The following is a 57,671-nucleotide window of genomic DNA, read 5'->3' as shown; positions in this document are numbered from 1 at the left end:
GTTGAGGAAGGTGATTTTGCCGTTATCAATCCGGTATTTTTTACCACATCACAAGTCGGTTTAGCGGCGCCTAATTTTGGTAAAGATGCTGGCGTATTACAAGATGCGTTTGATATAGAAGCATTGAAGCGACTCGATGTCGTGATCACCTGCCAAGGTGGTAGTTATACTGAGAAAGTTTACCCAGCATTGCGTCAAGCAGGTTGGAAAGGTTATTGGATTGATGCAGCATCGACATTACGCATGCAGCCTGATTCAATAATTACCCTTGATCCGGTTAACTTTGATCAGATCCAACAAGGGATCCATAACGGTACGAACACTTATGTTGGTGGTAATTGTACCGTTAGTTTGATGCTAATGGCTGTTGGTGGCTTGTATAAAGCGGGACTGGTTGAGTGGATGACATCACAAACCTATCAAGCAGCATCTGGCGCAGGTGCAAAGAATATGCGCGAGTTAATTAGCCAAATGGGCGTGATCAATGATTCGGTAGCCAGTGAGCTAGCCAATCCTGCGACGTCTATTTTAGATATTGATCGTAAAGTGGCACGAACATTACGTGCCGTTGATTTTCCTGCTCAAGAATTTGGTGCGCCACTGGCTGGCTCGTTGATCCCTTGGATTGATGTGAAACGCGATAACGGGCAAAGTAAAGAAGAGTGGAAGGCATCGGTTGAAACCAACAAAATTTTAGGGTTGCAAGATAGTCCAATCCCAATTGATGGTACTTGTGTACGTATCGGTGCGATGCGTTGCCATAGCCAAGCGTTAACATTGAAGCTCAAGAAAAATGTACCGCTTGATGAAGTCGAAGCGATTATTGCGTCTCATAATGATTGGGTAAAAGTGATCCCAAATGAGCGTGATATTACTGTGCAAGAATTAAGCCCTGCTAAAGTAACAGGTACACTATCGGTTCCTGTGGGTCGATTACGTAAACTTGCTATGGGTGATGAGTACCTAAATGCGTTTACGGTTGGTGATCAGTTATTGTGGGGCGCTGCAGAACCATTGCGTCGTACTCTACGTATTTTGTTGGCTGAAAAAGGTTAATTATTATCTAGCCTTGATTAAGATATAAAAAACGCCTGCGGCTTTCTCTTTCTAGTCAAAAGTATGCAGGCGTTTTTATTGATAGCGTTATCGGTTTATTTGTCTGTAATTAATGATTCTTCTTACGCCAACCGCGACCCGAGAGTAGCGAGTTTAGGACATCTTTGTCTGTTAATTTGCTCATACTTACATAAATGACATGCTGTAAGCTGATAATGTTTTTGAGGCCTTATCAGTGAGCTCAGCAACGACTTCTGCGGCGGTTTTGGTGCGCTCTCCCCACGGTTTAACAAAATATGGTTAGTCGGCTGTGATTCAATATAAGACAGATTTGCAGCGATGCTATCATTACCTTCCATTACGGCATTGAGCTCGGCATTATGTTTTACATGGTTGCGGCTTTTTTACTTCGTCTTGAGCAGAAGCAATACTGCTGGAGGTTAAGATAGCGACGCTAAGTGCTGCGATGGAGAACGTTTTGTAATATACGCTAATAACTCTCGGTTGAATGATGAGTGATGCACAATTATACAATCGAGCAATAAAAAGCATGTCAAAACAGGGTTGGATGTTTCATGATGTTAGTGGGTAAATGCAGTGTAAGTAAAATATTGAATTGTTATATATAAACCAATGATTAATAGCTGATGAGGAAATAGGTAACAATATGAGCGTGATTGTCGAGGTATAAAAAAACCCGTCTCAATAATGAAACGGGTTGATGTTATTAAACAGGAATATTACGCAGCTAGATTTTTAGCAGCGAAGTCCCAGTTAACAAGTGACCAGAATGCAGCCATGTAATCAGGGCGAACATTGCGGTAATCGATGTAGTAAGCGTGTTCCCAAACATCAACAGTTAGAAGAGGTGTCATTTTCAGACCTTCTTCAGCAATTGGGCAGCCTGCGTTTGAAGTGTTAACGATTTCTAATGCGCCATCTTCAGTTTTTACTAGCCATGTCCAACCAGAACCAAAGTTATTGATTGCTGAGTCTGTGAATTTAGCTTTGAATTCAGCGAAAGAACCGAAGGTTTTAACAATTGCGTCTGCTAATTCACCAGTAGGCTCGCCGCCGCCATTTGGACTTAGGCAATGCCAGTAGAAAGTGTGGTTCCATACTTGAGCTGCATTGTTGAAAACACCACCAGTAGAAGTCTGTACGATTTCTTCAAGAGATTTTTCAGCAAGGTCAGTACCTTCTACAAGACCGTTTAGCTTAACAACGTAAGTGTTGTGATGCTTACCGTAGTGGTATTCTAGCGTTTCTTGAGAAATATGTGGCTCAAGAGCGTTGATTGCGTACGGTAGAGCTGGTAGTTCAAATGCCATTGCTCAATTCTCCATTTTAATTATTGGGCTTATACCCACGACATTACTTTCTAGTAGGTGTTAGCACCTACTTATTATTTGAATCTGACCGTTTTATTTTAGCAAGTTTTTAGTTTATTAAAAGCATTAAACTTAAAAAAATACCCTATACCGCGTTATTGATTACGTCAATAACCACTTAATAGATATCAATATAACTAAGATTACGCTTTATTATGTAAAAGAGAGACTAAACATAATTTGAAAGTATTTTTATTGGTGACGATAACCAAGTAGAATGGTAGGGTTTATTACAAATGATTATTAGAATCGGACGAGGAAGCGATGGAAACTATCGATAAAATTAAACAACAAATTTCAGATAATGCTATTTTGTTGTACATGAAAGGCTCTCCAAAATTGCCAAGCTGTGGTTTCTCATCACAAGCATCACAAGCGTTAATGAACTGTGGTGAAAAATTTGCGTTTGTAGATATCCTTCAAAACCCAGATATTCGTGCAGAGCTACCTGTTTATGCACAGTGGCCAACATTCCCACAATTATGGATTGACGGTGAACTTATTGGTGGTTGTGACATCATTTTGGAAATGTTCCAAAAAGGTGAATTACAAACATTAATTAAAGAAGCTGCTGCTCGCCGTGATGCACAAGCTGCTGAGTAAGATTGCTGTTTAAGTGTTTTTGTACTTATAAAAAACCGCTACGTTAAACGTTGGCGGTTTTTTATATCAAGCTTAAATCGCAGTCATCATTGTGATGCTATTGCGACTACAGAATCATTGATGCGATCCAGCCAAAAGCAATCAGTGGCAAGTTGTAGTGAATAAACGTCGGTACAACTGAATCCCAAATATGATCATGTTGACCATCGGCATTAAGACCTGATGTTGGACCCAAGGTTGAATCCGAAGCTGGAGAGCCTGCATCACCAAGTGCTGCAGCGGTACCTACAATCGCAATTGTTGCCATTGGCGAGAAACCAAAAGATAAACATAACGGTACATAAATTGTTGCAAGAATAGGGATAGTTGAGAACGATGAACCAATCCCCATTGTTACTAATAGACCAACGACTAACATCAATAATGACGCTAATGGCTTATTGTTACCAATAATCGCTTCAAGTGAATTAACTAAAGTTTCAACGCCACCTGTTGCTTTCATTACTGCAGCAAAACCTGCCGCTGCAATCATAATAAAGCCGATCATTGCCATCATATGTACACCTTTAGTGAACACATCGTGGGTTTCTTTCCATTTGATGACGCCAGTAAAGGTAAACACCATAAAGCCGACTAAACCACCGACAATCATTGAGCCGCTATACAGCTGTGCACCTAATGCTGCAAAAATAGCCCCTACAGCTACATACACATGGCGCATATCGATGACTTTTTTCTCTGGCTCACTGGCAAGAATTTTCTCTTCTGAATATTCGCGTGGCTTACGGTAGCTGACAAATGTTGCCATTAATAAGCCAAACACCATGCCACATGCAGGTAGGATCATTGCGATAGGCACTTGGCTTGCCGCAACATCTAACCCATTATCATGTAAATTTTTAAGCAGAATGTTGTTGAGAAAGATACCGCCAAAACCAATAGGAAGTACCATATAAGGGGTGACTAAACCAAAGGTTAATACACAGGCAATTAAACGGCGATCAAGCTTAAGCTTGGCAAAGACATGTAATAGCGGTGGAATAACAATCGGAATAAAGGCGATATGGACTGGGATAACGTTCTGAGAAGAGATGGCAAGCAATACTAAAATGATAAGAACGCTATATTTCACACCAGTAGCTGCCGCAATATTTTCATGGCCGCTAATGCGCTTAATAACTTTTTGAGCGAGGACGTCAGTAATACCTGAACGTGAAATCGCGACGGCAAACGCACCTAACATGGCGTAGCTTAGAGCGGTTGTGGCACCGCCACCTAATCCACCTTCAAAGGCTGAAATCGTATCGGTGAGCGATAAACCTCCGATAAGACCACCAATAATGGCACTAAATGTAAGAGCAACCACGACATTGACACGCATTAAAGCGAGTACCAGCATGATGCATACGGCGATAATTACAGGGTTCATAAAACGTGAGTTCCATCCGTTAGTTGCATTATTACTTCGTTCGATTGTCTGGCAGTGTTCAACACTGCTAGATGCGATTTAATTATAATTATGAGACTTTGATCCCATATCACACAGTGTGCTTGATTTTCAGCATTTGTCGAGAAAAAAATTCCATAATTATGTTTATAAAGAATAAGCCTTTTTAGTATTTATCACTTTGTTTTATATGCCAAAAAAAAGCGAGCATCACGCTCGCTTCTTATGATTAAACATTTTATTGATAAAAAACTTAAGGGGCTGTGGTTATTACGCTTTTATTCTCTATCGTGAGGTTTAGGCCATTAGTGTTTATAAATGACGCTATTTCCGTTTGCATTTCTTGGGTCACGGCAGGACTAATTGTTGAATCGAGCAGTGATGAATGGTCACCTTGATTAAATAAAATGGCATTGTGTACTAATTGGTTAGTCGTGCTTTGGTTAGTGATCATTAGATCTAAGCCACTAATTAGCGGGGTTGTGCCGGTAAACGGAGAGTAGGGGTGTAAAATCGTGGTACCGTCAACGGTTGCTCCTAATGGGGTCATATTAGGAATGGTCGCATCATTTTTTACTTGAGCTAAATATAAGCCTGTATTTGGGCTTACTAGAGGAGCATGGTTAGTTGGATCGATAGTATCTAATACCGTTTGAGCCGCGTACGCAAAGCTATTAAAAGTGGCATATATTGCGGTTAAGGTTGCAACAGAACTCGCATCGCCTTTAGCAATTAGATCCGCCTGATAAACATTAAAGCATACATCAGGTTGCAATGATTGTTGCTGGCAAAAAGCGGCAAAGGTTGGATTGGTTGTCGCCATTAAGTTGCCTTTAACAAAATCTCCAAAACTACCAGAGTTTAGTAATAAGTAAGGAATTTCACCGCCAGGGTTAGCTAAAGCAAGGGCATTTATGTCGAATAAGAGTGCATCAGTTTGCGGTATGTCTACGGGACGATTTGCAATGTTGGCCACACTGACACCGGTGATAGCGCCTAAAGAGTGACCAATAAAGTTAACTCCTTGCGCTGGATCGAGCGTTTTTAAATTACCTAAACTCCCAATTGCAGCGGCATCACTTGATGCAATAGTCGCAAATACTTGCCCAATTGCTGCACGCAATCCAATTATATCTGTTGCACTTTGGCGAAGGTTATCTCTGGCAACAGTGAGTGCCGATAAATTTAAATAGTACTCAGGGTGACCATCACTGGCGCTGCCATCAACCCCTGCAATTGCTCGACTGCCATGCAATGGATGATCGATGGCAAAAATCGCTTGGCACTGCTCATTTATAATATTATCTGCTAGAGCTAATACGGTTTCTTTGGTGCTAGTAATGCCATGTAAATAAATACTGGTGGCATTCTTTGCTACCTGATCACAACTCGGGTCTACAGGTAGAATCAAGGTGTAATCAAGATATTGTACTGATTGTAGCTTGGGCAATGGACTAAAGCGGGTGATCAATCGTTGTGGATCAAGCTGGTTGCCATCAGCTAATGTCAATGTTGCGCCTGTTAGTGTCACCAGTAAGCGACGTTGTATGTCTGCATCACTAGCCGCTGCTGCAATGTCTGCTGGAGTAATATTGAGTTGAGCTAATTGCGCAACAATTGCTGCTTTATCAGCGTCACTACTTGAGGTTAATACTGAGCTGATAATGGCTAAACTTGGCATACCACTTTGCCAAGGCGTTGTTGCAAAACCTGCGGCAGTATTATCTAAAAAATAGGGCAGTGCTATTGTGCCAGTATAGATTTCCCCTTTTGCTTGTGGTGTGGTTTGCTTAGTATCGGTGAGATTGGAGAAACTAAATAGGTTGCGTAAATCTGAGGTTGAGACTTGATCGTTAATCGCACTGCCTTTCCAAATGGTATTAGCACCTTGCTGTAATGCCAGTGCTGTTGCTGCTTTAACGGCATATACCGCATCACCGATAGAAGCGGTTGTAAACCAACTTGAGAACATAATGCTGTCTTGGTTAACCCCTACCTTTACAAATTCAGCTTCTGTGGCGTGAGTAATGTCTTGGGCTGCAACCAGTGCCGCAACCGGAGCTGGCGCATTGGCTTTTAAGACCGCATAGCTATTACTCATACCGACACTATCACCATTGCTGTCTTTAAGATCGCTTGTAATAGCAAACATATAATTAGTAGCGGGTTTTAATGGTTTTAACAGCACTACAGTGAGCGTGGTACCTGATGCTGATAATATAAAGTCGCCATTATTTTGAGTGAGTTTAGTCGGTTCTATGGTGTTGGTACTGGTGGTTGGATCGCTAGACTCAATTAAATAAAAGCCATTAGCTAGCGTTGTGCTATCAAGATCATGCCCTATAAATTGCAGCTGTAATGGTTGACTGGTACTCCAACCATCGGTGTGTCCCATTGTTATTAATGGATCGCTAATATCATTGGCATCAGCAGCTGCAACTTCGGTATTTAAAGTGCCGTCGCGACTGTCCATTAATAAATAAGTGGGTTGAACAAGGGTAGGGCTTTGTGGATCAGTGATTAAATCAAAGTTGATTTTAGTCGCTGCGTTAATGCTATCGGTAATATTGGGATCCAGTGTTGGTGTCCCTTCTAATTTGCTGTCGCCACCACACCCTATTAGCCCCAAACTTGTTGTTAGTATCGTTAAAATATACTTGTTCATATATTTCCTTATTTAAATGTTGTTATGCATTGTGGCTAAAAGGCATAGTTAATTTGTGCAGCTCCAATATAAGCAACACTGCTGGCAGTAAAACGGTGGTCAGTTTCAATAAAGTCGTTGTCTTTGCCATAGATATAACTCAAGCCAATATCAATACTTAAGCGAGGACTATGTTGGTAAGTGACGCCGGCTGAATACCAGTAGCGGTCAGTATCTGGAATACTAAGCGTGGCTTTACCGCCTTGTTCATCAAAGGCAAATCCAGCGCGTAAGGTAATGGTAGAGTTGAGGGTGTATGTGGTGCCAATAGCCCATCGAAATGCATCGCTATAATCTTCATCTTTTAGTAAGCAAATCCCTGGCATTTGACCATTGAAATTACATTGTGCGTTGGTGGCACGTAACTCTTTAAATGAACTCCATTGGGTCCAAAAAAGACTGTAATGAACCGCAATTTTCGGATTAAGCTGATGAAAACCAGAAAATTCAGCGGTGGCGGGTAGAATAACTGGGAGTTTTCCTTTAATGGTTTGACCGCGATTGGCACTGCCTAATACTAATCCGGAGTAATCAGTAAAATCGCCTTTAAAATCAAGATTAACTTTTGAACGGTAAGCGAGTCCAAAACGGTTATTATCATTTAATTGATAGAAAGCACCGATGTTCCATCCCCAGCTCCAAGTGTCACCTTCCATGTTAATGGTTTTATCACTGGGTTTAATCGTAGGATAGAACGGTAACGCATTCTGTCCATAATGGCGATAGAGTTCAGCTTTGGCATAAACAGCATTGAGACCAACCCCAAGGCTTAGTTGGTTATTAACTTTGTAAGCAATACTAGGGTTTAAATTGATGGCTACCAGTGAGGTTTTACCAGCAGAACTACCATCATAAAAATCGGCGGGATAATCGGTGGTTACGCCGTAGCCTGAAAATAATGCTAGCCCCCAAGAAAGGCGCTCATTAAGCGGTTGAATAAAATAACTAGCAGGTACAAAAGCGGTTGGAGCAACATTTTTGGCAGTTTGGATGCCGTTAGGTGCGTCATGGGCGATAACATCAATCTCAGGTATAACAATACTGCCGACAACTGATACTGTCATGGTGTTAAATTTTGTCATTGCCGCGGGATTGCGAGAGATGACCGCTGCGTTATCAGCGATAGCAGCCTCTCCTGCAAAAGCGCGGCCTAAACCTGACGCTGATTGTTCTGAGACTTGAAATCCGGCACTAAACGCAGAAGTACTAGTCAGCGCTGCACAAAGCGCAAGGGAAAGATAACGTATATTTACGGACATTATTCTGCCTCTCAGTTGTCGTTATGTTATTTTTTATTCATCCATGAGGAAAAACAAAACGCATTACAGACCAAGTATAAGATTAATGTTAAGTAATTGTTAATTTTTACATCTATTTATTTGATGACGATGTGAGAGGTATAAAAAACCCATACAGGATGGGTTTAATAAAAAATTCAGCGCAATTTAGATTATTTGTTGCCAGTGTCGTCTGTTGGTGGCGTGAATAATGGCCAGCCACCTAGTTGTTTCCATTTATTAACGATTTTACAAAATAATTCAGCGGTACGTTCAGTATCATATAATGCTGAGTGCGCTTCTTTATTATCAAATGGAATTTCAGCTGTTTGACAGGCTTTAGCCAACACAGTTTGTCCAAAGGCTAAACCGCTTAATGCTGCGGTATCAAAGGTCGCAAATGGATGAAATGGATTACGTTTTAGTTTCGCGCGCTCAGAGGCAGCCATCACAAAGCTATGATCAAAAGTCGCATTATGCGCCACCATAATCGCACGAGTGCAATCAGTGTTTTTTTGTTCTTTTCTGATTTGCTTATAAATTTCTTTGAGTGCAACTTCTTCAGATACCGCGCCACGTAATGGGCTAAAAGGATCACGAATGCCGTTAAATTCTAACGCTTCTTTATGCAAGATTGCACCTTCAAAAGGAGCGACATGGAAGTGAATAGTTGTTGCAGGTTTTAGCCAACCATCTTCATCCATTTGTAAAGTGACAGCACAAATCTCTAATAAGGCATCTGTTTTGGCATTAAAACCTGCAGTTTCAACGTCAATAACGACTGGAAAGTAGCCGCGAAAGCGACTTTTTAAGGTATTACATTGGTTATCTTGGCTCATAGTACTGCTGTCAAAATAAAAGAATCACCTAGTATGGCAGATTAAGCGTTTAATTTCATTGCTGTTCAATCATAGAAATACGATTTGAAGTAACGATGACTCAATTGAGTAATAGAAGGCTAAAGCTCATACCATAAATGCCGATATAGCAGTGTAACGTTATTATCGTCGTTGTATTATTTTCTCTTAGTCTGGTTATAAAATGAATTCAATAGAATTATTAATGCCTTGGTTACGAATTGGATTAGTTATTAGTGTATTTATTTCAATATCGAATGCTGAGGCTAAAAACTATCTTGCCTCGCCACATCAATCACAGTGGCAACTTGTGGTTGATACGCCTTTAGAGTGTCGATTAGAACACGCCATTCCAGCTTATGGAACTGCGCAGTTTTCAGCACGTTCCAGTAAAAAAATGAACCTGCATTTTGAGTTGAAAATGCAGCGTCAACTTGGAGCAACCCGCAATGTTAAGTTAACTTCAATGCCACCGAGTTGGATGCCTGGCGATGCGGCTCATGCGATGGTTAATTTAAAATTCTTCAAACAATTTGATGGCTATATTGAAGGTAATACCGCCTGGCAAATGTTGGCGGAGTTAGAAGATGGACGTAATCCAACGTTTAGCTATAAAAGTTGGCCAACTCAGCAACAACGTCAGTTAGAAGTTGGTTTATCTGCGGTTAATTTTAATAAATCGTATCAACTTTTTAGTCAATGCCTGAATAACTTGATGCCATTTAGTTTTGACGATATTGCCTTTACTATTTTGCATTATAACAATGATAGTGATGAGCTGAATAATATGTCACAGCAGCGGTTAGCGCAGATTGCTGATTATGTGCGTTATTCTGATGATATCGATTTAGTGTTAGTTGCTGCATACAGTGATTCAGCACTAGGAACCGCGGCAGGACAACAGTTATCAGAACAACGAGCAGCTAAAATTGAAGATTACTTTAGAGGGTTAGGCTTACCCGACAATCGTATTCAAGTTGAAGCACATGGAAAACGGCGACCGATTGCCGATAATTCAACCCCTGTCGGTCGACATCAAAATCGTCGAGTGGTGATTTCATTAGGGCGTAGTCAAATTTAAACTCATTATGAGCGCAATGTTAATCGTCTGTTGACATAGGTTATTGATAACACCTTTATGATAATGCTGTTGATCAGCGAATAAGGATTTAAATATGAATAAGCGTCTATTAATCGGTATCGTAATTATTGTCGCAGTAATTGCTGGTATAAAAATGTTCACTACCACGGTTGAGAATGTGGCAATAGATACCACCAAGGAAGTGCTCAACAAAGTCGTTAAAGTAGATTTAAAGCCCGTTGCTGAAGCAATAAAAAATCAACAATTGTGTAAACCTGGTGCGGCAACTGAATTACAGGCGCTAGGTCATGAAGGTCAGCCTTTAGCACGAAGTATGGCTTATATCGCCCTTGCCCAAGAAAGCTACCTTCAAGGCGATAAGCAAAAAGCAGCAATAGAATTACAGCAATCTCTTGATGCTAGTGGTAAAAAAGTCTCACCTCAACAACGTGATGAGTTATTAAATGCGCTTGGTAAAGGGGCTGCAGAGCTTGCCGCTAAACGTAAACAAAATGGCTTTAATATTGACTGTACACCATTGTAATAACTAGATTATTAGCCTCAAAAAGGAGCATTTTAATGCTCCTTTTTTGTTGGTGACGATTATGGATGAAATAGATATACCAATATCAAAGCGATGTTAGATTTCTATTTTGTCTTTGTACTCGCATAAATCTTCAATAATACAGCTACCGCAGCGAGGTTTACGTGCGATGCAGGTATAGCGACCATGCAAAATTAGCCAGTGGTGGACATCGACTTTAAACGCAGCCGGAACAACTTTTAGCAATTTTTCTTCCACTTGCTCAACATTTTTCCCCATCGCAAATTTCGTGCGATTACAAACTCGAAAAATATGGGTATCAACTGCAATAGTTGGCCAACCAAAGGCTGTGTTAAGGACGACATTAGCAGTTTTTCGACCGACACCAGGTAATGCTTCTAATGCTTCGCGATTTTCAGGGATTTTTCCATTGTGTTTATCTAATAGAATACGGCATGTTTTGATGACGTTTTCAGCTTTAGAATTAAATAAGCCAATGGTTTTTATATATTGCTTCACACCATCAATACCAAGATCAAAGATAGCTTGGGGAGTATTGGCGATAGGGTAAAGTTTATCTGTGGCTTTGTTGACACTAACGTCAGTCGCTTGGGCTGATAGCAACACCGAGATTAATAGCTCAAATGGTGTTGTCCAATGAAGTTCAGTTTGTGGGTGTGGATTTTCAGCTTGTAATCGTTCTAATATCTGAACCCGTTTTTGATTATTCATAGTCTTTCCTGACAAACGTAGTGTAAATATCACCATTATTGTTGAGGGTGAGCACCGAACGGTAATAGTTACAATTGTGATTATAATTATAGATATATCAATAGTAAAAACTGGCCCGAAAGCCAGTTTTATTATAAGTAGATAACAATAACAATATTACTTAACATCAGTAATATGAGCACGCTCTACTTTGGGTTGTTGTTCTAACGCAGATTGCTTATCGGCTTTATATTTATCAATAACATTTTTCACTGCAATCATGAAACCGACACCAAGGAAAGCACCTGGTGGTAACATCGCCAGTAAAAAACTGCTATCAAAATGAAATATTTGAATATGCAGTACTGATGCCCAATCGCCTAATAAACGGTTAGCGCCATCAAACAATGAACCTTTACTTAAGATTTCACGCATCGCACCCAGTAAAAACAGGGCAGATGTCATACCAAGCCCCATCCATAAACCGTCTAAAACAGCAGGCAATGGTTTGTTTTTAGAAGCAAAAGCTTCAGCTCGACCAATAATAATACAGTTAGTTACGATCAAAGGAATGAAGATACCTAATGATTTATATAAACCATAAACATAGGCATTCATTAATAATTGTACGCACGTTACCAGTGATGCAATGATCATCACGAATACTGGAATACGTATTTCTGACGGCACTAATTTTCGAATTACTGAAATGGTAAAATTAGACATCACCAATACCATGGTAGTGGCAAGTCCTAAACCTAATGCGTTGGTTGCGGTTGATGATACCGCCAGTAATGGACATAGACCTAACAGCTGTACTACTGTCGGGTTGTTATACCATAAACCATTTTTCATCAACTCTTTATAAGATGTGGTCATAATTATTCACTCGGACAGTCTAGTGGCTGGCTAAGAATTTGCTGCTGATTATTTTGCCAGTACAACGATATATTTTTGACGGCTTTTACCACAGCACGCGGTGTAATCGTCGCTCCTGTAAATTGGTCAAATTCACCGCCATCTTTACGTACATGAAACTTAGGATCGTTGGCACCATTAACACGCTTACCAGTAAAACTATAGATCCAGTCACTGACAGAGGTTTCAATTTTATCACCAAGTCCCGGTGTTTCATGCTGCTCTAGAATACGTACACCAGTGATAACCCCTTTCGTATCAAGTCCAACAATCAGTTTAATCGCACCGCTATAACCATCAGGAGCAATACCTTCAATAGCAATACCTGTAGGCTTACCATCTTTGGTCGCGATATAAGCCGGCATTGCCGTTTTGGTACCGATATATTGCAGGTTTTTAACTAAGGTACAGCGCTTATAAAGTAAATTATTGTGACTACTAACAGGAATAACTTGGTTTAAGGTATTCAATAACTGTTGCTGTTGTTGCTGAAAAATACGATCAGCGGTGAAATAGTGAGTAAGAGAAACTAATGCCGTTGATAACAAAGCAAAAATTGCTAGAATCAAACCATTTTTTTTCATTGATTTAAACATGGTCATACTCATTATTAGTGTCCGTAAGTGCGTGGGCGGGTGTAGTAATCAATGATAGGTACACATAAATTACCCAACAATACCGCAAAAGCAACCCCATCAGGAAAGCCACCCCAAGTTCGGATCAAATAGATCATTACGCCAATAAAAGCACCAAAGATCAGTCGGCCTTTTATTGTTGTTGATGCGGTAACGGGGTCGGTTGCTATAAAGAATGCACCCAACATTGTTGCACCAGAGAACATATGTAATAGCGGTGACGCGGCAACGGTTGGATCTATGACATAAATAATGCTGCTAATTACGAATAATGAACTCAGCATTGCAACAGGAATGTGCCATTGAATAACACGTAATTTAAGCAGTAATAAACCGCCTAATAAGAAGCCAATGTTAACCCACTCCCAACCAACGCCGGCCAATGTGCCATACACTGGTTTTTTCATCGCTTCAGCAACGGTCATACCTGTTTTTAATGAGGTTTTTAGCGTGTCTAATGGTGTCGCCATGGTATAACCATCAACGGACATTTTCAGCTGTTGAACACTAAAGCCATCAGGGGTAAAGCCAGTGAAAATGGCAGACAAACTATCCATAAAGGTAACGGGATTAGCACTTAATGATACCGGTGGTAACCAGGTTGTCATCTGAACTGGGAATGAGATTAACAATACAACATAGGCAACCATTGCTGGGTTAAATAAGTTCTGTCCCATACCACCATACAGGTGCTTTGCGATTACGATAGCAAAGAATACCCCGATAACAGTGATCCACCATGGTGCTAAAGGTGGAATTGAAATACCAATCAATACCCCCGTTAACAGTGCAGTATTATCACGCAGATAAGGTGCTAATGGACGTTGGCGTAATTTTAGTACGATGACTTCAAATATAATCGCGCAGATAGATGCGAAAACGATTTGGATCAGGGTTCCAAGACCAAAAAAGTAGCATTGAGCAACAACGCCAAACATTGCGCATAAAATAACCGTACGCATGATGACACTCGTACTACGACGATTATGTGCATGGGGTGAGCTGGCAATATTAAAAGCCACGATTATTCTTCCTCAATGTTAGGTTGTACTTTATGGACTTGCTGAGCTGCTTTACGGGCTTTAGCGCGTGCAACGGCAGCAGCGACAGCGGCTTTTTTAGGATCGCTTTCAACGTTAGCGTTCACTTCAGCCGTAGCTTCTGCGGCAGGGGTTGATGGTGCCTGTTGAGCAGCTTTACGGGCTTTAGCGCGTGCAACAGCAGCAGCGACAGCGGCTTTTTTAGGGTCGCTTGCAACGTCAGTGTTCACTTCAGTCGTAGGCTCAGAAGCTGCGGTTGCTTGCTCTTGTTGAGCGGCTTTACGGGCTTTAGCGCGTGCAACAGCAGCAGCGACAGCGGCTTTTTTAGGATCGCTTTCAACGTTAGCGTTTACTTCAGCCGTAGCTTCTGCGGCAGGGGTTGATGGTGTCTGTTGAGCAGCTTTACGGGCTTTAGCGCGTGCAACAGCTGCGGCGACAGCGGCTTTTTTAGGATCGCTTGCAACGTCAGTGTTTACTTCAGTCGTAGGCTCAACAGCAGATGTTGCTTGTTGTTGCTGGGCTGCTTTACGGGCTTTAGCGCGTGCAACAGCTGCAGCAACAGCATCTTTTTTATCTGTTACTTGCTCTGTAGGTTGTTCTGTATCCGTTTGTTGCTGCATTAACTCTGCATGTTTCGCTGCTTTTTGTTCACGTGCTTGCAGTTTTCGTTGTTTACGCAGTGCTGCCATTTCGCTGTTATCTGGTACTGCATTTGCTTCTGATGTAGAAGCTGCTTGCCTCGCTTTTGCTTTTGCTATCGCAGCTGCTACTGCCGGTTTAACCGCTGCTGGTGCAGTGTCGGTTGCGGCAGCTTGTTTCGCTTTAACACGGGCAATAGCGGCTGCAACGGCATCGTCACCACCTGTTGTTGCCATTTGCTGACGACGATCGGTGGCTGCTTTAGCAAAGCGGTTTTCACGTTCAGCTTTATCGCGTTCCATACGCTGTTGTTTAGCTTCGAAACGCTGACGAGCACGTTCAGCACTCATTTCGTCTTGTTTACGTTCCCAAATTTCAGCTTTGGCTTGACGGTAATACTGTACTAACGGAATTTCACTCGGACAAACATAAGCACAAGCGCCACATTCAATACAGTCACTTAAATTATATTCTTCACATTTTTCGTAGTTTTTATCTTTGGCATACCATTGTAATTGTTGTGGTAACAATGATGATGGACAAGCATCGGCACAGGCTGAACAGCGAATACAAGCCATTTCATAGGTATGTAACGGTAATTCTTTACGCTTAGGTGTTAAAATACAGTTAGTAATTTTGGTGATAGGCACATTTGCATGAGGCAGTGTAAAGCCCATTAGTGAGCCACCAATAATCACTCGAGGATATTTTTTATCGGCTTGATAGCCAAATTTCTCAAGCAAGTACGCAATTGGCGTTCCTAATAACGCAAACACATTACCACGTTCTTTAAAGGCTTCACCGGTTAATGTTACTACGCGTTCAATTAATGGTTCACCGTCAACAATCGCACGTTTAATCGCAAATGCCGTTCCCACGTTTTGCATAATAACCCCAATTGAGGTTGAACGTGCTTGGCTTGGTACTTCGCGGCCAGTTAAGATCTTAACTAATTGCTTGGAGCTACCAGAAGGGTATTTAGTCGGAATCACGCGAATAAGAATATTATCATCTTCGCTGACACAAGCTTCTAATGCTTTAATGGCATCGGGCTTATTATCCTCAATACCAATGATGGTTAATTTAGGCGCGATGATATGACATAAAATACGAATGCCTTCAATAACTTCATCGGCATAGTCTTGCATTAGTCTGTCATCGGCTGTGATATAAGGTTCACATTCTGCGGCATTGATAATTAAAATATCAACGTTACCTAAACCACCTTGCAGTTTTCGTGCAGTAGGAAAACCTGCGCCACCTAAGCCAGCAATACCAGCAAGTCGAATCGCTTCAATAAGTTCAGCAGGATCACGATCTTGATAATCAGGATATTGTGTGCCACGACACCAAGTATCTTGGTGGTCGGTTGAGATAACAATAGATAGATCAGTTAAGCCTGAAGGGTGAGCGGTGGTACGTTGTTCTATCGCAGTAATCGTGCCAGAGCTCGGTGCGTGAATAGGCACACACATCGCAATATCACCTTGCGTTAGTGGTTGGCCTTTTAGTACGTGATCGCCGATGTTGACAATAATGTCGCCACGAGAGCCGATATGTTGTTTTAACGGTAATACCAATTCACTTGGAATGCCCGCAGCTTTGATCGGTTGCTTACTTGACAATAGTTTGTTTTCAGCAGGATGAATGCCGCCATGGAAATCCCACAGCTTGCCTTGTTTAATTTGTTCAATAATTGAGAGCATGACTACGGCTTAACCTTTTCTACATTCGCTGTCGCAGCAATATTAACCACGGGTATTTGGTTGAGTTGCCATTTCCAGTTATCCGGTGTTTCTTCAACAGGGATCATTTCAATACAGTCAGTAGGGCAAGGAGAAACACAAAGATCGCAGCCTGTACATTCGTCTTTTATTACAGTGTGGATTGCTTTAGTGCCGCCAACAATGGCATCAACAGGGCACGCTTGAATACACTTGGTGCAACCAATACACATATCTTCATGAATAAAAGCGACTTTTTTAATGCTGTTGGTGACTTTATCAGAAGCTTGAGGCACTTCAACACCCATTAAATCAGCCAGTTTCTCAATGGTTGCTTGGCCGCCTGGTGGGCATTTATTAATGATTTCACCATTAGCAATAGCTTCAGCATAAGGACGACAACCCGGAAACCCACATTGACCACATTGTGTTTGCGGTAAAATGGCATCAATTTGCTCAACAATTGGATCAGCTTCAACTTTGAAACGTACTGAAGCAAAACCTAAAATAATGCCAAATATTGCAGCTAATACTGCGAGCACAATGGCAGCAATTAAGATCCCGCTCATTACAATTTCACCAATCCAGTAAAGCCCATAAAGGCAAGAGACATAAGACCTGCAGTGATCATCGCAATAGATGCACCTTTAAAGGGCGCAGGCACATCAGCGGCTGCAATTCGTTCACGCATGGAAGCAAATAATACTAATACCAATGAGAAACCCACCGCAGCACCAAAACCATAAATGACAGATTGGATAAAGTTATGGTGCTCATTGGTATTTAATAAAGCCACACCCAATACCGCACAGTTAGTCGTGATCAATGGTAAGAATATACCCAGCAAACGATAGAGTGTTGGGCTAGTTTTATGAACTACCATTTCAGTAAATTGCACCACTACTGCGATCACAAGTATAAAGCTCAGTGTGCGTAGATATTGGATGCCAAGAGGATCCAAAATGTAGGTTTCAACGAGATATGCGCACACAGAAGCGAGGGTTAGCACAAATGTTGTTGCTAAGCCCATTCCGATTGCTGTTTCTAGTTTCTTAGATACACCCATAAAAGGGCATAGACCTAAGAATTTAACGAGTACAAAGTTGTTAACCAACACTGTCCCGATGAGGAGTAACAGGTATTCAGTCATACCAAATTCATTATCATTGCAAGAGATCTTAACATTATCTGATTTTGTGAGCGCTATAACAACTCCTCAAGGGTAGGGTTTTATCTATTAATTGTATTAAATTTAGCTAGTTGATTGAAAAGTAAGTTTTTAGTTAACGATAATTCTTATTTTGTCGTTGTTATTAAAATTGAGTTGTTGATCAAATGTGTTTTTTTTGAGTGGTGATGGTATGCAGTGTGTTTTTTTTAAGTAGTCAAGCTGCTAATAGGTATGAGTGGATGACTGTTTTTCATCGAAGTTTTTTTAAATTGTGATTTTGTCGGTTGTAAACATAGCTAATTTTGCGTTTGATATAGTGAGTTAAATATAAATAGTGTTAGTGTTAACACGCCTGATGAATAAACATAGCTTATAGGATAGAACAATGGATATTTTATTACTCAGTAACGGTAAAATTGCAGGAAATACCCACGTAATGGAATTTGCGGCAGATGCAATTATCGATCAAGTTAAACGTACTGGGGCTAAGCATTTTGTAGTCATTCCATACGCAGTTATTCGTTCAAGCCACGATGATCGAGTGGCATTAGTTCAAGCAACATTTGATAAGTTAGGATTGGATTGCATTGCAACAGGTTTGCACAATGCACCAGATCCAGTAGCAGCCATTGAACAAGCTGACGGTATTATTGTTAGTGGTGGTAATACATGGGTACTTAATAAAACCTTGCATGATTTAGGTCTTGTTGGACCCATTCGAAAAGCTGTATTAAAACAAGGTAAAGCTTATATTGGTTGGAGTGCAGGGACCAATATTGGTTGTCCAACGATCCGTACGACTAATGATATGCCAATTGTTACTGGTGCTATTTTATCATCATTAAACTTTGTTCCTTTTCAAATTAATCCACACTATTTAGAAGCATCAGTTGAAGGTCATATGGGTGAAACCCGTGATGAACGTATTCAAGAGTTTCTTGAGATTAATAAGCATGAACCGGTTATTGGTATTCCTGAAGGAACATGGTTAGCTATTGCTGATAATAATATTAGTTATCATGCAGCGAATGGTAAACCATTAAAATTCTTTAGCTATGGTAATGAACCTGTTTATTATCAACCAGGCGATGATGTGCAGTTTTTAATGGATCTTAGTTACTGAGTGCATTGTTACTATTTTGTGCTGATAAACAAGGCTAGCCATCAGGCTAGCTTTTTTAATTTTTTTCATTAAAAAGGCTTGATTTTTAAGAAGTGCCTAATCATCTGGTGTTTTGGCTGTTGTCCACAATTTCTGTGGATAACTATGTTGATGATCGTCGCTAAATTGAGGGCTGTTGATAAAATTCAAAATGGCAAAATAGGCACTATTCGTAATGATAATCAGACGTCTGGTAAGAACATAAACACAACATTGCTACTAATAATGAGTAATTATAAATATATGTAGCGTGATATTAAAAGTTATAAATATTGGAAAAGCTGTGGATGATAGTTAATTTATTAGTCGTTACAGCATTCAATAATTGAATATTGTCTTCTAAAATCAATGATATCTGCTAAGTATGGATAATTAAGCCTCATTAAAAAGTGTTTTTTTAGTAAAAAGACATAAAAAACGATGAATTATTTTATCGTACATTATAAATTTTAATTTTATCCGTACTCATTAAGAGTTATTGTTATTTGGTATCTATTTGAAGTAAAAGATATTTTATTATTTGTTAATGTGATGCCTATGTTCACATAATAAATCACATCGAGATGCATTACTCTTGATTATATATTATTAGTGATATATTCATTAGTAAGTATTTATTGTTGATAGACCTTTACTTATTATTTAACGGCATTAAGTATTTCTGTATTCATTATTGCCTTCTATCTTTACTAACATTAGTCAGTAAGCGATGAAATACACAATGTTAAATGATTACATTTTATATGTATCGATATCTGTTTTGATTTTTAACCCAGCACTCGTTGGTTTTGCTTCAGTAATAAAAATATAAAGTCCAAAGGGGATTTAGTGTTAATACTAGATTGTGACTTTTACTGTTAATATTGATTTTGGTGTTCAATTTTTGTTCGGTGTTTTATTACTGAAGCTATTTTTTATATATTCTACCTCTACCTCTACCTCTACCTCTACCTCTACCTCTACCTCTACCTCTACCTCTACCTCTACCTCATATCACACGTTCTAACTCTTCAAACCAGTATTGACATTGCTGGATGGGTGCTCACAATGATAGACAGTATTGTTATTACGGATAAATGTAATGAGTAAACTGTTTAATCTTGTCTCTGATTATTCTCCAGCGGGCGATCAACCTACGGCAATTGAGCAATTAATGGATGGACTGGATTCTGGTCTTGCACAGCAAACGTTACTTGGCGTAACGGGATCAGGAAAAACGTTTACAATTGCTAATGTTATTGCTCAAGCCAATCGTCCGACTCTTATCATGGCACCCAATAAAACCTTAGCTGCGCAGCTCTATGGTGAAATGCGGGATTTCTTTCCTGATAATGCGGTTGAATATTTTGTTTCCTATTACGATTATTATCAACCAGAGGCTTATGTACCCACCACTGATACATTTATTGAAAAAGATGCATCAGTAAACGCCCATATTGAACAAATGCGATTATCTGCAACCAAAGCATTAATGGAACGACGTGATGTTATAATCATTGCTTCAGTGTCTGCTATTTATGGCCTTGGTGATCCCGAATCTTATTTGAAAATGATGCTTCACGTTCGCCGAGGTGATGTACTTAATCAGCGTGACATTTTGCGTCGTTTAGCTGAATTGCAATATAAACGTAATGATGCTGTTTTTGAACGTGGTACGTTTCGTGTTCGTGGCGAAGTGATTGATATTTTTCCGGCAGAATCTGAAAAAGAAGCCATTCGACTTGAATTATTTGACGATGAAGTAGAAGTTATTTCAGCGTTTGACCCACTTACTGGTGCTATCATTCAACGCGATTTAGCACGGACAACGATTTACCCTAAAACTCACTATGTGACACCAAGAGAGAAAATTCTAGAAGCGATTGAAGGGATTAAACTTGAACTCACGCAGCGTAAGCAACAATTACTAGATAATAATAAATTAGTTGAAGAGCAGCGTATTTCTCAGCGAACCCAGTTTGATATTGAAATGATGAACGAATTGGGTTTTTGTTCTGGTATTGAAAACTATTCACGTTATCTCAGTGGGCGTACTGAGGGTGAGCCACCACCAACATTGTTTGATTATCTTCCTGCTGACGGTCTATTAATCATTGATGAGTCACACGTTACAGTTTCTCAAATTGGTGCCATGTTCCGCGGTGACCGCTCGCGCAAAGAAAATCTGGTTGAATATGGATTTCGATTACCTTCAGCACTCGATAATCGACCTATGAAGTTTGAGGAATTTGAATCATTAGCACCACAAACTATTTATGTGTCGGCGACACCTGGTAATTATGAAATTGAAAAATCGGGTGGGGATATTGCAGAGCAAGTGGTGCGTCCGACAGGATTACTCGATCCTGAAATAGAAGTTAGACCCGTAGCGACCCAAGTTGATGATTTACTTTCTGAAATTAATATTCGCTCAGCTAAACAAGAACGCGTATTAGTCACAACGCTAACCAAGCGTATGTCTGAAGATCTTACTGAATATTTAACCGAGCATGGCGTAAAGGTACGTTATCTTCATTCTGATATTGATACCGTAGAACGGGTTGAAATTATTCGTGATTTACGTTTAGGCAAGTTCGATGTATTGGTGGGAATTAACTTATTACGCGAAGGATTAGATATTCCAGAAGTGTCTCTGGTTGCAATTTTAGATGCAGATAAAGAAGGCTTTTTACGTTCAGAAAGATCCTTGATTCAAACCATGGGACGTGCGGCACGAAATGTCGAAGGTAAAGCGATTTTATATGGTGATCGTATTACGGGTTCAATGGAGCGTGCAATAAATGAAACTCAACGCCGACGTGAAAAGCAAATAATTTACAATTTAGAAAACAATATTACACCACAAAAATTGAATAAGAAAATTGGCGATTTATTAGAGCTCGGTGCCCCAAGTGGACGAACCAAGTTACGTAATAAAGCCGCAGAGCTTCATAAAGTTGCAGAATCAAAAGGCACTTATTCAATATTAACACCACAGCAAATAGAGCTTGAAATAGAAGTGTTAGAAAAACAAATGTATGACTTTGCACAAAACTTAGAATTTGAACAAGCCGCTGATACGCGAGATAAAATTCATCAATTAAGACAGCAATTTATCGCTAATAGCTAACAAAATGTGTTTGGCATTAATCTTGAGGTAAAAAAAAGCCAGCCGATAAAGAGTTTCGGTTGGCTTCATTGTTACGTGAAAGAATCCACAAACAACGTCAGTTGGCTAGGTTGACCCCTAAGATAGAGAGTCGGTGTTTATAAAGCATATACTGTGCCAACTTTTGTTCTGCGATGTGTTTGGCTTTTTTTGTGAATATACACGGTATTAGTTGTCTTTATTTGTTGTTTGTACTGTGCAAAAAAAGAATGATTTTGCAAAATGCGAATCATTATGCGAGTCATTATGCGAATCGATCTGGCATAATATAAAAAATACAAATTAGGAACCCAGTTTCTGTTGTATTGATTACAATTAGTTTAAGGGATTAGTTTTTGGAGGAGCTATGGAAAGGATTACACGACAACACCAAGTATTAATGGTCGAAGATACTGCGTCAGTAGCTGCCTTATACAAATCTTACCTAAATCCCCTCGGACTTAATGTTAGTATTGTGGGATCAGGTAAAGAAGCATTGAGCTTTATTAAAGATATTATTCCCGATCTAATCTTATTAGATCTTCGCTTGCCTGATATGACTGGCATGGAAGTATTACAACGAGTTCGACAACAACACGGAAATATTCCGGTTGTGATCATGACAGCTCATGGATCTATTGATATTGCTGTTGATGCGATTCGACAAGGTGCTCAAGATTTTTTAATTAAGCCTTGTGAGGCTGATAGATTACGTATAACAGTAAATAATGTATTTAAAGGTGACGCCAAATCCTCTGACACTCCTTCTAAACAATCTGATGGCGCTCAATATCAAGGGTTCATTGGTAACAGCTTACCTATGCAAGCGGTATATCGTGTTATTGAATCAGCTGCATCGAGTAAAGCTACGGTATTTATTACTGGTGAAAGTGGCACTGGTAAAGAAGTGTGTGCTGAAGCTATTCATGCTGCTAGCCCAAGACATGACAAGCCGTTTATTGCGTTAAACTGTGCAGCTATTCCTAAAGAATTGATTGAAAGTGAATTATTTGGTCATGTAAAAGGAGCATTTACAGGAGCATCAACTGAGCGCCAAGGTGCGGTTGAAATAGCACATAATGGTACCTTGATGTTGGATGAACTTTGTGAGATGGATTTAGACTTACAGAGTAAGTTATTGCGTTTTATTCAAACAGGAACCTATCAAAAAGTTGGATCATCGAAAACATCGCGAGTAGATGTACGTTTTGTTTGTGCAACCAATAGAAATCCATGGCAAGAAGTACAGGAAGGGCGCTTTCGAGAAGATCTGTATTATCGTCTGCATGTGATTCCAATTACATTGCCCCCTTTGCGTGATCGTGGTAACGATATAGTAGAAATAGCCCATGCACTACTTGGATTAATGTCATTAGAAGAAGGTAAAGATTTTAGTCGTTTCTCCAAAGATGTGTTACAGCTGATTGAGTCTTATTCTTGGCCTGGTAATGTCCGTGAGTTGCAAAATATTATTCGTAATATTGTGGTACTAAATACTGGCGAAGAAGTCACTAAAGAAATGGTCCCGCCACCGATAAATGCTATTTTTGGTGCAGAAATTGCATCACCAATGTCAATCTATCCACAATTGAATACGCTAACGTCTGCAGTGAATACGTCATTTGTTGATGAAGTGCATAAAGATAAAATCGAACCACTTTGGATAGTAGAAAAACGTGCTATTCAATGGGCTATTGATGCTTGTGACGGTAACATACCGCGAGCAGCTGGATTATTAGAGGTCAGCCCATCGACAATTTATCGTAAATTACAAACTTGGCAAGAAGCTACAGGTAGTCGGGAGATTGATTAATGGCAACCACTATAAATGCAGAAACATTAAAAAGACTGGCAGATGAAGTCGGTGCAGAAACAGTCGTTATATTACTGAATGTATTTAGTGATGAGCTTGAACAATATTTACAAAAACTATCAAGCCAGCCATCAGTGAATCAAATTGGTGAAATTAGTCATGCGATAAAAAGTAGTGCTGCAAGTTTTGGTGCTGATGATTTAGCATTGATGGCGCAAGAGTGTGAATACCGAGTCAGACAAGGGCAAGGTGACTGGATGATTGACCATTTACCTCAATTTAGGCAAATGGTCGAAAGAATGGCAGTTGAATATAAACAACTAGCGGGTAGCGATGAGTCTATCAACCGCATGCTTTAGTTTGTTGCGGTCATGCCGCCATTCATGATTATTAGAGGCTAAATCAAGTACCAATTGTTGATACTTAGATGAAAGCTGTGGCTGATGTACGTCAGTAATAATGGTATCAATCATTCTGCCTGCCATTGCACGTTCGCACCAATGTAACATCGTTTCAAGGCTCATCTCTCCAGCTGGGCCTTTTTCTTTATCCAAGTTAGTAATAAAGGCGATTTTTGCTTTGCTGACTTTTAACGCTTGTTCGATTTCACGCAAGAGTAATACCGGCATAATGCTGGTTAAAAAGCTACCTGGGCCTAAGAGTATAATATCTGCTTCTATAATTGCATTTACCGCTTCTTTAGTTGCAGGTACTGCAGGTTCTAAATATAGCCGTTTAGGTACTTCTGTTAATTCATCGACACTGGTTTCACCATTAATTATTTTACCATCATAGGTGATTGCAGCTAAATCAGATGGGTGTTCAGACATTGGAATAATATAAGGCTTAACATGGAGCATATCGCGAATAAGATTAATGGCATCTAATGGGCGAATACAGAGGTTATCTAATGCGGTTAACATTAAATTACCTAAGTTATGACCATTCAGATCGCCATTACCACGAAAACGGTATTCAAAAATCATCGAGCCAATCGATGGTTCTGTGATTAATTGGTTAATACAATTACGCATATCTCCCCAAGCAATCCCACCCTGACAAGCGCGAATACGACCAGTAGAACCACCGTTATCTGTTGTGGTTACTACACCTGTTACTTGTGAACCATAATCGGTTAGTGAGGATAAAACTCGACCTAGCCCATGGCCGCCACCGATGGCAACAATACGTGTTTTTGCGATACTCTCTATAGGCATAATATTTGTTCTAATTATTATTTTATGGGTATATTTTAACAAATGTCACGTGGATATGCATTTATTGGTTTATATTCATTTGTATATTAACCAGATAATCGTGGTGTTTAATCAGTGTTGAGTGTAAATCTTGCTCATAAGATAATCGCAAGCATGAAGACAATCAGGGTGGTTGAGTAGGTTTTGTTTTTCTTGGGTTGGTAGCGGTAATATTTCAAGCCAGCGCTGGCATAACCAACTTAAATTATCAAATTCTTGTTGGTGATGTAATTTATCTAACTCGGGGTATTTGTTAAACATTACTTGTAAACGTGTAGATAATAATTGTTGTTCGGTGGTGATCTCTTGTTGAGGCCATCGCGGTAATTGTTGGCATTTTCCCCATATAATATCATCATTACCTTGTTTAATAGTGGCTATTTTAAAGGGCTCTTGGCCATAAATTTTTAAGCTAATTAACGGATTGTTTGGTTCATGATTAAAGTCCTCAATCGTGACTCTTGTACCTATATGGTATAATTTTTTATGTGGTGATTTATTACTAAACATACAGATACCAATCCCCGACTTTGATAACAGCAGGGCTCTCAGTGTTGTGGTGTGGGTAATTCCTGATAAATAAAGTTGCATTCTCCCAGTAGGAAGAATATGACGTTTCTGGAATAACAAAGGCATATTGAAAGTAGTCATAGCAGCACTATTTTATGAAGTGTATTTTTTTATAGGCAAGCAAGTCTGATGCCGAAGTAATACAAAAGAGTGGTTGAGTAATCAACTGCCTGATTGCAAATAATTAAACAACCATTGCTTTGTAATAATAGTCCCCAAATAATAGCTAGCTTGCATATAGTGAGTGTAAAATAAAAACCATTATGCTTAATGATCTACTTAGTCTGATCAATCCATACCTGAACACTGTCGGTTGGCAATAATTCTAAGTGGCCGAAATCATCAAAATACCATCCTTTCACTAAGCCTTTATTGCGCATTTCGATAAAATTATTAAGTACTTGTTGTGCTGCTGCATGTGCAGAGTCGCGATCAAGGCTTTCTTCTCGTTGCAGATAAAGAGCAATATCATCCAATGTTGCAGATTCGATTATATTGGACATAAATCCTCCATTAGTGGCATCAATTTAGGGTTAAATACTTAACTAGTATTGTCGTGTTTCAGCTCGAAAGGTAGAATGTCAGCCTGTTTTTTTCAGTTATTTGTCAATTTTCGAAAAACTCTGATACTTTTAAATAAGAAATGCCGTTGTGTAACATTAATAGTTAATCAACGACTGATGTGCATAACTGCCATAACTCCGAGCTTTTTTCACTAAGTTGCTACGTGCTGTTTGAGTGTTCCAATATGGGATAACTAATAGTCAATAAGTGATTAACGCCAGTGACATAATGTCACCAGGGTTGGTTTAGAAATGAATCGGCCTCCCGCATTTGGAAAGGTGTTCCGTGGCTAAACAATTAGAAGATAGTTTTCATCGTAAGTTTTACTATTTACGACTCTCAGTTACCGATGTGTGTAACTTCAAATGTACTTATTGCCTACCTGATGGCTACCAACCTGAGGAAAAAAGAAACCCTCTTTTTTAACCTTGGATGAAATTCAGCGTGTGACGGCAGCTTTTGCTGATTGTGGTACAACTAAAGTGCGTATTACTGGCGGTGAGCCAAGTTTACGTCGTGATTTTACTGATATCATTCGTACCGTTGCGAGCCAGCCGGGCATTACAAAAGTGGCGACTACCACTAATGGTTATCGCATGGCAAAGCATGTTCATGAGTGGCGTCAAGCTGGATTGACACATATTAATATCAGTGTTGATAGCTTAGATCCGAAGATGTTTTACCAAATTACTGGCGAAAATATGTTCCATCAGGTTATGGAAGGCATTGATGCTGCTTTTGATGCTGGCTTTGAGCAAGTAAAAATCAACACTGTTTTACTCAAAGATCTTAACTCTCAAGAATTACCTAAGTTTTTAGAATGGATTAAAACCCGTCCGATTCAACTGCGCTTTATTGAGTTAATGCAAACGGGTGAAATGGATAGCCTATTTAGCAAACATCATGTATCAGGTGTCAGTATTCGTAATCATCTGATTGCTAACGGTTGGTTATTAAAAGTAAAAAGTAATAATGATGGCCCAGCTCAAGTTTTTTATCACCCTGATTATATTGGTGAAATTGGGTTGATTATGCCATATGAAAAGAATTTTTGTGAAAGCTGTAATCGTCTTCGTGTCTCGGCAAAAGGTAAGCTTCATCTGTGCCTCTTTGGTGAAGAAGGCGTTGAATTACGTGATTTATTAGCTGACGATAGCCAGCAACCACAACTGATTGAGCGTATTCAAGCGAGCTTAAATACCAAGGCTGTCAGTCACTTTCTCGATGAAGGTAAAACGGGCATGACACCAAACCTCGCATCTATTGGTGGCTAGGTTATACGAAGTATGATGATAAATAATACATTAGCTATCGATATATCATAATCGGTAGTGCATAAGTTATTGCTTTTATTGGGAATAAAGAATGAATCAGTTTACCCATATTAATGCTTCAGGTGAAGCTAACATGGTTGATGTATCAGCAAAAGTAGAGACAGTACGTGAAGCACGTGCAGAAGCATTTGTGCATATGGCGCCTGAAACATTGGCATTAATTGTTTCTGGTCAGCATCATAAAGGTGATGTTTTCGCAACAGCGCGTATTGCAGGTATTCAAGCAGCAAAGAAAACATGGGATCTGATTCCATTATGTCACCCACTACTACTGACTAAGGTTGAAGTTCAATTAGAAGCTATTGCTGCTGAAAATAAAGTACGCATCGAATCTTGTTGTAAGCTAACCGGTAAAACGGGCGTTGAAATGGAAGCACTAACAGCAGCTTCTGTTGCGGCATTAACGATCTACGATATGTGTAAAGCGGTTCAAAAAGACATGGTCATCAGCCAAGTACGATTACTTGAGAAGACTGGTGGTAAATCTGGACACTTTAAGGTTGAAGCATGATTAAAGTACTATTTTTTGCTCAAATTAAAGAGTTAGTTGGTGTTGATGGGCTTGAGGTTGCAGCAGAATTTGCAACAGCAGATGACTTACGCCAGTCTTTATTATCTCGCGGTGATAAGTGGCTGTTAGCATTAGAGTCGGGTAAATTATTGGTTGCTGTTAATCAAACCATTTGTCGATTAGATTCTGCCATTAAAGATGGTGATGAAGTTGCTTTTTTCCCACCTGTCACAGGGGGTTAATATGATTTCAGTCCAACATGAAGATTTTTCAGTTGCAGATGAATATGCCAAGCTTGCTGAAGGTAATGACGCGGGCGCTGTGGTTACGTTTATTGGTAAAGTGCGTGATTTTAACCAAGGTGATACAGTAACGGGTTTGTCGTTAGAGCATTATCCGGGTATGACAGAAAAAGCCTTGCAAGAAATTATTGTTCAAGCACGTAGCCGATGGCCATTATTACAAACACGAGTGATCCATCGTGTTGGTGATCTTGAATTAGGAGATCAAATTGTTTTTGTTGGTGTTACAAGTGCGCATCGTGGTGCTGCATTTGAAGCCTGTGAATTCATTATGGATTATTTGAAAACTCGCGCGCCGTTTTGGAAAAAAGAACAAACACCATCGGAAAGCCGGTGGGTAGATGCACGTGAAACAGATAATTCTGCAGCAGACCGTTGGTCGAAATAACACGATGATTTATAAAAAAAGGAGCTGATTTTAGCTCCTTTTTTATAGGTAAACATTAACGATAAATACTATTTCTTATTTTTATTCTTATCTCGATTTGCCGCTGTAGTTGGAACGTAGCTAGTGCGAAAACGGGATGGACTTGGTCGTGAAATACAGCCTGTGGGTCTCATAATTTACTCTTATTCTCACCGTATGAAATAACAGAGGGATTACTAAGAAATTTAACTTGGTACGGGATATATTTCTTAATGACTAAATGATAGCGAGCTTATTGGTTTATTTATAGGATCTTTACCAGCTTATGATGTTGTTTGCTAAAATAATCTATCTGTTACTATTTTAAGAACCTTTTGTTATTAATACGCAAAAATAGTGTCAATAATACGGTGAGATTAAGCGTAATGTGCCATATTTATAGAGTGAAGGGCATTAAGATAGTATTGAGCTGGTATAAGGCCAAGTCGTTAAGTGGTAGTGAAGGTCTGCTGGCGTCATTTAACAGCGGAGAAGTTGATTATGCATAAACGTATATCTTGCAAAAGAGTGAAGCAGATGATGGCTGATGTTGGCATTAATGATAATAACCATGATGATGAAGCACAGCTATTACTTGAACAAAAACAGCAAGCAGTAAGTGAAGATAAGCAGCTTATTAAGCTAGATAGCGAAAGTAAGTAAATTTAACTCAATTTATATAAGAAGGCATTACTAAGGTAGTGCCTTTTTTTGTGTTCAAAATGTAACAATATTGTTTGTTTTTGTGTTCTGCTTTGGTGTGAGTTAGTAGTTTTATATTCTGGTTTTAAATTAAAGTTCAAATTATAACCATTGGAAAGTACTTTTAAGCAATTTTAAATAATATTAACGGCTTTAACCTTATTAATTATAGGTTTAAAAATCTATAAATGTGATATTGATCTAGTCAATGTTATCTGTTGTTAAGGAAATGTTTGGTATGAAATGTGTTTTATTTGTCTGTTTGTGGCAAATTAATATAACTCCTGTTAATGTTTTAGACAATTCTTCGGTTTGATGGCTGTTCTCTAGGATTGAGAGTGACTATTTTGTTATTAGTTAAGATGACCTGCTGAGAATGTCATGGATGTTATAAATTGATGTATTGGAGTTAATGCATGTATAAGAATAAAATTACTCAAGCTGTGTTGCTTGGCTTAGGTCTAGTTGTTGCTCTTCCTTCTTTTTCAACTTTTGCAGCACAAGTGCCTGCCGATATTAAATTAGCAGATAAACAACAATTGGTTCGTGCTAATGGCACTGAGCCTGAATCACTTGATCCACAAAAGGTATCAGGTGTACCTGAATCTAATGTTATTCGCGATTTACTTGAAGGCTTAGTTAACCAAGACGCTGAAGGCAACTTGGTCGCAGGTGTTGCTAAATCGTGGCAAACGACAGATAACAAAACCTGGATTTTCAATCTACGTGATGATGCTAAGTGGTCAAATGGCGATCCAGTAACTGCTGATGACTTTGTTTATACGTGGCGTCGTCTTGCCGATCCAAAAACAGCGTCTCCTTATGCGTCATACCTTGAAATGACCACCATGGCCAACGCCACTGATATTATTGCTGGCAAACAATCACCAGAGACATTAGGTGTTGAAGCTGTTGATGCTCATACCTTAAAAGTAACGCTAGATAAGCCATTATCTTATTTTGCATCAATGCTTGTGCACACCTCAATGAAACCTGTTAATAAAAACGCAGTTGAAAAATTTGGTGATCAGTGGACGAAAGTGGGCAACTACGTATCTAACGGTGCCTATCAGCTTGATAACTGGGTTGTGAACGAACGTATTGTATTAACCCGTAATAATAATTACTGGAATAATAAAGAAACGGTTATCAATCAAGTGACATTCTTACCGATTGAAAACCAAGTTGCAGCAATGAACCGTTTTCTTGCTGGTGAAGTTGATATGACGCATGAAATGCCGAATGAGCACTTTAAACGTCTAACAAAAGAATACCCACAAGATGTAAAAGTAACGCCTTACCTATGTTCTTACTACTATGAATTTAATACTGCGCGTAAACCATTTGATAATGGTGATGTGCGTAAAGCGCTATCGTACGCGATTGATCGTGATGTATTAGCCAAATTCATTGTTGGCAAAGGTGAAACCCCTGCTTATAACTTTACCCCGTTATCAACTAACGGGCTTGAAGTAGAAATGCCTGAGTACGCGCAATTAAATCAAAAGCAGCGTTTAGAAAAAGCCAAAGCATTATTGGCGGCTGCCGGGTATAGCAAAGATAATCCACTGACATTTAAAGTGTTATACAACACCTCTGAGAACCATAAAAAGATTGCAGTTGCGATTGCATCAATGTGGAAAAAAAGTTTAGGGGTCGAGGCACAACTTGAAAACCAAGAGTGGAAAAGCTATTTAGACAGTAAGCGTCAAGGTAACTTTGATGTTTCTCGTGCTGGTTGGTGTGGCGATTATAATGAAGCGTCAACCTTCCTAGCCATTATGCGTACTGGCCACTCACAAAACTACCCTAAATACGCCAGTGCTGATTACGACAAAGCCATTGATGACGCAATTCTTGCACCAACAGCGGCTGAACGAGCAGCAGATTATAAACGTGCTGAAGCTAGCTTAGCGAACGATATGCCGATTATGCCTATCTACCATTATGTTAATGCACGTTTGGTTAACCCCCAACTTGGTGGTTACCCAATGAAAAACCCTGAAGATAATATCTACTCAAAAGATATGTACTTCATCGCAAAATAATACGTTTTTCATAATAATTAGCTGCCTTCTAACATGAAGGCAGCACTCGCACGCACAGCAAATACGGTAGCTTTATATGATTAAATTCATTGCTAAAAGGATTTTTGAAGCGATACCGACACTTTTGGTATTGATCACCATCTCATTTTTTTTAATGCGCTTCGCCCCCGGTAACCCTTTTACTTCAGATCGTCCTTTACCACCGGAAGTACTCGCTAATATTGAAGCAAAATATGGTTTAGATAAGCCAGTGTTTGAACAATACACCACTTATTTAGGCAATATTGTGCAAGGGGATTTTGGACCATCATTTAAGTATAAAGATTTTACGGTTAACGAATTGGTATCTAAAGCGTTACCTGTTTCCGCTAAAATCGGTGTTTTTGCGTTTATCTTTGCGTTAGTTATGGGCGTGAGTGTCGGCACTATAGCGGCGTTAAAGCAAAACACTTGGCTTGATTACACCATCATGTCAACTGCGATGGCGGGGGTGGTGATGCCATCCTTTATTCTCGCACCAGTATTGATCTATATTTTTGCGATTAATTTGCAATGGCTGCCTGCTGGTGGTTGGCAAGACGGATCGCTAAAATTTGTTATTTTGCCGATGCTAGGTATGGCTTTGTTGTATGTTGCAACTTTTGCTCGTATTACTCGTGGCAGCATGATTGAAACTTTAAACAGCAACTTTATTCGTACCGCTCGTGCTAAAGGTTTAAGTTACCGCCATATTATTTTAAAGCACGCTTTACGTCCTGCGTTATTACCAGTGGTGTCATATATGGGGCCAGCTTTTGTCGGTATTATTACCGGTTCCGTTGTGATTGAAACTATCTTTGGTTTACCTGGTATCGGTAAATTATTTGTCAATGCAGCCTTTAACCGTGATTACTCGCTAGTGCTTGGAATTACGATTTTGATTGGTTCGCTAACCATTATCTTCAATGCCATTGTCGATATTGTATTAGCAATGATCGATCCTAAAATTCGTTATTAAGAGGCTGATAATTATGATTTTAACTAAAAAAGATAATATTGAAGCGCTAGAGAAATTCTCATCAAGCCTTGAAATAGAAGGCCGTAGCTTATGGCAAGATGCGCGCTCACGTTTTTTTCGCAATAAAGCGGCGATGGTGTCGTTAGTGATTTTAGGGGTGATCTCGTTGGCGGTCATTTTTGGTCCTATGGTGAGTCAATATGCGTTCGATGATACTGACTGGTATGCGTTGCATGCAGCGCCATCATTAGGGGCTGAAGGACACTTTTTTGGTACTGATAGTCTGGGACGCGATCTTTATACGCGTACCTTAATCGGTGGTCGAATTTCACTGATGGTGGGGCTGTTAGGCGCATTAGTTGCTGTGGTTATTGGCACACTTTATGGCGCTGCATCGGGCTTTATTGGCGGTAAAACCGACCGAGTAATGATGCGTATATTAGAAATTCTATACTCAATTCCATTTATGTTTTTTGTGATTGTGTTAGTGACCTTTTTTGGTCGTAATATCATGCTGATCTTTATCGCTATCGGGGCGATTTCTTGGCTTGATATGGCGCGAATTGTGCGTGGTCAAACTTTATCATTACGTGGTAAAGAATTTATAGAAGCTGCCCATGTGTGTGGCGTTAGCCGTTGGCGGATCATTACTCGCCATATCGTACCGAATGTTTTGGGTATCGTAGCGGTCTATTCAACATTACTTGTGCCTGCAATGATTTTAACTGAATCGTTTTTAAGTTTCCTTGGGCTCGGTGTACAAGAGCCGATGACGAGTTGGGGAGCATTGTTGCATGAAGGTTCACAAACGATGGAAGTGGCTATTTGGCAGTTATTGTTTCCTGCTGGCTTTATGGTGATTACATTATTTTGTTTTAACTATGTCGGCGATGGTTTACGTGATGCGCTAGATCCAAAAGACAGATAGAAATAAGCCGCGACCCTTCTGTTGCTCATTAAAGTGAAAACAATAGAAGGGGATCGCCAATATCATTCACTTGATAATAAATAATAACCGAAGCGAATGTACGGTGCTTAGCGTTGATAACAAGGAAGTAGTATGAGTTTGTTAGAAGTTAAAGACTTACGGGTTGAATTCACCACACCAGATGGCAATGTTACAGCGGTTAATGATTTGAATTTTGCGTTAGAACAAGGCCAAACCTTAGGTATTGTTGGTGAGTCTGGCTCAGGAAAGAGTCAAACCGTGTTCGCTATTATGGGCTTACTAGCAAAGAACGGCATTATTAGTGGTAGCGCCAAATTTGAAGGGCGTGAGATTTTAAATCTATCAGAAAAAGAACTAAACCGTATTCGTGCCGAACAAATTGCGATGATTTTTCAAGATCCAATGACATCACTCAATCCTTATATGAAAGTCAGCGAACAATTGATGGAAGTGCTGATGTTACATAAAGGGATGAGCCGTGCTCAAGCTTTTGAAGAATCAGTAAAAATGTTGGATGCGGTTAAAATACCCGAAGCGCGTCAGCGTATAACGATGTATCCCCACGAATTTTCAGGTGGTATGCGTCAGCGTGTAATGATTGCAATGGCATTATTATGTCGACCAAAATTATTAATTGCAGATGAACCTACAACAGCACTTGATGTGACAGTGCAAGCGCAGATCATGGAATTACTCAATGATCTTAAATCTGATTTTAATACTTCGATCATCATGATCACTCACGATCTTGGCGTTGTGGCTGGTAGTTGTGACAAAGTGCTGGTGATGTACGCAGGACGGACGATGGAATACGGTGATATTAACGATATTTTTTATCGTCCTAGTCATCCTTATACTGAAGGATTGCTGCGTGCGATTCCGCGTTTAGATACTGAAGGTGAAGATTTGCCAACAATTCCGGGTAATCCACCTAACTTGTTACGCTTGCCTGTCGGTTGCCCATATCAAGAACGTTGCCATCGCGTACTGTCACGTTGCAAACAAGAATCGCCACTGTTAATGCCATTTGCACAAGATCGACTACGTGCTTGTTTTGCTGAGATGGGAGCATAGTGATGAAAGCAGAAAAGAAAGTATTATTGGATATTACTAATCTCAAGGTGCACTTTAACATTGCCTCTAAATCAGCATGGCCTTGGAGCCAGCCTTCAAAATTAAAAGCCGTTGATGGGGTTAATGTCTGTGTCTATGAAGGTGAGACTTTAGGTGTTGTTGGTGAGTCTGGTTGTGGTAAGTCAACTTTTGCGCGCGCTATTATTGGATTAGTGGAAGCGACCGATGGTCAAGTGGTGTGGTTAGGGCAAGATCTAACCAAACTTAACCATGGCGCATTACGTGAAACGCGTAAGCAAATTCAAATGATTTTCCAAGATCCATTAGCATCATTAAACCCGCGTATGACGGTTGGTGAAATTATTGCAGAGCCTTTAAAAGCTTTTTATAGCCATTTAAGCGATGATGAAGTGAAGCAGCAGGTTCAAGCTATGATGACAAAGGTTGGCTTGTTACCTAACGTAATTAACCGTTATCCGCATGAGTTTTCAGGTGGTCAATGCCAGCGTATAGGTATTGCAAGAGCACTGATTTTAAAGCCTAAAATGATTATTTGTGATGAACCAGTATCAGCACTTGATGTATCGATTCAAGCGCAAGTGGTGAATTTACTTAAATCACTTCAAAAAGAAATGGGATTAAGTTTAATCTTTATTGCTCATGATTTGTCTGTGGTTAAACATATTTCTGATCGTGTTTTGGTGATGTATCTAGGTAATGCGGTTGAGATGGGGGAGAGTAAAGCCCTGTTTGCTAATCCTCAGCATCCTTATACTAAAGCTTTAATGTCGGCGGTACCGATTCCTGATCCACAGTTAGAGCGAAATAAACATATTGAGTTATTAGAAGGCGACTTACCGTCGCCGATGAACCCGCCATCTGGGTGTGTTTTTCGTACGCGTTGTCCAAAAGCTGTTGCTATTTGTGCTGAGAAAAAGCCAGAACTGCAAGGGACTTACCAACATGCGGTTGCATGTTTACAAGCATAATTATTAATATATGAATAACGTCCTGTGATTACAGGGCGTTATTCTTGTTTAGGAAAGGTTGGTGGAGATTTGACAATATAATTATTTAATTGTTGTTGTAATGCTTTTTTATTTTCATCTTTATTTTTTTTATTTTTATATAATATTTTGTCTGCACGCACTAACGCATTATGCAAACTTTCTTTTTTTCTATAACAGTACAGCCTGTTGAAATTGATATTTTAATATTGTAATGACAAAAGAAGCCACTAAAAATAGCCAATTCTAATCGATCTGCCATGATCAATGCCTGCTCTAAATCGGCATTAGGTAGCACTACGCAAAATTCATCACCACCGAGTCGAATACAAATATCACTATCTCGTGTCATATCATTAATGGTCGATGAAATATGTTTTAACGCTAAGTCACCAATATCATGACCATAGGTATCATTTATTATTTTAAAATCATTGGCATCAAATATAATAACTGCGGTAGGTTGACCATTTTTATTATTTTCTGTCACGATACCTTTAATAATAGTATCCATTACTCTACGGTTAAATAAGCCTGTGAGTAAATCAGTATACGCTTCTAATTGATAACGCTGTTTTTGAAATTTGTGTCGCTTTAATACAGCATTCATATAATTGAGAATAATTAATAGCGAAAAACCTAATATGGTTATTTTTATCGCAAAGTTAACAAAAAACCATGGTGATATATCAGCAAAAAGTAATGTATTCTTATTTAAATGAGTATGTACAGGAATTGTAGGTAACAGTCTATTGCTATAACCATTATAAATTTCAATTTTTTGTTTTTTGTCTATGACATACAGATAAAAGTTGAGTGAAGACTTTAACGTTTTTGGTAATGTTATTGATTGTATAAGTGATTTTACAGGAATATCAACACCAATATCACCCACTATTTTATTATTGCTATAAACAGGAGATTTAATGGTAACGACCATTTCTTGAGAAAAAAAATCTAAATAGGGGGAAGTGTAATACATCCCTTTTTGTAATTCATTAAGTGGTTGAGATTCTGAACGTTGAGAACGGTAAAGATCTGTTGAAAAAAATTCCTTAGTGGTATTAAACTTATCTACTGAAAGTTTCGATGATAGATAGAAGTATTTTAACGCGTGAGATATATAGTAGTAGTTATACATAATTGGATGGACTTGTTGTTCAGCCCATAATTCATCTAATACGGCAAATAAATAGGTATCTTTTTGAATTAATTGATTTGGAAATCCGGGGCCAATTAAACTACCGTTGAACAAGTTATTAGGATAAATACCACGATTAAAGCCAAATTCTTTTAATTTGGGATAATAATGAATTTCCGCAAGCACTTGTAATTGTTTATTATTCTTATCAAAATCAGCAATGGATTTTGTAGCAGTCTTCGCATAACGTTTATTTCGATATGCTAATGAATCTACTGTTTTTTTAATTTGATTAAGGTTAGCTTCTACATATAAACGTGTTTCATTTATTTCTTGACGTAAACTAAAGCCGACGATGATTACCAGTATCAGTAAATTAAAAAAGATAACTAAACAGCGTCTGATAATATTATTACCACATAAGATATGCTCAGTATGCCATTTTGAGGTTTTATTTTTTAATATGTGTTGTTCAGCTTTAGACATTAAAGTTTTTATCACTAGCCAATTTACTAAATGGCACCGCCTTACTGTATAGAAAGCCTTGATGATAACGAATGCCTAATTCGGTTAATATTTTTGCCTGTTGTTCTGTTTCAACACCTTCAGCAATCACTTCTACCTCGGCCTTTTCAGCAAACGCAACTAATGATTTAACAATCGAGCTTGCAGCTAAAGAATCAATATCATCAATGAAAACTTTATCGATTTTTATCGTTGTTGCCTGTAATTTTTGTAATGCTAAGAAATCACAGTAGCCGTTACCTACATCGTCTAACTTAATCTGAATACCCATGGCATTTAGCTTGATACAGTTTTGTTCCGCTTGCTCAATATTATCAATCGGGGCGCGTTCTGTTAGCTCAAAGGCTAAATTATGTGGAGCAATATGGTAGTGGGCTAATGCTGAACGTGTTATATCAATAAGTTCAGGATCTTGCAGTACATTTGCACTGATATTGATACTGAAATAATAAGGCAGAGTTTTACCGGCTTGCATTTCTAGCTTACGAATATCACGTGCAACGGTATTAATGAGTTGGAATGTTAATGGCGTAATTACACCATTGGTTTCACATTGAGGAATAAACTCATCTGGCAGAATAACTTTACCTTTTTTAGTTTCCCAGCGGATTAATACTTCATAGCCACAAATTAAGCGTTTTTCTGCATCAATAATGGGTTGGTAATAAGGCACTAAATGATTTTGCTTTATAGCATTGAGTACCAAGAATTTAATAATACTGGTGCTATGATAACGACGATATAGCATGACTAAGACAATAAAAATTAGTCCGCTTAAAATTAGTAATAAAAACGGTTTAATATGAGCGCGGTAGTCAGCAATGACTTTTGGGGTCACGTAATATTTTATCCATGCTTTATTATGCAGTGGCATTGATAAAATAGGCATAACGATAGTCTTGAGATCGTTATAGGGTACCATTGTTGATGATAAATTAGATGTTTTCTGAGTATTGCCGGTATACAGCGATACGCTATCATTTTCGATAACTTGTAACCAACATTGATTACACGCATTAGACAGTAGTGCATTGGTTGGTTGTTGGGCGATATCGACCGTAATAACACCGCCAACAACTTGCTTACGGTATTGAACAATGGACTCGTTATTATCAGCATTAGCAATAACAACCACTTCACGATTTAAAGGGATTTTTTTTGCAGGCGAGCCATAAAGTTGGCTAAGGTTGGAATGGTCGCCACAAACTTTTCCTGACTTGGTTTCTAAACTAATACTGCGAATATGTGATGAATAATAACTGGCACGCTCAAGTTCTGAAATATCTTCTTTATCGCAGGTATAGGAAAGATGGTACTGAAGATTATCAAGTAGAATAGAGGTTGATTGAATACTGTGTAAGTAGTTTTCAGAGCGTTGGTGTTCAAATGACTCGAGATTATATTTAAACAGCTGACGACCAACTGTTTGTGAAGTAAGTACTAACGTCACTAAACCGATAGCGATAAGTAAAGTCACTAATGCAATGCTATAAAATGAAATTGAGGGACGTCTGATAGTCACGATGAAAGAACTCTACTTTTTTGTTAGCCAATTGTCACAATTAAGATAGCAAAAACAAATTCGAGATGCTTCTGAAGAGTTATGAAAAAAATAAAAAATTAAATCAGACCTTATTTATTATTTTTTATATTCGTCAAGTGCATTGTTTTATAAGATTGCGAATATTTTAGCGGTTAAATATTTATATTGTGAATGGTGTTGTTTGTTTCTTATTGTCGAAAATCAGTGCAGTTATTTTTATTTTTTATATTTTATGCATATTTCAGAAAAATATCTTTTTTGAATATCTAGTTGAATATACAAAGTTGTGATTATTAATCTTATATGACTATTAAAAGTATAGAAGTAAGTACTATTTATTTCGTCAATATAATGTCAAAAGATCTTCAGTGTTAAGTTAATAAAAAAGGACGCTATATTAATAACGTCCTTTTGGAATCAATTTATTTAGCGAATTATTTAAAGCAGATCAGTTAGCTTAACTGCATCACCAATGTAGTTTGCAGGTGTTAGCTCTTTTAGACGTACTTTTTCATGTTCAGGTAATTCTAGACCATCAATGAATGTGCGCATGCCTTCACCATCAACACGCTTACCACGCGTTAGCTCTTTTAGCTTCTCATACGGCTTTTCAATTCCGTAGCGACGCATTACTGTTTGTACCGGCTCTGCTAGTACTTCCCAGTTGCGATCTAGTTCAGCTTCTAGTGCTGCTTGGTTAAGCTCAAGCTTGCTGATACCTTTTAGGGTTGATGTGTAAGCAATAATTGCATAACCACAACCAACACCTAGGTTACGTAATACTGTTGAATCAGTTAGATCACGCTGCCAGCGAGAAACCGGTAGTTTCTGCGCTAAGTGACCAAAGATCGCATTCGCTAAGCCAAGGTTACCTTCTGAGTTTTCAAAATCGATTGGGTTAACTTTATGTGGCATAGTTGAAGAGCCAATTTCGCCAGCAATCGTTTTTTGCTTAAAGTGACCTAAAGCAATGTAACCCCAAATATCACGATCAAAATCAAGCAAAATAGTGTTGAAACGGGCAAAGCCATCAAACAATTCTGCAATATAATCATGTGGTTCAATTTGAGTAGTGTAAGGGTTGAATGTGATCCCTAATGAAGTCACAAACTCTTCACTGTATTGGTGCCAATCAATATCAGGGTAAGCTGATAGATGAGCGTTGTAGTTACCAACAGCACCATTGATCTTACCAAGAATCTCAACGTTTTCGATTTGCTTATATTGACGTTCCATACGGTACGCCACGTTAGCCATTTCTTTACCCATTGTTGATGGAGAAGCAGGCTGACCGTGAGTACGAGTAAGCATTGGCATATCACGGTATTCGTTTGCTAGTGCCTTAATCGCATCAATAACATTACGCACTTCAGGTAGCATTACGCTTGTACGCGCTTCTGTTAGCATAAGTGCATGAGATAGGTTGTTGATATCCTCTGATGTACATGCAAAGTGAATAAATTCATTAACGGCATGCAATTCAGGAAGTTCTGCAACTTTTTCTTTTAGGAAGTATTCAACTGCCTTTACATCGTGGTTAGTTGTACGTTCGATTGTTTTAATACGAAGTGCATCTTGCTCACTAAACTCAGTAGCAATACGATCTAGAAAAGCATTCGCTTCTGTGCTGAATGCAGGAACTTCCACGATAGCATCAGTAGCGGCTAATTTTTGTAACCAACGGATTTCAACGATAGTACGGTATTTTAGTAAACCGAACTCACTAAAAATACTACGTAGTACGCTTGTTTTGCTTCCGTAACGGCCATCTACTGGGGAAACAGCTGTCAGTGCTGACAGTTCCATGTTGATCTCTCCTGGTTTATGAGGGTTAAAACAAAATTGATATTCAGCCTGATTTTTTCAGGCTGAATGGGAGTGAGCAATGCGTTAACTTAGTTGCGTGCGAGCAGGATTTTTGCTTGCTCTAGCATTTGCTTACGACCAAATAATAAATGGCGACGTTTACCGCCAACTTGACTCCACAGTACGGCACTACGTACAGCGGCAAGTAATAATGCCCGTACTCGATGCTGAACATGGGGGAGTTGTAATTGCGCTGGCGTACCTGATACTTGAATCCGTGGTCCTAATGGACTAATGATATCTAAGTAAATACTGGCAATATTACTCAGCATTTGCTCATCAAGTATTTCAAAATGCACCGTTTGACGCTTCAATGTACTAACACGATCACCCAGCTGTGCCATACTATCACGGCGAGCTGATAGTTTACGCTCAAGTGCCATAACGCCAACAAGATAACGTGTTATCTCACTGCCTGATGATGAACCATCAATGTCGCGTACCATCGATTCTAAACCGATACGTAAATCAGCTTCACTGCCATAGACACCTACTGTATTCGCAGGGTCAGTTGCCATGATGCTATTGAGCATAGTGGTTAATGCTGCTGAATCGCAATTGCCATTACGGGCAACGTCTTGAACTAATTTGACTGCTTGGCACATGCCTGCAAACGCAATCGTTCGATCATAAATAGAGTAAGCCACGCGCAAAAACTCCTTTAAATTCGCTCTTCAATAATGCCACCACCGAGACAGATTTCACCGTTATAGAATACGGCAGATTGTCCTGGTGTTACTGCAATTTGAGGCTCATCAAAAATCACTTTAATGGTTTCGTCATCCATCGGAATGATGGTACAAGGAAGATCTTGCTGACGGTAACGTGTTTTTACCGTACATGCCATTGTCTCACGGATTGGTTGACGATCGACCCAATGTAGTTGAGAAGCAATCAAACCATTTGATTTTAAACGAGGGTGATCTTTACCCTGGCCGACAATAAGCACATTACGTTCTAGATCTTTATCAACTACATACCATGCATCTTCAAGACCATTACCGCCTTTTTGACCACCAATATGTAAGCCTTTACGTTGGCCTAGAGTGTGGTACATCAGGCCTTGGTGTTCACCGATAACGAGACCGGTATCAGCAACCTCAATTTTACCCGGTTGAGCAGGAAGGTATTTACCTAAAAACTCAGTAAATTTACGTTCACCAATAAAACAAATACCGGTTGAATCTTTTTTCTTTGCAGTGATTAGACCTTGCTCTTCAGCAATACGACGGACTTCAGGTTTTTCAAGTTCACCTACAGGGAATAAACTGCGTGCAATTTGCTCGTAACCTAAGGTGTACAAGAAATAGCTTTGATCTTTATTATTATCGACACCGCGCAGCATTTGAGGTTTTTCACCTTCAGCTGTTGGGAAACTACGACGAGTATAATGACCCATTGCAATATAGTCGGCTGCAAGCACTTCATCGGCAAACTCAAGGAAGGCTTTAAATTTGATTTCTTTGTTGCACAAAATATCAGGGTTTGGTGTGCGACCTGCTTTGTATTCCTCAAGGAAGTACTCAAACACGTTATCCCAGTATTCAGCTGCAAAATTAATGGTGTGCAGTGTAATACCAAGTTTGTCACATACCGCTTGTGCATCAGCGAGATCTTCTGCAGCAGAGCAGTATTCGTCGTTATCGTCTTCTTCCCAGTTTTTCATAAACAGGCCTTCAACTTGATAACCTTGTTGAAGGAGCAGGTAAGCGGATACCGATGAATCTACGCCGCCGGACATGCCGACAATGACTTTCTTTTGGCTGTTATCAGACATATTTCTCTACTGTCGCTAATTTAGTGTTAAGGGCGTAATTCTAACAGAAACCCTGCGTCTGAAACAGATCGAGAGCAGAATCACACTCTAATAAATAATCGATAATGATAACGAGAGTGAAAATAATCCTATTGATGTTCCAAAAAAGTATTTAAAAACTGAATGCTATAAAAAAACGTCAACAGATTTTTATTAGAAATTCTGCAATAAAACCAAATAGCAAACGTTTGCTATTTGTCGTAATCATAGAGGATCTTAGTAAAAAAGTGTAGTTTTTTGTTGAGGAAAATAGTTTTACAGTATTGAAGGGAATAATGCGCCCTGATGTAAATCATAGAGCGCAAATAAGATGGCGACTAAATTACGCTTGAATTGGCGCGGGTAGGGTAATTTCTTTCCACTCGCCAGGCGCTAAATCTGCAACAGTCCATTGTGCCATTTGGTAACGAATTAAACGCAATGTTGGAAAACCAATATGGGCAGTCATACGACGAACTTGACGGTTACGACCTTCACGTAGCGTAATAGCAAGCCAAGTGGTTGGAATATTTTTACGTTCACGAATAGGAGGCGTTCGATCCCATATTTGTGGCGATTCGATCACGTCGACACCTGCGGGTAATGTCGGACCATCTTTCAATGTCACTCCATCACGCAATTGCTGTAAATCAGCTGCCGTTGGCGAACCTTCAACCTGTACCCAGTAGACTTTGGCTTGTTTTGATTGAGGCTGTGTTAAGCGTGCTTGCAAAATACCATCATTGGTCAAAACCAATAAGCCTTCACTGTCTTTATCTAAGCGTCCAGCAGGATAAACGTCTTTTACTGGAATAAAATCAGCTAAGGTACTATCGCCCGGTTCACCTGAAAATTGGGTCAGAGTGTTATAAGGTTTGTTAAATAAAATCACTTTTTGTGGTCCGCGAGGACGCTTTGGTTTATTTATTTTTCTTGACGCTCTTCGCTCATTATTGTCACGAAGAGGTTGACGTTTTGTGGTGTTTGGCTTCATAAATACGCGTTGTTGTAAGAGTTGATGAGTTAGACAATGGTATTATACGTGAAAAATTACATAATTGACGTATTGATAAAATTTAAAGTATGATTTGCTCGCCTCTTACAAAATGATAACAAATGGATGCCAGGAGATTTAAAATGGATAGTAAAGTAATTGTACCAACAGCCGGTCAGAAAATTACAGTAGACGCTGCTGGTAAATTGATTGTTCCTAATACCCCGATTATTCCGTACATCGAAGGTGACGGTATCGGGATTGATGTAAGTCCAGCAATGATTAAAGTTGTGGATGCCGCAGTTAAGAAAGCGTATGCCGGTGATCGTAAGATTGAGTGGATGGAAATCTACACCGGTGAGAAATCAACTCAAGTTTATGGTGATGACGCATGGCTTCCACAAGAAACTCTTGATTTTATTCGCGAATATAAAGTTGCAATTAAAGGCCCATTAACAACACCTGTTGGTGGCGGTATTCGTTCTCTTAACGTTGCATTACGTCAAGAGCTGGATCTTTATATTTGTGTACGTCCGGTACGTTATTTTGATGGCGTACCAAGCCCAGTGAAACGTCCTGAGTTAACTGACATGGTGATTTACCGTGAAAACTCTGAAGATATTTATGCTGGCGTTGAATTCCAAGCGGGCACTGCAGAAGCTGATAAAGTAATTCAGTTCCTTCAACAAGAAATGGGCGCGACTAAAATTCGTTTCCCACAACAGTGTGGTATTGGTATTAAACCTGTATCGGAAGCCGGAACTAAACGTCTAGTACGTGCCGCTATTCAATACACCATTGATAATGATCGTGATTCGTTAACTTTAGTTCATAAAGGTAACATCATGAAGTTCACTGAAGGTGCATTTAAGGATTGGGGTTACGATGTTGCGTTACAAGAATTCGGTGCTGAATTGCTTGATGGTGGGCCTTGGATGACATTAAAGAATCCAAACACAGGCAAAGAGATTGTAATTAAAGATTGTATTGCAGATGCTTTCCTACAGCAGATTCTACTGCGTCCTGAAGAGTATGATGTGATTGCAACCATGAACCTTAATGGTGATTACATTTCTGATGCATTAGCAGCTCAAGTGGGCGGTATTGGTATTGCACCTGGTGCCAATATTGGTGATGGTGTGGCATTGTTTGAAGCGACTCACGGCACAGCGCCTAAGTATGCCGGTCAAGATAAAGTTAACCCTGGCTCATTGATTCTTTCTGCTGAAATGATGCTACGTCATATGGGTTGGACAGAAGCGGCTGACTTGATTATTAGCTCAATGGAAGCGGCAATAAGTAATAAGACGGTAACGTATGATTTTGAACGTCTAATGGACGGCGCTAATCTGCGTAAATGTTCTGAATTTGCTGATGATATGATTGAACAAATGTAATTGTTAGCGCAATTTAGAAACCATATCAGGCTCAGCATTTGCTGGGCCTTTTTTATCGCTATAGCATAATGATTAAACTGTTAGCTTATAAGTTTTGTATAGAGCTTAAGTGTCGGTAAAATCATCAAATCTATCATACTCTCGTGCGCTAACTCTCAAACAGGCAACATGATAATTATCTGATATAGGCAACGAATAAAAATTGGCATAGGATAGAAGTATGTTCGATATGTTTATTTTTTGTTAAGATTATTGTTTTTTTGCCACATTTTAAAGAATGACACGTTGGTTTTTTTATGCGGCTTTTATTCATTTTTTTAGCGAGGGGAGTGACAATATTTTTTTGTTGGTAAGAAAAGTGGTTGAGTGAAATTAGACCTAAGTAGTGAATAACGCTCGATGAGAGTCGAAGTTGGTGAGTAATTGGTATATTGTATAAGAAATTGAGTTATTTGATTTCGAATAAACAAATAAAAGGCGGCATAACCCACCTTTTAATGTGCAATTAATATTGGTATCGCTTATTTGGCTAAGTCGCCTTCTGCGGGAACAATAGCACTTGCATGGTAACCTTTAGGGCCAGTTTGAACTTCGTAGTTCACTTGTTGACCTGCCTTAAGTGTTCGGTAACCATCCATCTGGATTGTTGAATAGTGAGCGAAAATATCGTCTTCACCTTCTTCGGGGCAGATGAAGCCAAATCCTTTGGCGTTATTGAACCATTTCACTGTACCTGTTGCCATGCTATACATCCTTTTTGCATTCAATTTCCATTTGACATTAGTTGAACACTCAGTAATTCTGATTGCATACTAATGCGATTTTGATGCAGATTATATCTACTACAATTTACAATGTAGTAAAATAAACTAGTCAGTCAAGTATTGTTTGTAACATTTTGGTAAAATCTTTATTAACTTGGCTATAGCCAGCTCACGAATGAATGAACTAAGATAAAACTATGAGTAAGTTATACGAATGGATGAATCCTGAATCTGATGTACTGGATAAGGAAGAAATCCAAGTTAAGCCGCCATCGATGTATAAAGTAATTTTAAACAATGATGATTACACACCGATGGATTTTGTAATTGATGTGTTACAAACATTTTTTTCCATGGATTTGGAAAAGGCTTCTCAGTTAATGCTCGCGGTACATTATGAAGGTAAAGCCATTTGTGGCACCTTTACCGCAGAAGTAGCAGAAACGAAAGTTGCGCAAGTAACGATGTACGCACGGGAAAATGAACACCCGTTGTTATGTACGATGGAAAAAGCATAATCTTTTTCCGGCACGCCATATTGAGTGGTTTTTAGGGGAGGTGCCTTATGCTAAATAAAGAACTTGAAGCGAGCCTGAACGGTGCATTTGCCCGTGCCAGAGAAAAGCGTCATGAGTTTATGACGGTAGAACATTTACTGATGGCTCTATTAGATAATGTAGCCACACAAGAAGCACTCTTAGCATGTCGCGCTGATCTTGACGTATTGCGCAAAGAGTTAGATTCTTTTATTGAACAAACAACACCCTTGATTCCAGCGGATGACGAAAGCCGTGAAACTCAACCAACATTGAGTTTTCAACGAGTATTACAGCGTGCAGTGTTTCATGTGCAGTCATCGGGTCGAAGTGAAGTTACGGGTGCAAACGTATTAGTTGCGATTTTTAGCGAGCAAGAGTCGCACGCCGCATATCTACTTAAGAAAAGTGATATTAGTCGTCTTGATGTGGTGAATTTTATTTCTCATGGCACTGTTAAAGGCAGCGATAATGATGATATTAATCCATCAGAGACGGGTAATACGGAAGAACAACGTGCAGAGCAGAGTTCTGACGATAAACTTGAGAATTTTGCCACCAATCTTAACCTACTTGCGAAATCAGGCGGTATTGATCCGCTGATTGGTCGAGATAAAGAGCTTGAGCGAACAGTACAGGTACTTTGTCGTCGTCGTAAAAACAACCCATTATTAGTGGGTGAGGCTGGGGTGGGTAAAACAGCTATTGCAGAAGGTCTTGCGTGGCGTATTGTTGAAGGCCAAGTGCCCGAAATTATTCAAGACTGTGTGATTTATTCACTTGATATTGGTTCGCTATTGGCGGGCACTAAGTATCGTGGTGATTTTGAGAAGCGTTTTAAAGGTATTTTAAAGCAGCTTGAAAAAGAAGATCATGCGATTTTGTTCATTGATGAAATTCATACCATCATTGGTGCAGGTGCAGCATCAGGTGGTCAAGTGGATGCGGCTAACTTACTCAAACCACTATTAAGTAGCGGTAAGTTGCGCTGTATGGGTTCAACAACCTATCAAGAATACAGCAACATTTTTGAGAAAGAGCGTGCATTGTCACGTCGTTTCCAAAAAATTGATGTGGTTGAGCCATCATTAGATGACACCACTAAAATTTTGATGGGCTTAAAATCAAAATATGAAGCTCACCACGAAGTTCGTTTTACCAATAAAGCAATTCGTGCCGCGGTTGAGTTATCGGCTAAATACATTAATGAGCGTCATCTACCAGATAAAGCCATTGACGTTATTGATGAAGCGGGCGCACGTTGTCGTTTAGCTCCTGCGAGTCGCCGTAAAAAAACGGTTAACGTTGGTGATATCGAAGCGATGATTGCTAAGATGGCTCGTATTCCAGAGAAATCAATCTCAAGCAGTGATCGTGATGTTTTACAGACACTTGATAGCCGCTTGAAAATGTTGGTATTTGGTCAAGACAGTGCGATTGATGTATTAACAGAAGCTATTAAGTTAAGCCGTGCAGGATTAAGTGCTGATAACAAACCAGTTGGTTCGTTCTTATTTGCAGGCCCTACAGGTGTGGGTAAAACGGAAGTTACGGTACAGTTAGCACGCACAATGGGCATTGAGCTGTTACGTTTTGATATGTCAGAGTACATGGAACGTCATACAGTGAGCCGCTTAATTGGTGCGCCTCCTGGTTATGTTGGTTATGATCAAGGTGGTTTATTAACTGACGCTGTTATCAAAAACCCACATTCAGTGGTATTACTAGATGAGATTGAAAAAGCGCACCCTGATGTATTCAATTTGCTATTACAAGTGATGGATAACGGTACGCTAACAGATAACAATGGCCGTAAAGCTGATTTCCGTAATGTTATTTTTGTAATGACAACCAATGCCGGTGTAACGGAAACGGTACGTAAATCAATTGGTCTTATTCAACAAGATCATAGCCATGATGCAATGGCTGAGATTAAACGGGTCTTTACGCCAGAATTCCGTAACCGTCTTGATAATATCATTTGGTTTAATCATCTTGAGAAAGACATTATTGGCCAAGTGGTTGATAAATTTATCGTAGAACTGCAAGCACAACTCGATGCTCGTGGTGTCTCTATGGAAGTGTCTGAGCGTGCACGTGAGTGGATGTCAGATAAAGGCTATGATAAGGCGATGGGTGCTCGTCCAATGGCGCGTGTGATTCAAGAGAACCTTAAAAAGCCACTTGCGAATGAATTGTTGTTTGGTTCATTAGTGAATGGTGGTTCGGTGCGTGTTGATTTCATTGATGGCGAATTAGATTTTCAGTTCAGCAGTGAGATGGAAGCCGCGCATTAAGTTAATACTTTAGCGAAAGAGTAATAAACAAAAACGCCGTAGATAGTAACAACTATCTGCGGCGTTTTTATGTTTGACTACTTGTTACCATCGCCTGTCAAAATAAAACCCAGCAAAAGGCTGGGTTTTATTTGCAGCACTAATCTTTTAGAGAAAGATTAACGTGCGCGGAAGACGATGCGACCTTTAGTTAGATCGTAAGGAGTCAGTTCCACAGTTACTTTGTCGCCAGTAAGGATACGGATGTAGTTTTTACGCATCTTACCAGAGATGTGAGCAGTAACAACGTGACCGTTTTCCAGCTCAACACGGAACATAGTATTTGGTAGTGTATCTAGTACAGTACCAGCCATTTCAATTACGTCTTCTTTTGCCATTGAATCCTCTTAGGCTACCAGCCATTCATCTTGATCGGGCTGGATAATGCCTTGAAACTGTTTGAGTGTAAAGTTTAGGACGTAATTTTACCCTTGCCAGTTGTTTTTGTCAGCTATTGTTCGCGATTAATCTATTTTTTCTCAGTAAATTAACAAAAGCAGATGTAACCCATTCCTGTTTTGCGGCTAATTTAACCGTTTTGTGTGTTTTAACTACTTAACTAATCCACTCACCATGAATTAATTTTTGATGAGGGATAAAGCGAACTTTGTAATTCATCTCACGGCATTGGTCTATTTGATAGCCAGGGTAAAGCCACTGACGTTGAGTTTGACGGCAAACTTCAATTTGTAACAGTACGCACAATGTGCCTAATGAAAGTTTATGCTCTGGCTCAAAAAAGCTATAAACGGCACTGAGTGAGTCAGTAAAAACATCGGTAACAGCAATAGCAATTAATTGATTGTTTTCATAAAGGTGCAAGAATGCAGTATTCATCCACGGCGCAGTAATAAAATCAAAAAATTGCTGTTTATTGGCTGGAAACATTGAGCCGCTAGCATGACGAACATTAATGTAACGCTCATATAATTCAAACCAATTAGGGTCTAATTGTTGTTTAAATTGCCACTGTAATTTTTTGAGTTGATTTTGTTGGCGTTTTTGACTTTTAGAGGGCGTGAAATGAGTACAATCAACCCGTAGTGGCGTACATGCATTACAATTTTTGCACATCGGTTTATAGATAATGCTGCCACTGCGGCGATAGCCTGAACTAATTAATAGATCATAGCCATTAGGGTTGAGCCAAGGTTGATCCATTACCACGCCAAGTTGATCGCGTTGCTGTGGTAAGTAATTGCAGTCACTTTCAGGTGTAAGGCCGAGCTGTAAGGATAATTCTTTCATTATTAATTCGTTATAACACCAAAGTTTGTGGATGATAACAGGCTGCGGGTAAGGCAATATCGCGTTGTTGATGCAGTAGGCTTAAAAAGTGCTGTCGATCTAATTCACTAGCTCCTAAAGAAGCGAGATGTGGATTCATCATTTGGCAATCAATTAACTGGCCGCCATGGAGATTAAAATGATGACAGAAATACCATAACGCAATTTTTGAAGCGTTATCTGCGAGTGAAAACATAGATTCACCACAAAAAATGCTACCGACAGCGATGCCATAAAAACCACCGACTAATTGTTGATCTTGCCATACTTCAACCGAATGGCAATTGCCTTGATCATGCAATGTTTGGTAAGCGTTAATCATTGTTTCAGTGATCCAGGTCTGATTCGGGCCACGAGATTCAGCACAGTGGCGGATCACTGCATGGCATGCATGATTGAGTGTAATTCGATAAGGGTTTTTTCGCATAAATTTACGCAAACTTTTACTTGGCGTAAACTGTTGTGGAATAAAAATGCCTCGCGGATTGGGGCTCCACCATAAAATAGGTTCACCTTGTGAGTACCATGGAAAAATACCGTGTCGATAAGCCTGACGTAGACGTTGAGGGCTAAGATCACCACCAAAGGCCAATAAACCATTTGGTTCTGTGCGAGCTGTATTAGGATCTGGGAACTGTAATGATGCAGGATCAATTTCAGGAATATAAATCGTCATTTGTTATCAACTACATGGGTCTCAAAAAACTACTGCAATCAATATAACATTTAACGACAGATAAAAAAAACGCCGATAATCACAATCGATTATCGGCGCTATATGGCGTATTAGTGAGTTAATTGATGCTTAAATGCGACGACATAATTCTGCATATCGACCATTTTGTGCCAGCAATTGTTGATGCTGACCACGTTCAATGATCTCACCTTCATCCATTAAGCAAATTTGATCCATACTATCGAGACCAACAAGACGGTGAGTAATAAATACCACCGTTTTATGTTTGGCAAACTCTAGTAATAAGTCCAGTATTTGCTGCTCAGTACGACGATCAAGCCCTTCAGTTGGTTCATCTAATAATAGAATCGGTGCGTCATGAAGTAGGGCACGAGCGATACCAATACGGCGACGCTCACCACCAGAAATATGACGGCCACCATCACCAAGCCAAGTATCTAAGCCTTTATCATCAAGTAAGCTCTTAAGACCAACTTTTTCCAGTGCAGCGACCAATTGTTCATCGCTAGCATCAGGTTTTGCTAAGATTAAATTCTCACGTAATGAGCCATTAAAGACATCAACTCGTTGGCTGACGACAGTAATCGCATTTCGTAATGCAGGCTCGCTCCAACGAGTGAGATCGACGCCATCAATAAGGATTTGGCCTTGTTGAGGATCCCAGCTACGAGTCAATAATTGTAATAACGTTGACTTACCACAGCCAGTACGACCAAGTAGCGCCAGCTTTTCACCGCGTTTAATCTCAAGCGATAAGTGCTTAACAACCGGTTGATCACTGCCATAATAGGTGTAGCTAATATTATTAAGGCTAATATCACCGTTAACAACCGCAGTATGACCGTTAGGATCAAATACTGTGTCAGGGGTAGCTTCAATAATTTCATTAAGACGTTTTGCTGATGATAATGTTTGGCCTAAGTATTGGAAAGCGCCCGCGACTGGCATCATCATTTCAAAACTAGCCATAGTGGTAAATGCGACCATCGCCACGAAAGGATCGGGTGCGTTACCGGCAATACCGTTGGCTGCAATCCACATAATCAGCACTAATGTCCAGCCTGTTGCCGCCATTAATAGACCATTAGCAATACCGGTTAAGCTCGCCATTTTCCTCTGCGCATCAAGCAGTTTATCTTGCTCTGCTTCAGCTTGTTGACGGTAACGCTGTTCGGCATTAAACAGTAATAATTCAGCGTGTCCCTGAATCCAGTCTAACAGCGTGATACGGTAGTTGGCTTTCGCGTGAGTAAGAGTTTCACCATTGCGCTTACCTAAACGGTAAAAAACAATCGGTAAAATAATCATTAACGTCAGTAAAATACCACCAAGAGTAAAACCAATAGTGGGATCAAACCAAGCCAGAAAACCAGTAACAATGATAATGCCTAATATGCCGATCACCAGTGGGCTGACTAAGCGTAAATAAACATGATCCATTGCATCAACATCAGCGACTAAACGGTTGAGTAAATCAGCATCACGTAAATTAGCATGGCGACCAGGAATTAACGGTGTTAGCTTACGGAAAAAGAATAACCGTAAGTCAGCCAATAGCTTAAAGGTAGCATTGTGGCTAACTACACGCTCACCCCAGCGTCCAGCCGTACGTGCCATTGAAAAGCCTCGTACACCAGCACCAGGTAACATGTAGTTAAAGGTTTGACGACCAATAATACTGAGACCCGCTACCGCAGAAGCTGCAATAAACCAACCGGATAAGGTCAGTAGGCTAATAGCAGACAATAGTGTTAATAAACCTAAAATCATGCCTAAAGTTAAACCGAACCAGTGCTTGCGGTAGAGTTTAAGGTAAGGGATTAAATCACGCATCGAGATCCCTCTTATCTGTATGAGTGAGCATTTCAGCGAGTAAACCTTGATGACTAATGGTCTCAAAGCTACCGTTCTGAACTAATTTACCGTTATCCATCACCAAAATACGCTGCATAGCATGTAATTGATCAAGGCGGTGACTGACCATTAAGGTCGTGCGGTTAGTAACAGCTAACGCTAAACTTTCTAATACTAAGCGTTCACTATTAGCATCAAGGCTGGCGGTAGGCTCATCGAGCAGCCAAAAAGCGCCGTTTTGTAACATCGCACGCGCAACAGCAATACGTTGTGCCTGACCAACAGATAAACCACCAGAACGATCACCAACATGATGTTCGTAGCCTTTTTCAAGACGCTGAATAAATTCATCGGCATAAGCTTGGCGAGCAACTTGATCGACATCGTTATCACTTGCACTAGGGTTACCTAATGTAATGTTGTCGCGTACCGTACCATGAACTAATAACGGGTTTTGACCGACCCAACTGATGGCTTGACGCCATTGATCATGTTTAAGTTGGTTGAGTTCAACATCGTTGATTTTAATACTGCCGCGGTAAGGTAAAAAGCCGAGCAAGGCATTCAGTAAACTGGTTTTACCCGCGCCACTTGGGCCTACGAGTGCCACATGTTCATTGGTATTAATGCTAAAGCTTAACGGTCCTGCTAATACTTGCCCTTCGGGGCTAAGCACTTCGAGATCAGTAACGCTAATATGAATGGCATTAGGTGTTGGTAACGGTGTATCACCATTGCTCATTTCGTCAGCTTCAATATTTAAGAACTCAACAATGGACTCTGCCGCACCAATGGCTTGTGCTTTGGCGTGGTAGAAAGTACCAAGATCACGTAATGGCTGATAAAATTCAGGCGCCAGCACCAACACGAATAAACCAGTAAATAATGAAACTGGTACACCGTAATTACCAAAGTTGAGCTCGCCAATGAATGCAAAACCAAAATAGACTGCAACAATCGCAACAGAAATGGCAGAGAAGAACTCTAACACCGCCGATGATAGAAAGGCTAAGCGCAGAACTTCCATGGTGCGTTTACGTAATACGTGTGAAGCGGCATCAAGATTTTCAGCTTCAGCATCAACACGATTGAATAATCGTAGGGTTGATAAACCTTGTAAACGATCATAAAAGTGACCAGATAAACGTTGTAATGCTTTAAAGTTACGACGGTTAGCATCTGCTGCGCCTAAACCTACTAATGCCATAAAAAATGGCACTAATGGCGCAGTAATAAGGAAGATTAAACCTGCTGCCCAGTTAAGTGGGAATACCACCACTAAAATAACCACAGGAATCAATACTGCCAGTGACATTTGGGGTAGATAGCGCGCGAAGAAATCTTGCATTTCTTCAACTTGTTCAAGCACTAAACTTGCCCATACACCTGCAGGTTTACCTTTAATATAGGCAGGACCGAGATTTTGTAAGCGGTTGAGGATTAATTGGCGAATATGGAGTCGAATTTGTTCACCACAACGATAGCCACAAACTTCTCGTCCCCAGCTACATAATGCGCGTAAACCTATAATAACAATAAGCCCAACAAACTGATTCACAAGCTGATACTTATCCGTATGCTCGATGATCAATTGATGCAGAATATTGGCTAATAAAGCCGCTTGCCCGATAAGCAATAATCCCGAAGTAAACCCTAATCCAATACTGAACATCATCCAGCGTTTGGCGAGCTTACTTTGGGATTTTAACCATTTGGTCAAATCGCGTTGTAATTGTTTATCCATATAAATAAGGTTTCATTACGGTATTTATGGTGGGTCGCTCTTACAACAATATGGTTGAGATTTATATTGCTGTAAGGAAAAAAAAGCCACTATATAAATAGTCGCTTTATGGTATTTATTATTGGTCAGCTAACGCATCTAAATAACGTTCTGCATCAAGGGCTGCCATACAACCAGTACCGGCAGAAGTGATCGCTTGACGATAGGTATGATCCATCACATCACCAGCAGCAAAAATACCCTCAACACTGGTTTGAGTTGCATTGCCGTGAAGACCTGATTGGACTTTAATATAGCCATTTTCCATCTCAAGTTGACCGTCAAAGATGGCTGTATTTGGCTGGTGGCCAATGGCAATAAAGACGCCCATTACTTCAAGCTCTTCAGTTGCCTCAGATTGAGTATCTTTAAGACGTAAGCCCGTTACACCCATGTCGTCACCTAACACTTCTTCAAGGGTACGATCTGTGTGCAAAATGATATTGCCGTTCGCTACTTTATCCATCAGACGATTAATTAAAATTTTCTCTGAACGGAAACTATCACGACGGTGAACAAGGTGGACTTCTGCGGCGATATTTGACAGATATAATGCTTCTTCAACGGCAGTGTTACCACCACCAATAACGGCAACTTTTTGGTTACGGTAGAAGAAACCATCACAGGTTGCACACGCTGAAACCCCACGGCCTTTAAAGGCTTCTTCAGAATCTAGACCGATGTATTTAGCTGATGCGCCAGTTGAGATAATTAATGCATCACAAGTGTATTCACCGGTTTCACCTTTGAGGCGGAATGGTCGTTGGCTAAAATCAGTTTCGCTAATAAAATCAGTAATGATTTCAGTATCAAATTTTTCCGCATGTGCTTTCATGCGATCCATTAATGCAGGGCCTGTTAGCTCGTCTGCGTCACCTGGCCAATTTTCTATTTCTGTAGTAGTGGTAAGTTGACCACCTTGCTGCATACCAGTGATCATGACTGGTGATAGGTTTGCACGTGCTGCATAAACAGCCGCTGTGTAACCTGCAGGTCCAGAACCAAGGATGAGTAGTTCACAATGTTTTACGTTACTCATTTTTTCTCCAGGCTGAATATTATTATTATGGAAGACTGATTGTAGGTAAATTGCAGTCGTAAAGGAAGAGGATGTAAGACAATCAATAATCTGTTAACACTATTGAAGCTAAGCCCAAAAAGTTTGATTACGCTTGAATAGCTTTAAATTAGAGATGTTATATAGATCACAAAAATACCGTAGCAAAGGGCTTTTTTGAAGTGTTAAAAGTGAAAAGTCAGATCGTGATAATTTGATCTAGCACAAGCTTCCATAAGAAAAATAGCCCATAAAAGACATTTTAATTTTGCGAATAATAGCGCGATAGTAACGGATTTAACTATTTGATATCAGATTAAAAATGCCAATAAGTTGAGTTATGTTAATATATTGGTGTTGATGTAATAATTTACTTTGATAATCTGTTTGGTTTTGGTACAAATGGTTAAATGTTTGTTTTTGATTGGCTGATTTCAGGATAATCCTCGTATGACGAAGAGTAATCGCCATCACAAAATTGAAAGACAATTAAACAATTATTGTGAGTAAATAGCATGATCGTCTGATCTTTATCACTGATTGTTTGACTATTAGAGTATTTGATTCTAAAAATAGATAAGATGTAGTATATTTTTTTGCAAGGAAGTGAGAAGGTGGAATAAAAAATGGTAGATACCAAAAAGAAACCATCCAAGGAATTGGATCGCATCGACCGTAATATTTTGAATGAACTTCAAAAAGACGGTCGAATTTCAAACGTAGAGCTTTCAAAGCGTGTTGGTCTATCGCCAACGCCGTGTCTAGAACGTGTACGTCGTTTAGAGCGCCAAGGCTATATCAGTGGTTATACAGCATTATTAAATCCACAGTTTCTTGATGCCTCATTATTGGTTTTTGTTGAGATCACCTTAAACCGTGGTGCGCCAGACGTTTTTGAACAGTTTAATAAATCAGTACAAGAGCTAGAAGATATTCAAGAGTGTCATTTAGTATCTGGTGATTTTGACTACTTGTTGAAAACACGTGTATCAGACATGTCAGCTTACCGTAAATTGCTTGGCGAAACGCTATTACGTCTTCCGGGTGTTAATGACACTCGTACTTATGTTGTTATGGAAGAAGTTAAGCAAAGCAATAACTTGGTTATCAAAACTCGATAAATCGTCGCGTTTTAATTGCTGTAAGATTGTAAATATACACATACACCCTGAATGACATCATTGTTATTCAGGGTGTATTTGTTTATACGGAATAAAAATAGTAATTGCTGATTAATCACTCAAATGAACCCATGAATTGACATAATGATGAATTTATTTGAGAACTGACCGTCTAAAATAAGTAAGGACTAGCCGTTTGAGATAGTTAGCTTTTATTACTTAGAAGATATTGCTTACCATTAAAAAAATTTTTATTTTAAAGGGCGACGAACACAGACAATGTGGTCTTTTAGTATAGAATGATGGCATTAAGACATTTACTTTATATTTGTGAGTTTGCCAACGGTATCGCTCGGTATTGAATACTGTATTGTTATTAACCGTAATACAGCATTGGTAGCTGAAAATATCAGCACTTTGGTAAAATATTCGAATTTGATAGAAACACCGGAGTTATTCTTGAGGAAGTTTAAAGGTAAAAAACTGCCCAAAATGCGTTTATCAGGTTGGCAACGCATTGTTGAAGGTTTTTTGATCATCAGTATTTTAGTTGCCATTTATATGATGGTTGCGCTAGTCACATTTAATCCTGCCGATCCTTCTTGGTCACAAACCGCTTGGGAAGGTGTAGTTCAAAATAAAGCCGGTTCATTTGGTGCATTAGTAGCAGATACTCTGTTCTTTATTTTTGGGTCTCTGGCCTACATTATTCCTATTGTTTTAGTATTACTCGGTTGGTTTATTTATCATCACCGCAGCAAAATACTGTCACTGGATTTTATGGTTTACGGTACGCGCTGGTTAGGATTAATGCTATTAGTGCTAAGTAGCTGTGGATTGGCTGATCTTAACTTTGATGATATTTGGTATTTCTCATCGGGCGGTGTCATTGGTGATGTTGTTGCCAATATATCGTTGCCACTGCTCAATGTATTAGGGGCAACCTTGCTACTCATGTTTGCATGGGCAATTGGGTTTACCTTATTTACGGGGGTTTCATGGGTAACGATTGTCGATCAGTTAGGTGCAAAGACACTCTCAGGTTTAACCTGGATATTAAATAAAGTACGTTCAGATAAACATGAAATCATGCGTCCATTTGCGGCTGATATCGCTGCTGAGTCCGATATGCCTTATGCTCAGCATTTTAATAATAGCGACAACGACGATCAGGATGATTTACTATTATCATCTTATACCACTTCGTCAGCTGTTGAATCTGCACATGGACACGCGTTTGAGCGTAAAGACCCTGTTTATGCGCCATCAAACGCCACCCCAATTATTCGTTCATCTTCAGTTGCAACGGTTAGCGATCCGCTAATGACGCCTGTTGTTGAACAAGCAGCGCCACC

50 protein-coding genes, 1 pseudogene and 1 riboswitch (1 of these 52 running past the window's edge) are annotated in these 57,671 nt (G+C 39.5%); of the genes and pseudogenes, 23 read left to right on the top strand and 28 right to left on the bottom strand.

The annotated features are described in order from the left end of the window. Positions 1-1,056: the 3' portion of an aspartate-semialdehyde dehydrogenase gene (gene asd / locus BTN98_RS08135; RefSeq protein WP_105030004.1), read on the top strand. The gene continues 60 nt to the left of window position 1, outside the view; the window shows 1,056 of its 1,116 coding nt (coding positions 61-1,116); its start codon lies beyond the left edge, outside the window; it ends in the stop codon at positions 1,054-1,056. Between the two features lie 740 nt (positions 1,057-1,796). On the opposite strand, the gene sodB is transcribed toward asd, so the two are convergent. Continuing rightward, positions 1,797-2,387 (bottom strand): superoxide dismutase [Fe], encoded by a 591-nt coding sequence (sodB, locus tag BTN98_RS08125; RefSeq protein ID WP_060998166.1) that lies wholly within the window; start codon positions 2,385-2,387, stop codon positions 1,797-1,799. Positions 2,388-2,711: 324 nt separating this feature from the next. Here sodB and grxD point away from each other — a divergent pair, with 324 nt between their 5' ends. Beyond that, positions 2,712-3,050 carry a Grx4 family monothiol glutaredoxin gene (gene grxD / locus BTN98_RS08120; protein WP_060998167.1) on the top strand — a complete coding sequence of 113 codons (339 nt, stop codon included), beginning with the start codon at positions 2,712-2,714 and terminating at the stop codon, positions 3,048-3,050. A gap of 106 nt (positions 3,051-3,156) precedes the next feature. On the opposite strand, the gene BTN98_RS08115 is transcribed toward grxD, so the two are convergent. The 4 genes from BTN98_RS08115 to rnt form a co-directional block, all read right to left on the bottom strand. Further along, a complete protein-coding gene (locus BTN98_RS08115; RefSeq protein ID WP_060998168.1) occupies positions 3,157-4,479 on the bottom strand; it encodes a Na+/H+ antiporter family protein in 1,323 nt (440 codons plus the stop codon). Between the two features lie 271 nt (positions 4,480-4,750). Continuing rightward, positions 4,751-7,162 (bottom strand): VolA/Pla-1 family phospholipase, encoded by a 2,412-nt coding sequence (locus tag BTN98_RS08110; RefSeq protein ID WP_060998169.1) that lies wholly within the window; start codon positions 7,160-7,162, stop codon positions 4,751-4,753. A gap of 35 nt (positions 7,163-7,197) precedes the next feature. Beyond that, positions 7,198-8,460, bottom strand: coding sequence for an outer membrane protein transport protein (locus BTN98_RS08105; RefSeq protein WP_060998170.1), 1,263 nt, complete (start codon positions 8,458-8,460; stop codon positions 7,198-7,200). 191 nt (positions 8,461-8,651) lie between these two features. Continuing rightward, complete coding sequence (rnt, locus tag BTN98_RS08100) at positions 8,652-9,317, bottom strand: ribonuclease T (protein ID WP_060998171.1); 666 nt, start codon at positions 9,315-9,317, stop codon at positions 8,652-8,654. A 223-nt stretch (positions 9,318-9,540) separates the two neighbouring features. Between rnt and motY the strand changes: the two genes are divergently transcribed. Both motY and BTN98_RS08090 read left to right on the top strand, forming a co-directional pair. Beyond that, complete coding sequence (gene motY, locus BTN98_RS08095) at positions 9,541-10,416, top strand: flagellar protein MotY (RefSeq protein ID WP_105029976.1); 876 nt, start codon at positions 9,541-9,543, stop codon at positions 10,414-10,416. 94 nt (positions 10,417-10,510) lie between these two features. Next, complete coding sequence (locus tag BTN98_RS08090; protein WP_060998173.1) at positions 10,511-10,960, top strand: hypothetical protein; 450 nt, start codon at positions 10,511-10,513, stop codon at positions 10,958-10,960. 96 nt (positions 10,961-11,056) lie between these two features. Here BTN98_RS08090 and nth read toward each other — a convergent pair whose 3' ends face one another. From nth to rsxA, 7 genes are all read right to left on the bottom strand, one after another. Continuing rightward, positions 11,057-11,692 carry an endonuclease III gene (gene nth / locus BTN98_RS08085; RefSeq protein ID WP_060998174.1) on the bottom strand — a complete coding sequence of 212 codons (636 nt, stop codon included), beginning with the start codon at positions 11,690-11,692 and terminating at the stop codon, positions 11,057-11,059. A gap of 156 nt (positions 11,693-11,848) precedes the next feature. Further along, positions 11,849-12,550, bottom strand: a complete 702-nt coding sequence (locus BTN98_RS08080; protein ID WP_060998175.1) for an electron transport complex subunit E — start codon at positions 12,548-12,550, stop codon at positions 11,849-11,851. A gap of 2 nt (positions 12,551-12,552) precedes the next feature. Beyond that, on the bottom strand, positions 12,553-13,185 hold the full coding sequence (gene rsxG, locus BTN98_RS08075; RefSeq protein WP_060998247.1) for an electron transport complex subunit RsxG: 633 nt from the start codon (positions 13,183-13,185) through the stop codon (positions 12,553-12,555). A 14-nt stretch (positions 13,186-13,199) separates the two neighbouring features. After that, positions 13,200-14,246, bottom strand: a complete 1,047-nt coding sequence (gene rsxD, locus BTN98_RS08070) for an electron transport complex subunit RsxD (protein ID WP_060998176.1) — start codon at positions 14,244-14,246, stop codon at positions 13,200-13,202. A 2-nt stretch (positions 14,247-14,248) separates the two neighbouring features. Beyond that, the gene (gene rsxC / locus BTN98_RS08065) at positions 14,249-16,609 is read right to left on the bottom strand and encodes an electron transport complex subunit RsxC (protein WP_105029975.1); all 2,361 of its coding nucleotides are present in this window, start codon (positions 16,607-16,609) and stop codon (positions 14,249-14,251) included. A gap of 2 nt (positions 16,610-16,611) precedes the next feature. After that, positions 16,612-17,196: an electron transport complex subunit RsxB gene (gene rsxB / locus BTN98_RS08060; protein ID WP_060998178.1), complete on the bottom strand. Its 585-nt coding sequence runs from the start codon at positions 17,194-17,196 to the stop codon at positions 16,612-16,614. Next, a complete protein-coding gene (rsxA, locus tag BTN98_RS08055; protein WP_060998179.1) occupies positions 17,196-17,777 on the bottom strand; it encodes an electron transport complex subunit RsxA in 582 nt (193 codons plus the stop codon). Before rsxA ends, rsxB begins: the two co-directional genes overlap by 1 nt. A gap of 406 nt (positions 17,778-18,183) precedes the next feature. On the opposite strand from rsxA, the gene pepE reads away from it, so the two are divergent. The 4 genes from pepE to BTN98_RS08035 all read left to right on the top strand — a co-directional run bounded on the left by pepE (position 18,184) and on the right by BTN98_RS08035 (position 24,259). Further along, positions 18,184-18,921, top strand: a complete 738-nt coding sequence (gene pepE, locus BTN98_RS08050) for a dipeptidase PepE (RefSeq protein ID WP_060998180.1) — start codon at positions 18,184-18,186, stop codon at positions 18,919-18,921. 1,120 nt (positions 18,922-20,041) lie between these two features. Further along, on the top strand, positions 20,042-22,069 hold the full coding sequence (gene uvrB, locus BTN98_RS08045) for an excinuclease ABC subunit UvrB (protein ID WP_060998181.1): 2,028 nt from the start codon (positions 20,042-20,044) through the stop codon (positions 22,067-22,069). 385 nt (positions 22,070-22,454) lie between these two features. Continuing rightward, positions 22,455-23,900, top strand: coding sequence for a quorum-sensing sigma-54 dependent transcriptional regulator LuxO (luxO, locus tag BTN98_RS08040; protein ID WP_060998182.1), 1,446 nt, complete (start codon positions 22,455-22,457; stop codon positions 23,898-23,900). After that, positions 23,900-24,259, top strand: coding sequence for an Hpt domain-containing protein (locus tag BTN98_RS08035; protein ID WP_060998183.1), 360 nt, complete (start codon positions 23,900-23,902; stop codon positions 24,257-24,259). Before luxO ends, BTN98_RS08035 begins: the two co-directional genes overlap by 1 nt. Here BTN98_RS08035 and yvcK read toward each other — a convergent pair. The 3 genes from yvcK to BTN98_RS08020 form a co-directional block, all read right to left on the bottom strand. Continuing rightward, entirely contained in the window at positions 24,221-25,117 is an 897-nt protein-coding gene (yvcK, locus tag BTN98_RS08030; protein WP_060998184.1) for a uridine diphosphate-N-acetylglucosamine-binding protein YvcK, read from the bottom strand. The two genes, BTN98_RS08035 and yvcK, sit on opposite strands and share 39 nt — an antisense overlap. Before the next feature lie 111 nt (positions 25,118-25,228). Next, positions 25,229-25,807, bottom strand: a complete 579-nt coding sequence (locus tag BTN98_RS08025) for an LON peptidase substrate-binding domain-containing protein (RefSeq protein ID WP_065190108.1) — start codon at positions 25,805-25,807, stop codon at positions 25,229-25,231. Positions 25,808-26,001: 194 nt separating this feature from the next. Continuing rightward, positions 26,002-26,229, bottom strand: coding sequence for a hypothetical protein (locus tag BTN98_RS08020; protein WP_060998185.1), 228 nt, complete (start codon positions 26,227-26,229; stop codon positions 26,002-26,004). 184 nt (positions 26,230-26,413) lie between these two features. Beyond that, a riboswitch (molybdenum cofactor riboswitch) is annotated at positions 26,414-26,587 on the top strand. Here BTN98_RS08020 and moaA point away from each other — a divergent pair. The 10 genes and pseudogenes from moaA (at position 26,576) to oppF (ending at position 35,602) form a co-directional block, all read left to right on the top strand. Then, positions 26,576-27,564 (top strand): annotated as a pseudogene (moaA, locus tag BTN98_RS08015) (GTP 3',8-cyclase MoaA). Its footprint overlaps the riboswitch before it by 12 nt. Positions 27,565-27,655: 91 nt before the next feature. Further along, complete coding sequence (moaC, locus tag BTN98_RS08010; protein ID WP_060998187.1) at positions 27,656-28,135, top strand: cyclic pyranopterin monophosphate synthase MoaC; 480 nt, start codon at positions 27,656-27,658, stop codon at positions 28,133-28,135. Then, complete coding sequence (moaD, locus tag BTN98_RS08005; protein WP_060998188.1) at positions 28,132-28,377, top strand: molybdopterin synthase sulfur carrier subunit; 246 nt, start codon at positions 28,132-28,134, stop codon at positions 28,375-28,377. Before moaC ends, moaD begins: the two co-directional genes overlap by 4 nt. Before the next feature lies 1 nt (position 28,378). Then, entirely contained in the window at positions 28,379-28,825 is a 447-nt protein-coding gene (gene moaE / locus BTN98_RS08000; protein WP_060998189.1) for a molybdopterin synthase catalytic subunit MoaE, read from the top strand. A gap of 519 nt (positions 28,826-29,344) precedes the next feature. Continuing rightward, on the top strand, positions 29,345-29,506 hold the full coding sequence (locus BTN98_RS07995; RefSeq protein WP_162271141.1) for a hypothetical protein: 162 nt from the start codon (positions 29,345-29,347) through the stop codon (positions 29,504-29,506). A gap of 455 nt (positions 29,507-29,961) precedes the next feature. Continuing rightward, positions 29,962-31,593, top strand: a complete 1,632-nt coding sequence (locus BTN98_RS07990; RefSeq protein ID WP_060998191.1) for an ABC transporter substrate-binding protein — start codon at positions 29,962-29,964, stop codon at positions 31,591-31,593. A gap of 76 nt (positions 31,594-31,669) precedes the next feature. Then, a complete protein-coding gene (gene oppB, locus BTN98_RS07985) occupies positions 31,670-32,590 on the top strand; it encodes an oligopeptide ABC transporter permease OppB (RefSeq protein WP_060998192.1) in 921 nt (306 codons plus the stop codon). A gap of 16 nt (positions 32,591-32,606) precedes the next feature. Continuing rightward, positions 32,607-33,518 carry an oligopeptide ABC transporter permease OppC gene (gene oppC / locus BTN98_RS07980; RefSeq protein ID WP_060998249.1) on the top strand — a complete coding sequence of 304 codons (912 nt, stop codon included), beginning with the start codon at positions 32,607-32,609 and terminating at the stop codon, positions 33,516-33,518. 132 nt (positions 33,519-33,650) lie between these two features. Continuing rightward, the gene (gene oppD, locus BTN98_RS07975) at positions 33,651-34,613 is read left to right on the top strand and encodes an ABC transporter ATP-binding protein (RefSeq protein WP_060998193.1); all 963 of its coding nucleotides are present in this window, start codon (positions 33,651-33,653) and stop codon (positions 34,611-34,613) included. A gap of 2 nt (positions 34,614-34,615) precedes the next feature. Beyond that, entirely contained in the window at positions 34,616-35,602 is a 987-nt protein-coding gene (gene oppF, locus BTN98_RS07970) for a murein tripeptide/oligopeptide ABC transporter ATP binding protein OppF (protein WP_060998194.1), read from the top strand. Between the two features lie 160 nt (positions 35,603-35,762). On the opposite strand, the gene BTN98_RS07965 is transcribed toward oppF, so the two are convergent. From BTN98_RS07965 to BTN98_RS07940, 6 genes are all read right to left on the bottom strand, one after another. Further along, complete coding sequence (locus tag BTN98_RS07965; RefSeq protein ID WP_146107009.1) at positions 35,763-37,247, bottom strand: sensor domain-containing diguanylate cyclase; 1,485 nt, start codon at positions 37,245-37,247, stop codon at positions 35,763-35,765. Further along, positions 37,240-38,808 (bottom strand): EAL domain-containing protein, encoded by a 1,569-nt coding sequence (locus BTN98_RS07960; protein ID WP_060998196.1) that lies wholly within the window; start codon positions 38,806-38,808, stop codon positions 37,240-37,242. Before BTN98_RS07960 ends, BTN98_RS07965 begins: the two co-directional genes overlap by 8 nt. 459 nt (positions 38,809-39,267) lie before the next feature. Next, on the bottom strand, positions 39,268-40,635 hold the full coding sequence (gene purB, locus BTN98_RS07955; protein WP_060998197.1) for an adenylosuccinate lyase: 1,368 nt from the start codon (positions 40,633-40,635) through the stop codon (positions 39,268-39,270). A gap of 89 nt (positions 40,636-40,724) precedes the next feature. Beyond that, positions 40,725-41,342: a high frequency lysogenization protein HflD gene (hflD, locus tag BTN98_RS07950; RefSeq protein WP_060998198.1), complete on the bottom strand. Its 618-nt coding sequence runs from the start codon at positions 41,340-41,342 to the stop codon at positions 40,725-40,727. Positions 41,343-41,356: 14 nt separating this feature from the next. After that, the gene (mnmA, locus tag BTN98_RS07945) at positions 41,357-42,472 is read right to left on the bottom strand and encodes a tRNA 2-thiouridine(34) synthase MnmA (protein ID WP_060998199.1); all 1,116 of its coding nucleotides are present in this window, start codon (positions 42,470-42,472) and stop codon (positions 41,357-41,359) included. Positions 42,473-42,833: 361 nt separating this feature from the next. After that, complete coding sequence (locus BTN98_RS07940; protein ID WP_060998200.1) at positions 42,834-43,484, bottom strand: pseudouridine synthase; 651 nt, start codon at positions 43,482-43,484, stop codon at positions 42,834-42,836. Between the two features lie 143 nt (positions 43,485-43,627). Between BTN98_RS07940 and icd the strand changes: the two genes are divergently transcribed. Next, positions 43,628-44,881 (top strand): NADP-dependent isocitrate dehydrogenase, encoded by a 1,254-nt coding sequence (gene icd, locus BTN98_RS07935; RefSeq protein WP_060998201.1) that lies wholly within the window; start codon positions 43,628-43,630, stop codon positions 44,879-44,881. Between the two features lie 521 nt (positions 44,882-45,402). Here icd and cspD read toward each other — a convergent pair. After that, on the bottom strand, positions 45,403-45,624 hold the full coding sequence (gene cspD / locus BTN98_RS07930) for a cold shock domain-containing protein CspD (protein ID WP_060998202.1): 222 nt from the start codon (positions 45,622-45,624) through the stop codon (positions 45,403-45,405). Between the two features lie 218 nt (positions 45,625-45,842). Here cspD and clpS point away from each other — a divergent pair, with 218 nt between their 5' ends. Both clpS and clpA read left to right on the top strand, forming a co-directional pair. After that, the gene (clpS, locus tag BTN98_RS07925) at positions 45,843-46,163 is read left to right on the top strand and encodes an ATP-dependent Clp protease adapter ClpS (RefSeq protein WP_060998203.1); all 321 of its coding nucleotides are present in this window, start codon (positions 45,843-45,845) and stop codon (positions 46,161-46,163) included. A 47-nt stretch (positions 46,164-46,210) separates the two neighbouring features. Continuing rightward, the gene (gene clpA, locus BTN98_RS07920) at positions 46,211-48,478 is read left to right on the top strand and encodes an ATP-dependent Clp protease ATP-binding subunit ClpA (protein ID WP_087820849.1); all 2,268 of its coding nucleotides are present in this window, start codon (positions 46,211-46,213) and stop codon (positions 48,476-48,478) included. A gap of 158 nt (positions 48,479-48,636) precedes the next feature. Here clpA and infA read toward each other — a convergent pair whose 3' ends face one another. From infA to trxB, 6 genes are all read right to left on the bottom strand, one after another. Next, on the bottom strand, positions 48,637-48,855 hold the full coding sequence (gene infA / locus BTN98_RS07915) for a translation initiation factor IF-1 (protein ID WP_005368778.1): 219 nt from the start codon (positions 48,853-48,855) through the stop codon (positions 48,637-48,639). Positions 48,856-49,072: 217 nt separating this feature from the next. Then, the gene (locus BTN98_RS07910; protein WP_060998205.1) at positions 49,073-49,765 is read right to left on the bottom strand and encodes an arginyltransferase; all 693 of its coding nucleotides are present in this window, start codon (positions 49,763-49,765) and stop codon (positions 49,073-49,075) included. A gap of 10 nt (positions 49,766-49,775) precedes the next feature. Beyond that, a complete protein-coding gene (gene aat / locus BTN98_RS07905; protein ID WP_060998206.1) occupies positions 49,776-50,480 on the bottom strand; it encodes a leucyl/phenylalanyl-tRNA--protein transferase in 705 nt (234 codons plus the stop codon). Positions 50,481-50,609: 129 nt separating this feature from the next. Then, positions 50,610-52,334: a heme ABC transporter ATP-binding protein/permease CydC gene (cydC, locus tag BTN98_RS07900; RefSeq protein ID WP_060998207.1), complete on the bottom strand. Its 1,725-nt coding sequence runs from the start codon at positions 52,332-52,334 to the stop codon at positions 50,610-50,612. Further along, entirely contained in the window at positions 52,327-54,099 is a 1,773-nt protein-coding gene (cydD, locus tag BTN98_RS07895) for a heme ABC transporter permease/ATP-binding protein CydD (RefSeq protein ID WP_060998208.1), read from the bottom strand. Before cydD ends, cydC begins: the two co-directional genes overlap by 8 nt. A gap of 118 nt (positions 54,100-54,217) precedes the next feature. Continuing rightward, positions 54,218-55,177 (bottom strand): thioredoxin-disulfide reductase, encoded by a 960-nt coding sequence (trxB, locus tag BTN98_RS07890; protein WP_060998209.1) that lies wholly within the window; start codon positions 55,175-55,177, stop codon positions 54,218-54,220. 644 nt (positions 55,178-55,821) lie between these two features. On the opposite strand from trxB, the gene lrp reads away from it, so the two are divergent. Together lrp and BTN98_RS07880 are read left to right on the top strand one after the other, a co-directional pair. Then, positions 55,822-56,316 carry a leucine-responsive transcriptional regulator Lrp gene (gene lrp / locus BTN98_RS07885; protein WP_005368765.1) on the top strand — a complete coding sequence of 165 codons (495 nt, stop codon included), beginning with the start codon at positions 55,822-55,824 and terminating at the stop codon, positions 56,314-56,316. Positions 56,317-56,775: 459 nt separating this feature from the next. After that, positions 56,776-57,671: DNA translocase FtsK 4TM domain-containing protein (locus tag BTN98_RS07880; protein WP_338090206.1), on the top strand; the 896-nt coding region annotated here is incomplete at its 3' end.

It is taken from the genome of Photobacterium aquimaris (assembly GCF_002954455.1).
Classification (GTDB): Bacteria; Pseudomonadota; Gammaproteobacteria; order Enterobacterales; family Vibrionaceae; genus Photobacterium; species Photobacterium aquimaris.
This window is presented reverse-complemented; position numbering and strand designations above follow the sequence as displayed.

What these genes read in the sequence shown, in the direction of transcription:
- sodB (WP_060998166.1), bottom strand. Translation starts at nt 2,387, where the DNA reads ATGGCATTTGAACTACCAGCTCTACCGTACGCAATCAACGCTCTTGAG.
- grxD (WP_060998167.1), top strand. Translation starts at nt 2,712, where the DNA reads ATGGAAACTATCGATAAAATTAAACAACAAATTTCAGATAATGCTATT.
- BTN98_RS08115 (WP_060998168.1), bottom strand. Translation starts at nt 4,479, where the DNA reads ATGAACCCTGTAATTATCGCCGTATGCATCATGCTGGTACTCGCTTTA.
- BTN98_RS08110 (WP_060998169.1), bottom strand. Translation starts at nt 7,162, where the DNA reads ATGAACAAGTATATTTTAACGATACTAACAACAAGTTTGGGGCTAATA.
- BTN98_RS08105 (WP_060998170.1), bottom strand. Translation starts at nt 8,460, where the DNA reads ATGTCCGTAAATATACGTTATCTTTCCCTTGCGCTTTGTGCAGCGCTG.
- rnt (WP_060998171.1), bottom strand. Translation starts at nt 9,317, where the DNA reads ATGAGCCAAGATAACCAATGTAATACCTTAAAAAGTCGCTTTCGCGGC.
- motY (WP_105029976.1), top strand. Translation starts at nt 9,541, where the DNA reads ATGCCTTGGTTACGAATTGGATTAGTTATTAGTGTATTTATTTCAATA.
- BTN98_RS08090 (WP_060998173.1), top strand. Translation starts at nt 10,511, where the DNA reads ATGAATAAGCGTCTATTAATCGGTATCGTAATTATTGTCGCAGTAATT.
- nth (WP_060998174.1), bottom strand. Translation starts at nt 11,692, where the DNA reads ATGAATAATCAAAAACGGGTTCAGATATTAGAACGATTACAAGCTGAA.
- BTN98_RS08080 (WP_060998175.1), bottom strand. Translation starts at nt 12,550, where the DNA reads ATGACCACATCTTATAAAGAGTTGATGAAAAATGGTTTATGGTATAAC.
- rsxG (WP_060998247.1), bottom strand. Translation starts at nt 13,185, where the DNA reads ATGTTTAAATCAATGAAAAAAAATGGTTTGATTCTAGCAATTTTTGCT.
- rsxC (WP_105029975.1), bottom strand. Translation starts at nt 16,609, where the DNA reads ATGCTCTCAATTATTGAACAAATTAAACAAGGCAAGCTGTGGGATTTC.
- rsxB (WP_060998178.1), bottom strand. Translation starts at nt 17,196, where the DNA reads ATGAGCGGGATCTTAATTGCTGCCATTGTGCTCGCAGTATTAGCTGCA.
- rsxA (WP_060998179.1), bottom strand. Translation starts at nt 17,777, where the DNA reads ATGACTGAATACCTGTTACTCCTCATCGGGACAGTGTTGGTTAACAAC.
- pepE (WP_060998180.1), top strand. Translation starts at nt 18,184, where the DNA reads ATGGATATTTTATTACTCAGTAACGGTAAAATTGCAGGAAATACCCAC.
- uvrB (WP_060998181.1), top strand. Translation starts at nt 20,042, where the DNA reads ATGAGTAAACTGTTTAATCTTGTCTCTGATTATTCTCCAGCGGGCGAT.
- luxO (WP_060998182.1), top strand. Translation starts at nt 22,455, where the DNA reads ATGGAAAGGATTACACGACAACACCAAGTATTAATGGTCGAAGATACT.
- BTN98_RS08035 (WP_060998183.1), top strand. Translation starts at nt 23,900, where the DNA reads ATGGCAACCACTATAAATGCAGAAACATTAAAAAGACTGGCAGATGAA.
- yvcK (WP_060998184.1), bottom strand. Translation starts at nt 25,117, where the DNA reads ATGCCTATAGAGAGTATCGCAAAAACACGTATTGTTGCCATCGGTGGC.
- BTN98_RS08025 (WP_065190108.1), bottom strand. Translation starts at nt 25,807, where the DNA reads ATGACTACTTTCAATATGCCTTTGTTATTCCAGAAACGTCATATTCTT.
- BTN98_RS08020 (WP_060998185.1), bottom strand. Translation starts at nt 26,229, where the DNA reads ATGTCCAATATAATCGAATCTGCAACATTGGATGATATTGCTCTTTAT.
- moaC (WP_060998187.1), top strand. Translation starts at nt 27,656, where the DNA reads ATGAATCAGTTTACCCATATTAATGCTTCAGGTGAAGCTAACATGGTT.
- moaD (WP_060998188.1), top strand. Translation starts at nt 28,132, where the DNA reads ATGATTAAAGTACTATTTTTTGCTCAAATTAAAGAGTTAGTTGGTGTT.
- moaE (WP_060998189.1), top strand. Translation starts at nt 28,379, where the DNA reads ATGATTTCAGTCCAACATGAAGATTTTTCAGTTGCAGATGAATATGCC.
- BTN98_RS07995 (WP_162271141.1), top strand. Translation starts at nt 29,345, where the DNA reads ATGCATAAACGTATATCTTGCAAAAGAGTGAAGCAGATGATGGCTGAT.
- BTN98_RS07990 (WP_060998191.1), top strand. Translation starts at nt 29,962, where the DNA reads ATGTATAAGAATAAAATTACTCAAGCTGTGTTGCTTGGCTTAGGTCTA.
- oppB (WP_060998192.1), top strand. Translation starts at nt 31,670, where the DNA reads ATGATTAAATTCATTGCTAAAAGGATTTTTGAAGCGATACCGACACTT.
- oppD (WP_060998193.1), top strand. Translation starts at nt 33,651, where the DNA reads ATGAGTTTGTTAGAAGTTAAAGACTTACGGGTTGAATTCACCACACCA.
- oppF (WP_060998194.1), top strand. Translation starts at nt 34,616, where the DNA reads ATGAAAGCAGAAAAGAAAGTATTATTGGATATTACTAATCTCAAGGTG.
- BTN98_RS07965 (WP_146107009.1), bottom strand. Translation starts at nt 37,247, where the DNA reads ATGTCTAAAGCTGAACAACACATATTAAAAAATAAAACCTCAAAATGG.
- purB (WP_060998197.1), bottom strand. Translation starts at nt 40,635, where the DNA reads ATGGAACTGTCAGCACTGACAGCTGTTTCCCCAGTAGATGGCCGTTAC.
- mnmA (WP_060998199.1), bottom strand. Translation starts at nt 42,472, where the DNA reads ATGTCTGATAACAGCCAAAAGAAAGTCATTGTCGGCATGTCCGGCGGC.
- BTN98_RS07940 (WP_060998200.1), bottom strand. Translation starts at nt 43,484, where the DNA reads ATGAAGCCAAACACCACAAAACGTCAACCTCTTCGTGACAATAATGAG.
- icd (WP_060998201.1), top strand. Translation starts at nt 43,628, where the DNA reads ATGGATAGTAAAGTAATTGTACCAACAGCCGGTCAGAAAATTACAGTA.
- cspD (WP_060998202.1), bottom strand. Translation starts at nt 45,624, where the DNA reads ATGGCAACAGGTACAGTGAAATGGTTCAATAACGCCAAAGGATTTGGC.
- clpS (WP_060998203.1), top strand. Translation starts at nt 45,843, where the DNA reads ATGAGTAAGTTATACGAATGGATGAATCCTGAATCTGATGTACTGGAT.
- clpA (WP_087820849.1), top strand. Translation starts at nt 46,211, where the DNA reads ATGCTAAATAAAGAACTTGAAGCGAGCCTGAACGGTGCATTTGCCCGT.
- infA (WP_005368778.1), bottom strand. Translation starts at nt 48,855, where the DNA reads ATGGCAAAAGAAGACGTAATTGAAATGGCTGGTACTGTACTAGATACA.
- BTN98_RS07910 (WP_060998205.1), bottom strand. Translation starts at nt 49,765, where the DNA reads ATGAAAGAATTATCCTTACAGCTCGGCCTTACACCTGAAAGTGACTGC.
- aat (WP_060998206.1), bottom strand. Translation starts at nt 50,480, where the DNA reads ATGACGATTTATATTCCTGAAATTGATCCTGCATCATTACAGTTCCCA.
- cydC (WP_060998207.1), bottom strand. Translation starts at nt 52,334, where the DNA reads ATGCGTGATTTAATCCCTTACCTTAAACTCTACCGCAAGCACTGGTTC.
- cydD (WP_060998208.1), bottom strand. Translation starts at nt 54,099, where the DNA reads ATGGATAAACAATTACAACGCGATTTGACCAAATGGTTAAAATCCCAA.
- trxB (WP_060998209.1), bottom strand. Translation starts at nt 55,177, where the DNA reads ATGAGTAACGTAAAACATTGTGAACTACTCATCCTTGGTTCTGGACCT.
- lrp (WP_005368765.1), top strand. Translation starts at nt 55,822, where the DNA reads ATGGTAGATACCAAAAAGAAACCATCCAAGGAATTGGATCGCATCGAC.